Origin of the sequence: Arcobacter sp. CECT 8983, from assembly GCF_004118855.1 — a bacterium.
Taxonomy (GTDB): Bacteria; Campylobacterota; Campylobacteria; order Campylobacterales; family Arcobacteraceae; genus Halarcobacter.
Genome location: NZ_PDKF01000014.1, coordinates 1 through 57671, shown reverse-complemented (window position 1 = coordinate 57671; position 57671 = coordinate 1). Strand labels below are relative to the sequence as shown.

Annotated in this window: 51 protein-coding genes and 1 pseudogene (1 of these 52 running past the window's edge); 18 read left to right on the top strand and 34 right to left on the bottom strand. The window is 27.2% G+C overall.

The annotated features are described in order from the left end of the window. A protein-coding gene (locus CRV01_RS12425; protein WP_129008555.1) for a TonB-dependent receptor crosses the window boundary here: on the bottom strand, positions 1–1207 show its 5' portion. Its footprint begins 881 nt before the window's first position; the window shows 1207 of its 2088 coding nt (coding positions 1–1207); its start codon is at positions 1205–1207; its stop codon lies beyond the left edge, outside the window. A gap of 122 nt (positions 1208–1329) precedes the next feature. On the opposite strand from CRV01_RS12425, the gene CRV01_RS12420 reads away from it, so the two are divergent. Then, positions 1330–2310, top strand: a complete 981-nt coding sequence (locus CRV01_RS12420) for an AraC family transcriptional regulator (RefSeq protein ID WP_164970062.1) — start codon at positions 1330–1332, stop codon at positions 2308–2310. A gap of 29 nt (positions 2311–2339) precedes the next feature. Here CRV01_RS12420 and CRV01_RS12415 read toward each other — a convergent pair whose 3' ends face one another. Then, on the bottom strand, positions 2340–4463 hold the full coding sequence (locus CRV01_RS12415; protein ID WP_129008553.1) for a TonB-dependent receptor: 2124 nt from the start codon (positions 4461–4463) through the stop codon (positions 2340–2342). Positions 4464–4584: 121 nt separating this feature from the next. Here CRV01_RS12415 and CRV01_RS12410 point away from each other — a divergent pair, with 121 nt between their 5' ends. Continuing rightward, positions 4585–5535 (top strand): AraC family transcriptional regulator, encoded by a 951-nt coding sequence (locus tag CRV01_RS12410; RefSeq protein ID WP_129008552.1) that lies wholly within the window; start codon positions 4585–4587, stop codon positions 5533–5535. Here the strand turns inward: CRV01_RS12410 and CRV01_RS12405 are convergent. The 3 genes from CRV01_RS12405 to CRV01_RS12395 form a co-directional block, all read right to left on the bottom strand. Then, positions 5532–7331 (bottom strand): HD domain-containing phosphohydrolase, encoded by a 1800-nt coding sequence (locus tag CRV01_RS12405; RefSeq protein ID WP_258238410.1) that lies wholly within the window; start codon positions 7329–7331, stop codon positions 5532–5534. The two genes, CRV01_RS12410 and CRV01_RS12405, sit on opposite strands and share 4 nt — an antisense overlap. Positions 7332–7507: 176 nt before the next feature. After that, positions 7508–8395 carry a DUF4198 domain-containing protein gene (locus CRV01_RS12400; RefSeq protein ID WP_129008550.1) on the bottom strand — a complete coding sequence of 296 codons (888 nt, stop codon included), beginning with the start codon at positions 8393–8395 and terminating at the stop codon, positions 7508–7510. Between the two features lie 42 nt (positions 8396–8437). Continuing rightward, on the bottom strand, positions 8438–10483 hold the full coding sequence (locus CRV01_RS12395) for a TonB-dependent receptor (RefSeq protein WP_129008549.1): 2046 nt from the start codon (positions 10481–10483) through the stop codon (positions 8438–8440). A gap of 181 nt (positions 10484–10664) precedes the next feature. On the opposite strand from CRV01_RS12395, the gene CRV01_RS12390 reads away from it, so the two are divergent. Next, positions 10665–11636, top strand: a complete 972-nt coding sequence (locus CRV01_RS12390) for an AraC family transcriptional regulator (RefSeq protein WP_129008548.1) — start codon at positions 10665–10667, stop codon at positions 11634–11636. Positions 11637–11676: 40 nt separating this feature from the next. Here CRV01_RS12390 and CRV01_RS13880 read toward each other — a convergent pair whose 3' ends face one another. Genes CRV01_RS13880 through CRV01_RS12360 form a run of 6 tightly spaced genes read right to left on the bottom strand, consistent with a single transcriptional unit; the run spans position 11677 to position 17899 of the window. After that, entirely contained in the window at positions 11677–12084 is a 408-nt protein-coding gene (locus tag CRV01_RS13880) for a hypothetical protein (RefSeq protein WP_129008547.1), read from the bottom strand. A 2-nt stretch (positions 12085–12086) separates the two neighbouring features. Beyond that, positions 12087–14141: a TonB-dependent siderophore receptor gene (locus CRV01_RS12380; RefSeq protein WP_129008546.1), complete on the bottom strand. Its 2055-nt coding sequence runs from the start codon at positions 14139–14141 to the stop codon at positions 12087–12089. 13 nt (positions 14142–14154) lie between these two features. Beyond that, positions 14155–15132: an ABC transporter substrate-binding protein gene (locus CRV01_RS12375; RefSeq protein WP_129008545.1), complete on the bottom strand. Its 978-nt coding sequence runs from the start codon at positions 15130–15132 to the stop codon at positions 14155–14157. A 12-nt stretch (positions 15133–15144) separates the two neighbouring features. Continuing rightward, on the bottom strand, positions 15145–16380 hold the full coding sequence (locus tag CRV01_RS12370; RefSeq protein ID WP_258238408.1) for an NnrS family protein: 1236 nt from the start codon (positions 16378–16380) through the stop codon (positions 15145–15147). Continuing rightward, positions 16380–17129: an ABC transporter ATP-binding protein gene (locus CRV01_RS12365; RefSeq protein WP_129008543.1), complete on the bottom strand. Its 750-nt coding sequence runs from the start codon at positions 17127–17129 to the stop codon at positions 16380–16382. The genes CRV01_RS12370 and CRV01_RS12365 overlap by 1 nt, the downstream gene beginning before the upstream one ends. Beyond that, on the bottom strand, positions 17117–17899 hold the full coding sequence (locus CRV01_RS12360) for an ABC transporter permease (protein ID WP_129008542.1): 783 nt from the start codon (positions 17897–17899) through the stop codon (positions 17117–17119). Before CRV01_RS12360 ends, CRV01_RS12365 begins: the two co-directional genes overlap by 13 nt. Before the next feature lie 27 nt (positions 17900–17926). Between CRV01_RS12360 and CRV01_RS12355 the strand changes: the two genes are divergently transcribed. Continuing rightward, positions 17927–18631, top strand: coding sequence for a Crp/Fnr family transcriptional regulator (locus tag CRV01_RS12355; RefSeq protein ID WP_129008541.1), 705 nt, complete (start codon positions 17927–17929; stop codon positions 18629–18631). 22 nt (positions 18632–18653) lie between these two features. Here the strand turns inward: CRV01_RS12355 and CRV01_RS12350 are convergent, their stop codons facing one another. From CRV01_RS12350 to CRV01_RS12320, 7 genes are all read right to left on the bottom strand, one after another. Next, positions 18654–19826: a hypothetical protein gene (locus CRV01_RS12350; RefSeq protein ID WP_129008540.1), complete on the bottom strand. Its 1173-nt coding sequence runs from the start codon at positions 19824–19826 to the stop codon at positions 18654–18656. 5 nt (positions 19827–19831) lie between these two features. Continuing rightward, positions 19832–20458 (bottom strand): energy transducer TonB, encoded by a 627-nt coding sequence (locus CRV01_RS12345; RefSeq protein ID WP_129008539.1) that lies wholly within the window; start codon positions 20456–20458, stop codon positions 19832–19834. 1 nt (position 20459) lies between these two features. Next, on the bottom strand, positions 20460–20864 hold the full coding sequence (locus tag CRV01_RS12340) for a biopolymer transporter ExbD (protein WP_129008538.1): 405 nt from the start codon (positions 20862–20864) through the stop codon (positions 20460–20462). Between the two features lies 1 nt (position 20865). After that, the gene (locus CRV01_RS12335) at positions 20866–21384 is read right to left on the bottom strand and encodes a MotA/TolQ/ExbB proton channel family protein (RefSeq protein ID WP_129008537.1); all 519 of its coding nucleotides are present in this window, start codon (positions 21382–21384) and stop codon (positions 20866–20868) included. Position 21385: 1 nt separating this feature from the next. Continuing rightward, the gene (locus CRV01_RS12330; protein WP_129008536.1) at positions 21386–22702 is read right to left on the bottom strand and encodes a MotA/TolQ/ExbB proton channel family protein; all 1317 of its coding nucleotides are present in this window, start codon (positions 22700–22702) and stop codon (positions 21386–21388) included. Beyond that, positions 22702–23448: a DUF3450 domain-containing protein gene (locus CRV01_RS12325; RefSeq protein WP_164970061.1), complete on the bottom strand. Its 747-nt coding sequence runs from the start codon at positions 23446–23448 to the stop codon at positions 22702–22704. The genes CRV01_RS12330 and CRV01_RS12325 overlap by 1 nt, the downstream gene beginning before the upstream one ends. A gap of 94 nt (positions 23449–23542) precedes the next feature. Further along, positions 23543–24073, bottom strand: a complete 531-nt coding sequence (locus CRV01_RS12320; RefSeq protein WP_129008534.1) for a hypothetical protein — start codon at positions 24071–24073, stop codon at positions 23543–23545. 213 nt (positions 24074–24286) lie between these two features. On the opposite strand from CRV01_RS12320, the gene CRV01_RS12315 reads away from it, so the two are divergent. From CRV01_RS12315 to CRV01_RS12300, 4 genes are all read left to right on the top strand, one after another. Next, on the top strand, positions 24287–26371 hold the full coding sequence (locus tag CRV01_RS12315; RefSeq protein ID WP_129008533.1) for a TonB-dependent siderophore receptor: 2085 nt from the start codon (positions 24287–24289) through the stop codon (positions 26369–26371). A 170-nt stretch (positions 26372–26541) separates the two neighbouring features. Next, positions 26542–28650 carry a TonB-dependent siderophore receptor gene (locus CRV01_RS12310; protein WP_258238407.1) on the top strand — a complete coding sequence of 703 codons (2109 nt, stop codon included), beginning with the start codon at positions 26542–26544 and terminating at the stop codon, positions 28648–28650. A gap of 92 nt (positions 28651–28742) precedes the next feature. Then, positions 28743–29429: a response regulator transcription factor gene (locus CRV01_RS12305; protein ID WP_129008532.1), complete on the top strand. Its 687-nt coding sequence runs from the start codon at positions 28743–28745 to the stop codon at positions 29427–29429. Then, a complete protein-coding gene (locus tag CRV01_RS12300) occupies positions 29426–31129 on the top strand; it encodes a sensor histidine kinase (RefSeq protein WP_129008531.1) in 1704 nt (567 codons plus the stop codon). The genes CRV01_RS12305 and CRV01_RS12300 overlap by 4 nt, the downstream gene beginning before the upstream one ends. Here CRV01_RS12300 and CRV01_RS12295 read toward each other — a convergent pair. Further along, the gene (locus tag CRV01_RS12295; protein ID WP_129008530.1) at positions 31126–31950 is read right to left on the bottom strand and encodes a YitT family protein; all 825 of its coding nucleotides are present in this window, start codon (positions 31948–31950) and stop codon (positions 31126–31128) included. The genes CRV01_RS12300 and CRV01_RS12295 overlap by 4 nt on opposite strands. A 119-nt stretch (positions 31951–32069) precedes the next feature. On the opposite strand from CRV01_RS12295, the gene CRV01_RS12290 reads away from it, so the two are divergent. Then, positions 32070–32909, top strand: a complete 840-nt coding sequence (locus tag CRV01_RS12290; RefSeq protein ID WP_129008529.1) for a GyrI-like domain-containing protein — start codon at positions 32070–32072, stop codon at positions 32907–32909. Here the strand turns inward: CRV01_RS12290 and CRV01_RS12285 are convergent. The 7 genes from CRV01_RS12285 to CRV01_RS12255 form a co-directional block, all read right to left on the bottom strand. After that, entirely contained in the window at positions 32901–33398 is a 498-nt protein-coding gene (locus CRV01_RS12285) for a hypothetical protein (RefSeq protein ID WP_258238406.1), read from the bottom strand. The two genes, CRV01_RS12290 and CRV01_RS12285, sit on opposite strands and share 9 nt — an antisense overlap. Continuing rightward, positions 33398–34963, bottom strand: coding sequence for a PepSY-associated TM helix domain-containing protein (locus tag CRV01_RS12280; protein WP_129008528.1), 1566 nt, complete (start codon positions 34961–34963; stop codon positions 33398–33400). The genes CRV01_RS12285 and CRV01_RS12280 overlap by 1 nt, the downstream gene beginning before the upstream one ends. 3 nt (positions 34964–34966) lie before the next feature. Next, on the bottom strand, positions 34967–35287 hold the full coding sequence (locus CRV01_RS12275; RefSeq protein ID WP_129008527.1) for a hypothetical protein: 321 nt from the start codon (positions 35285–35287) through the stop codon (positions 34967–34969). Positions 35288–35421: 134 nt separating this feature from the next. Beyond that, on the bottom strand, positions 35422–36972 hold the full coding sequence (locus tag CRV01_RS12270; RefSeq protein ID WP_129008526.1) for a PepSY-associated TM helix domain-containing protein: 1551 nt from the start codon (positions 36970–36972) through the stop codon (positions 35422–35424). Between the two features lie 329 nt (positions 36973–37301). Beyond that, positions 37302–39392 carry a TonB-dependent receptor gene (locus CRV01_RS12265; protein WP_129008525.1) on the bottom strand — a complete coding sequence of 697 codons (2091 nt, stop codon included), beginning with the start codon at positions 39390–39392 and terminating at the stop codon, positions 37302–37304. Positions 39393–39485: 93 nt separating this feature from the next. Then, complete coding sequence (locus CRV01_RS12260; protein ID WP_129008524.1) at positions 39486–41198, bottom strand: HAMP domain-containing sensor histidine kinase; 1713 nt, start codon at positions 41196–41198, stop codon at positions 39486–39488. Next, positions 41189–41872, bottom strand: coding sequence for a response regulator transcription factor (locus CRV01_RS12255; protein ID WP_129008523.1), 684 nt, complete (start codon positions 41870–41872; stop codon positions 41189–41191). The genes CRV01_RS12260 and CRV01_RS12255 overlap by 10 nt, the downstream gene beginning before the upstream one ends. Positions 41873–42002: 130 nt before the next feature. On the opposite strand from CRV01_RS12255, the gene serS reads away from it, so the two are divergent. Then, positions 42003–43241: a serine--tRNA ligase gene (gene serS, locus CRV01_RS12250; protein WP_129008522.1), complete on the top strand. Its 1239-nt coding sequence runs from the start codon at positions 42003–42005 to the stop codon at positions 43239–43241. A 44-nt stretch (positions 43242–43285) separates the two neighbouring features. On the opposite strand, the gene CRV01_RS12245 is transcribed toward serS, so the two are convergent. Next, entirely contained in the window at positions 43286–45277 is a 1992-nt protein-coding gene (locus tag CRV01_RS12245) for an EAL domain-containing protein (RefSeq protein WP_129008521.1), read from the bottom strand. A gap of 104 nt (positions 45278–45381) precedes the next feature. Continuing rightward, positions 45382–45756 (bottom strand): hypothetical protein, encoded by a 375-nt coding sequence (locus CRV01_RS12240; protein ID WP_129008520.1) that lies wholly within the window; start codon positions 45754–45756, stop codon positions 45382–45384. A gap of 90 nt (positions 45757–45846) precedes the next feature. Between CRV01_RS12240 and CRV01_RS12235 the strand changes: the two genes are divergently transcribed. Both CRV01_RS12235 and CRV01_RS12230 read left to right on the top strand, forming a co-directional pair. Continuing rightward, entirely contained in the window at positions 45847–46809 is a 963-nt protein-coding gene (locus tag CRV01_RS12235) for a glycosyl transferase (RefSeq protein WP_129008519.1), read from the top strand. Positions 46810–46820: 11 nt separating this feature from the next. Next, positions 46821–47450 carry a LysE family translocator gene (locus tag CRV01_RS12230; protein ID WP_129008518.1) on the top strand — a complete coding sequence of 210 codons (630 nt, stop codon included), beginning with the start codon at positions 46821–46823 and terminating at the stop codon, positions 47448–47450. Positions 47451–47461: 11 nt separating this feature from the next. Here CRV01_RS12230 and CRV01_RS12225 read toward each other — a convergent pair whose 3' ends face one another. The 4 genes from CRV01_RS12225 to CRV01_RS12210 form a co-directional block, all read right to left on the bottom strand. Beyond that, a complete protein-coding gene (locus CRV01_RS12225) occupies positions 47462–48190 on the bottom strand; it encodes an amino acid ABC transporter ATP-binding protein (protein WP_258238414.1) in 729 nt (242 codons plus the stop codon). A 27-nt stretch (positions 48191–48217) separates the two neighbouring features. Next, positions 48218–49297 (bottom strand): amino acid ABC transporter permease, encoded by a 1080-nt coding sequence (locus tag CRV01_RS12220; protein ID WP_129008516.1) that lies wholly within the window; start codon positions 49295–49297, stop codon positions 48218–48220. 2 nt (positions 49298–49299) lie between these two features. Then, entirely contained in the window at positions 49300–50484 is a 1185-nt protein-coding gene (locus tag CRV01_RS12215; RefSeq protein WP_129008515.1) for an amino acid ABC transporter permease, read from the bottom strand. Positions 50485–50562: 78 nt separating this feature from the next. Further along, positions 50563–51579: an amino acid ABC transporter substrate-binding protein gene (locus CRV01_RS12210; RefSeq protein ID WP_129008514.1), complete on the bottom strand. Its 1017-nt coding sequence runs from the start codon at positions 51577–51579 to the stop codon at positions 50563–50565. Positions 51580–51809: 230 nt separating this feature from the next. Here CRV01_RS12210 and moaA point away from each other — a divergent pair, with 230 nt between their 5' ends. Beyond that, positions 51810–52778 (top strand): GTP 3',8-cyclase MoaA, encoded by a 969-nt coding sequence (gene moaA, locus CRV01_RS12205; protein WP_129008513.1) that lies wholly within the window; start codon positions 51810–51812, stop codon positions 52776–52778. A gap of 5 nt (positions 52779–52783) precedes the next feature. Here the strand turns inward: moaA and CRV01_RS12200 are convergent, their stop codons facing one another. Next, positions 52784–53608, bottom strand: coding sequence for a hypothetical protein (locus CRV01_RS12200; protein ID WP_129008512.1), 825 nt, complete (start codon positions 53606–53608; stop codon positions 52784–52786). Positions 53609–53774: 166 nt separating this feature from the next. On the opposite strand from CRV01_RS12200, the gene rpsO reads away from it, so the two are divergent. From rpsO to CRV01_RS12185, 3 genes are all read left to right on the top strand, one after another. Next, positions 53775–54047 carry a 30S ribosomal protein S15 gene (gene rpsO, locus CRV01_RS12195; protein WP_129008511.1) on the top strand — a complete coding sequence of 91 codons (273 nt, stop codon included), beginning with the start codon at positions 53775–53777 and terminating at the stop codon, positions 54045–54047. Positions 54048–54198: 151 nt separating this feature from the next. After that, on the top strand, positions 54199–54600 hold the full coding sequence (locus tag CRV01_RS12190; RefSeq protein ID WP_129008510.1) for an Rrf2 family transcriptional regulator: 402 nt from the start codon (positions 54199–54201) through the stop codon (positions 54598–54600). Continuing rightward, entirely contained in the window at positions 54597–55649 is a 1053-nt protein-coding gene (locus CRV01_RS12185) for a DHH family phosphoesterase (RefSeq protein WP_129008509.1), read from the top strand. Before CRV01_RS12190 ends, CRV01_RS12185 begins: the two co-directional genes overlap by 4 nt. Here CRV01_RS12185 and CRV01_RS12180 read toward each other — a convergent pair. Beyond that, entirely contained in the window at positions 55646–56509 is an 864-nt protein-coding gene (locus CRV01_RS12180) for a GyrI-like domain-containing protein (protein ID WP_129008508.1), read from the bottom strand. The two genes, CRV01_RS12185 and CRV01_RS12180, sit on opposite strands and share 4 nt — an antisense overlap. 129 nt (positions 56510–56638) lie before the next feature. Between CRV01_RS12180 and CRV01_RS12175 the strand changes: the two genes are divergently transcribed. Continuing rightward, complete coding sequence (locus CRV01_RS12175) at positions 56639–56890, top strand: OadG family protein (RefSeq protein WP_129008447.1); 252 nt, start codon at positions 56639–56641, stop codon at positions 56888–56890. 5 nt (positions 56891–56895) lie between these two features. Continuing rightward, positions 56896–57671: pseudogene (locus CRV01_RS12170) on the top strand (biotin attachment protein); the annotation flags it as partial.

Below are 57671 nucleotides of genomic sequence, written 5' to 3'. Positions count from 1 at the left end.
TTAAAGGTATCATTGTTTGTCCAAAGATAGCTTGCGTTTTGCTGTTTGCATTTGAATAGGCATCTCCTATATAAACACTTCCCATAGAAAGTTGTTCTACTCCATATGGACCTTGCGATCTATCTTCTTTATCAAAGTATAAACCTGCAACCCATTTGATATCTTGATTTTTACTTGCAAGTCTTAGTTCTTGAGTCCATGCTTTTAATTCTGTATAATTGAACTGTCTTAATCCATCACTTGCAGTATTGGAAGTATTATCAGTGTCATATTCTCCATCAAAATCAACTCTTTTATGTGTTGTTATTGATTCAAGTTTCATTTTCTCAAATTCATAGTTAAGATTAAGGCTCTCAGATTTTACTTTTGTTCTTTCGTAAGCTGGAACATCAAAGCTTACATTTTTGGCATCTTCTCGTTTTAGTTTATTAATATCAATAGAAGGATCACTGCCAAATCCATCCATAAAGTAGTCTTTTTTATAATTATTAGTTAAAGTAACTTTTGCAGAGAACTTTTCATTTGGTTCAAAAAGTAAAAAAGCATTTGTTTTTCTATCTCTTTTTTTATTTGCATCTTCATCCATTGCTGAATAATTGTTTGTAATCCAGCCATCCTCTCTTTTAAAAGAACCATTAATACCTGCAAAAAGTTTATTTTCAATTATTGCTCCACTTGTATAAAATGAAGTTTTATATAGATTATCGTTTCCATATTCTGCTAAAATATTTCCACTCCAGTCATTTGTGGGAGTTTTTGTTATTATATTAATAACAGCACCTATGGCATCTTTACCATACAGAGTACCTTGAGGTCCTCTTAATATTTCAATTCTATCAATATTTTCTAGTGATGGATCAAAATCAACTCTATCATAATATGCTACTCCATCTACATAGATTACTATAGGATTGTTATTTGTAAACATAGAAGTGTTTAATCCTCTAAACGAACTAGCTCCACCAGTTGTAGAATTCTGGAAATTCATATTTGGAATTTCTTTTATTACCTCTGAGATTTTTTTTATACCTTTTTCTTCAATTACAGTTGCATCTAATACACTAATACTTTGAGGAACATCTTTGATATTTTCTTCTACTTTGTTTGCAGTTACGGTAACACTATCTAAGTTTGTAGATTCATTATTTGCATAAATAAGAGTACTACAAACTAAAGATAGTAAAATGATTTTTTCATTGATTTTCACTATTTAACCTTCATTATTAAATCTTATGTTTAAATTGGATATTATTATATTGATAATCATAATTATAAACAAATATATTTTTAATAAATATGGATTATTTTTTAATAAAAAGGTATTTTTTTATGTCATATAAACTAAATTTAGAAAATTTTGATGAATTTATGCTTGAGTCAGATATTTCTAAAACAATAAATTTTCAATTGCCAAAAAACTTAGGAAACTTTACAAGTAAAAAAGAGATAGTAAATAAAGATATTGTAATGTTTAAAACACATACTACTATCAATGAGTCATTATCAATAAATTCAAAATCTTTTATCTCAGGTCTTTCTATTCTTGTTAATTTAGATGGAGAATACAGATATTCTGATAAAAGTAATAAAAGTATTTTAGATATAAAAAAAAATAGTGTATTTACTAAATATGTAAATGAATATGATTCTGTTATAGATTTTAATAATAGTTCTAAAAGTAGTAATTTATGTCTTATTTTAAGAGATGAATTTCTGGAAAAATATTTTTTAAATAAGATAGAAAGAAAAGATGAATTACTTACAAATTATAAAAACAATATTTCTACAAACTTTCAAAAGAATTTTGAAAATTATAAAATAATATCCCTTGCAAAAGAATTGTATAACTCACCTTTTGAAGGGGAATTAAATGATTTATATACTCAAAGTAAAGTCTTTGAATTGGTATATAAAGAATTAACTACTATTTTAAAAGAAGAAAATAATTTATGTACTTGTGGATGTTCTAAAATAAATTATGAAGATAGAATTGCTTTACACAAAGCAAAAGAGCTAATTGAGAAAGCAGATGACTTTTATACATTAGAACAACTTTGTAAAAAAGTAGCAATAAATGAATTTAAATTAAAATTTGGATTTAAAGAACTTTTTAATACAACTCCGGGAGGTTTAGTTTTAAAAACTAGAATGCAAAAAGCAAAAGCTTTATTAAGTACAGGTGAATATAATATTTCCGAAGTTTCAAGTATAGTTGGATATAAATACCAACAAAGTTTTTCAACTGCTTTTTTTAAGCATTTCGGTGTATTACCTAAAGACTTAGTAAAAAGTAGAAACTATTATTTTTAGGCTAAAGTAGTTTTACTTTAGCCTATTTATTAGAAATTATATTTTAATCCTAAGCCTATAAATCTACCTCTTCCATATGTTAACTGTCTGAATTCAGCCATCTCTTCTACAGCTACAATATAACTTTCATTTGTAATATTCTTTACATAAGTATAAATATCTAAATCTTTAAATAGGTATCCGATTTTTGCATTTGCAACTGTATAAGAGTCTTGTTTTAAACTATTTTGGGCATTAAAATACATATCTCCTTGATTTCTAATATCAAATCTTCCATATAAACCATTTCCACCATAGTATGAAAGACCAAGGTTTAAAGAGTGACTAGGAGTTCTCTCTATCTTTTTATTTTTGTTATCATTTCCATTTGAATCTGTATATTCACTATATTTAGCTTGAACTATACCAATAGCAGTATCGATACTCCAATTATTATTGATATTGTAAGCAAGTTCTATTTCTAAACCTTTTGATGAGGCTTCCCCTGCATTTGATGTATACATCATACTAGTTGCGGGGTCCGTACTATATACATGAATATCTTCAATATCCATATAAAAAATTGAAGATGATAAGTATAATTTATCTTCTAAAAGTGAACCTCTAATTCCTAACTCATAATTTATTGAAGTTTGTGCATCAAATCTATTTTCCTTTTCTCCTCCATTTGAAGCAAAGTTATTATATCCTCCAGGTAAATAACCTTTTGAAGCAGTAACATAAGTTGTTAAGTCGTCAGTTAATTTTTTAGAAAGAGCAACTTTAGGTAAGAATGTATTCCAAGTATGTTCTTCATTTAATTCAAAATAAGGGTTTGCATTAGTATTTATTGGATGCATATAATTATCTAAGTCCATCTTCTTTTTTATCTTTTGATATCTACCTCCTAGTGTTAATTCATAGTCTTCTAAAAATGGAATAACAACTTGCCCAAAACTTGCATAAGTTTTACTATTAGCCTTTGATTTTGCATTAAACTCTACATCAATACCTGCACCAAAAGGATTACCAGCAAGATAACTAGGATACTCTTGTCCATAATTGTGGAAATTAAATTCATCTTTTTCAAAATATAAGCCAAACACATATCTTAAATATTTATTTTCTCCTGCGATTCTAAATTCTTGGGAAAAGTTTTTTGAAGTTGCATCTTGGAACATTGACATATCATCATAGTTTGGATTTATTCCTAAATCAACATCCCATGTTCCATCAATATCTATTTTTTTATTTGCAGATACTGAAGTGAAATTTATATTTTCATCTAACTTATAATCAATTTTTAGTGATTGAGCTTTTGATTTTGTTTTCATATATGTATCTGTTTCATAATTTATATTTTTAAAATCATCTCTTTTATAATTATTAATATTTTTATTCTGAGGAATAGCACCTCCTTCAAACCCAAATCTGTAACTTTTGTCATCTAAAATGTTTAAGTTAAAACTTAACTTATCAGTTGGCTCATAATATAAACTAGCATTTAATTTATGGAACTCCTTTCTGTTAGCATCATCTTCTTGGTTAGCATTATGATTTGTTTGCCAACCATCATCCTTCCCTAATAGACCATTTAAACCAAAGAATAGTTCATTTTCAATAAGTGCCCCACTAATATTGAAACTGGTTTGTCTAAAGTTGTTAGTTCCATATTCTAGTCCAACAAAACCTTCTATTTCATTAGAAGGTTTTTTAGTGACTATATTTATAACTCCTCCTATACTATCTTTCCCATATAAGGCACCTTGAGGTCCCCTTAGTACTTCTACTCTTTCAATATTTAAAATTGAAGCATCAAAAGCATAAACACTACTATGAGGAATTCCATCAATATAAATAACGACAGGGTTATTATTAGTAAAAATTGAAGTATTAATACCTCTAAAGTTTACTCTATCAGAATACATAAATGTAGAAGAAAGATTAGGAATGTATTCAATAATTTCTGGAATACTTTTGATTTCTCTTTCTTCAATATTTAAATCAGTTAAAAGAGAAATACTTTGAGGTACTTCTTTAATTGTTTCATCCATCTTATTTGCGCTTATCGTTATTTCATCTAATTTTAATTGTTCTTTTTTTAGATCATTTGCTAAAAGTAGGCTACTTGTTATTAGTGAAATTAAAGCTATTTTTTCTAGCCTTTTGTTCATTTTTTACTCCATTATGTTTTTTTAATTTGTTCTTTATTATAATTAATACTCAGTATCATTTTCAATGAGTTTTTAAATTTAGTGGTATTCTTTTTTAATCAAATAGTATTTTGGAGTAGGTATGTCTTTAAATAAAATAAATTTTAAATTTAATAATAATCAAAGTGAAATGATATTTCCTTCAGAAAAAGTTGAAGGAGAAATAATTGATAAACAAATCAATGACTCAATCTATTTTGTAAAATCTAATATAGTTTTAAAAGATGACATAGTAGTTTTATCCAAATCTAAAGTTGATGGAATAATGATGGATTTTAATTTAGTAGGAGATGTTAATTATAAATCTAAAGTATCGAAATATGGATTTTCAACATCAAATAATATGACAGATATTGAACTAGTAAAGGAAGAAGAAACAGAATCAAAAGCTAAAAAAGGTAATATTAATAAAATAACACTAGTATTAAAAAAAGATTTCTTGTCAAAAGTTTTACCAGAAAATAAAGAAACAAATAAAGTTTTTGATTCTTTACAGAAAAACTATTGCCATGAACTTTTAGCAAGTAAGACAACAGATTTTCAAGTTGGAAAAATATTAAGTGAACTATACTATACAAGCTTATATAAAGGAAAGCTTGGTGAAATATATTTAGAATCAAAGATATTAGAATTAATTTATTTAGAATTAAACTCTCTTTTTAATCCAAAAGAGTCTTTATCTAGCAGTATTAAATTTGATGAAAAAGATATGCAGGCTTTAGAAAAAGCAAAGAATATAATTAATTCATTGACTTTTGACTGCACAATCTCTAGTTTATCTAAAAAAGTTGCTTTAAATGAGTTTAAATTAAAGTATGGATTTAAAAAGTTTTTTAATACTTCTCCTGGAGCTTTAGTTTTGCAAACAAGGATGGAAGAAGCAAAAAAACTTTTAGAAAGTAGTGATTATAATATTAGTGAAATCTCAAGAAAAGTTGGATATAAATACCAACAAAGTTTTTCAACTGCTTTTTTTAAACATTTTGGAGTTCTTCCTAAAGATGTGATGAAAACAAGGAAGTACTACTATTAAACTTTATCTTCATATGTATTTTTGATTTCTAAAAATTTGTCTAGATTTTCTAAAAACAGATCTACTAATACTGGATCAAAATGTTTAGCTTTTTCTTCTTTAAGGAGTTTGATGATTCTATCCAATTCCCAAGCTTTTTTATAAGGTCTTTCATGAGCTAAGGCATCAAAAACATCACAAATTGCAGTGATTCTTCCAAAAATATGAATTTCTTCACCTTTTAATCCTCTAGGATAACCACTTCCATCCCATTTTTCATGATGTTCATAAGCAACAATAGCTGAAGCTTTAAGGGTGTCTCTTGAAGAGTTTTTAAGAAGGTCATAACCAATATTAACATGATCTTTCATTATTTCGTACTCTTGGGGTGTAAGTTTAGCTGGCTTATTTAAAATAGAATCAGGTATTCCAACTTTTCCTATATCATGCATAGGACTTGCAAGCCTTAAAATTTCTGCTTCTTCTTTTGATAATCCAAATTTAAGAGCAAGTAGTTTTGAGTATTCTGCAACACGTTTTACATGGAAGCCAGTCTCTTTAGATCTTGTTTCTCCTATTTCACCCATAGTATAAATTATTTCTCTTTGAGTCTCTTCAAGTTCTTCATGTAATTCTATTACTTTTGTTATATCAAGTCTTATACAAAGATATTCAATAAGATTGCCATTTAAATCTTTAATTGCAACAATAGTTGAAATATAGTGAATATCTTTTTTATCTTTTGTACAGCCTTCTAGTTGACCTTTCCATATACCATTTTCATTTGCTTGGTTAAAAGCTTTTTCTATAAATTCTTTTGATGTATTAGGGTGTTTAATTGTCCAATAAGATTTTCCTTCAAGTTCATCTTTTGTATAGCCAGTTAGTTCACAAAACATTTTATTGATATATTTGATTTGCATATCACTTGTAACTCTTAAAATAATACTACTTTTATCAAAGGCTTCTTCATATATTTTTGATAATGATGAAGCTTCATTATATTTTATTGAGGTTTTTTCATACTCTTTTTCTAATTTTAATTTTGTTTCTTCTAGTTCTGTAATATCTGAACGTACTGCAATAAATTCTATAATATTATCATTTGTATCTAAGATGGGATTTATTACAGTTTTTACATAGTAAGCATTTCCATCTTTCTTTTTATTTTTAATTTTCCCGTACCATGGCTTTTTTAATATTTTTATTGTGTACCACATTTCTTTAAATACTTCAGCAGGAGTGTCTTCATGTCTTACAATATTGTGAGATTTGCCAATAAGCTCCTCTTTTTTGTATCCAGAAATTGTTTCAAATTGTTCATTTACAAAAGTGATAATACCTTTTGAGTTTGTTTTTGAAACAATAGAACTTAAATCAACTGTTTTTTTGTACTCTTCTAAAAGGTTTCCAATATTTTCTTTATCTTTTTTAAGTTCAACTTGAGAAGAAACTTTCTCCATGTTTAAAAATAGATCTTCAAGATCTACAGGTTTAGTTACATAAGAGTCAATACTCATTTTTATTGCTTCTACTAAGTAGTTTGTTTCATTAAAAGCAGTAAGTAAAATAATTTTTGCATCAGGATTAAATTCTCTAATCTTTTTACTCATTGATATACCATCTAAAACAGGCATTTTTATATCTGTTAAAATTAAGTCAGGGTTATACTCTTCATAGAGTTTTAAACCTTCATCTCCATTTTCAGCAACATAAAGTTTATCTACATAAAAATTTAAAATATGAGATAACTCTTCTCTTGTATGGATATCATCTTCTACGTAAAGCAAAGAAATATTAAGTTTTTTATCGAACACTTTGTAAACACCTATAAAATTTTTTTATAGATTTTATTAAAGTTTTGGTTAAGTTTTGGTTAAAGAAATAGCCTTTTTAAGGTATATCCTCTTTGTAAGATGAAAAAATAGTTATAGATATATTTTTATTACTATTAAACCCTAAAGAGTTAACTCTTTAGAATTTAAATTGTATCTTATTCTTTTACATTAAAAGTTAAGCTACTGGCATTAAATGAATAATTCACCTTATTATATAACTCTTTTAATGGACCATCTTTTGTAATGGCTGTTTTGTGGGTACAAGATACAATCCATTGTCCTGCACTTTGAACTCTTATTTGAGCTTTTCCTTCTACTATAGATGACATTAAAGCAAATCCTTCATTTTGACCAAAAGTATTGCTAGCAGCTTTTATATAATCCATACTAGCAGCAGTTGCATTTAAAGGTTTCCCCATAAATAAAACTTCAAACTCAACAAGGTCTCCTATTCTTACATTAGAAAGGTCACTTTTAGGAATGATTTCAAGTCCTTTGTTTGTAGCTTTTGGTTCAGTCCATTTGTCTAAAGTAAGGTAAGATTTTGCATTGGCTTGATACTTAATAGACATCAATATTTTTTTAATATCTTTGAGCTCATTTTTTGGTTTTAATTTTAACCTTTGTCTGTCTTTTGTATCTATATAACTTGTATAAAAAGTAGGTTTAGAATTTGCTTGAAGAATATAAACTCCTTTTATACTCTCTTTTTTAAGAGCAATTTTCTGTAAAGCTATATCGGCATCATATAAATCAAAATCTTTAGTTGTTTTACTTGCCTTTGCAGTTTCACTTGAAGGAATTTTTAATTGTGTTTTTTCTCCTTTTGGATTAATTAAAGAAAAATCTTCTATAACAACTTTTCCATTGGGTGAATTAAGTATATCATCAATAGGAATTGAATGTCCCCATCCTAAACTAACTATTGCATGGCCTGGTTTATGAGAGAATGACTCAAAAGAGTTAACCCACAAACTATGTGCTAATAAAGTGTTAACACTTAAAATAACAGTTGCTAAAAAAACTTTTTTTATTTTTTTCATTTTTGTCCTTTATTTTATATATAATAATTGATTTGTTTTTATTTAAAATGTATATTTTACGCCAAATCCAAATCTTCTTGGCTCATTAAATCCTACACCTCTACCATAAGATAGAACATATTCTTCATCTGTAATATTTGTAATATATCCATAAACATCCCAATCATTGATTTTATATCCTATTTTTGTATTTGCAGTAAAACCACCGTCAGTTTCTTCAACTTTGCCATTTCTTCTAAAACCAGTCTTTCCTCTTCCTTGAAGACCAACTCTTCCATAAAGACCTTCTTGAGCAAAATATGATATTCCTATTGAAGTTGTAAATTTAGGAGTTCCAGTAATCTTTTGTCCATCATAATTAACATTAGCATCTGTATAATCATCATATTTTGCTTTAATAAGTCCTACACTTGCTGTTAATTCAAAGTTATTGCCTAAATAATATTTCCCATCAATTTCTAATCCTTGAGAGTGAGCTTTTCGTGCATTATCTGTTACAAAAACACCCCCAGGAAGAGTACTATATACATGTAAATCTTCTATTTCCATTCTAAAGATAGCTGCATTAATAGTATAGTCATCTTGTTGATACTTTATTCCAATTTCATAATTTGTAGATTTTTCAGGCTCAAAAGAAGAATCACTGCTATCACTTGTGGAATAGAAATTGAAACCACCTGGAATAAACCCTTTTGAAACAGAAGTATATGCCATTAAATCATTGTTAAAACTATACGATAAAGCAATTTTAGGCAAGAAAGTACTCCATGACTTTTCATCATCATATTGATGAAGACTGTTAGAAGTATTTGTAAAACTGTTGTAAAAGTCAGATTTAATATCTTTAGTTATTCTTTGGTATCTTCCTCCAAGAGTTAATTCAAAATCATTTAGAGGAATCATGACTTGACCGAATACTGCATATGTATTTGTATCAATTGTAGAGACTACATTTGCAGTACCTCTACTACTTGCATTTCCATATGGACCTTGTTCTCTTTTTTCATCATCAAAAAATAGTCCTGCTACCCATTTTATATCTTGATTCTTACTTGCTAATTTAAATTCTTGCGACCACGTTTGGACATCTGAAATAATAAGTGAAGCTAAACCATCACTGCTGGTTCCAGATAAAAAATCACTGTCATGAACGATATCAATATCGAAATCTTTATGTATGGTTACAGATTCCATTTTCATTTTTTCTAATTCATAATCAAATTTTAGACTTTGTGAATTTGTTTTTCTTGTAATATATGAAGGAACATCAAAACTCACATTCTCATCTCGTTTTAAATCATTAATTGGAAGTGTATTATCAATATTTATACCTCTTCTTCCATACTCTTTGTCATAATCATGAGAAATAACAAGTTTACTTGATAAGTTGTCTGTCGGTTTATAAATTGTAAAAGCACTTACTCTTTTTGCTTTTGTTCTATTGGCATCTTTATTCATACCTGAATATTTATTTGTAAGCCAACCATCATCCGATTTTAAAGAACCATTAATACCCGCATACAGTTTATTATCTATGAGTGCTCCACTTGTATTGAAGGCTCCCTTTGTGTAACCATAATTTCCAGCTTCAGCATTGATACTTCCGTGCCACTCATTTTCAGGTGCTTTTGTAATAATATTTATAACTCCCCCTGTAGAGTCTTTACCATAAAGTGTACCTTGTGGACCTCTTAGAATTTCTACTTGATCTACATTTATAAAAGAAGGGTTATAATCATATCTGTCATAATATGGAACACCATCAACATAAATAACAACGGGGTTACTAAGAGTAAAAGTTGAACCTGATAAGCCTCTAAAGGTAGTAGATAAACTTCCATTTAAAGCCCTTTCAAAACTCATGTTAGGTATTTCATCAACCACACCCTCAATGTCTGTTATTCTTTTTTCTTCTAACTCTTCTTTATTAATTACTGTAATACTTTGTGGAACTTCTTGAATATTTTCTTCAATTTTATTCGCACTAACAGTAACGTCTCCAAGTTCTTGTGGCTGGTCTTGTGCCAATAAAAAACTACTTGTAATAGTTGATAATATTATACTTTTGACCAGTAATTTCTTTTTCATATCTGATATCCTTTATATGTTTATGAACAAATTTAATGTGTAATTTTATTAATAACAATAATAAAAATCAATATTGAAAATATTTTATATATATTTTTTTTAATTCTAAAATAGAGTAAAGATTAATTTATGTTAAAAATTATATTATGATAACAGTTATTGAAATCAATAAAGGAAATTTATGAATAATGGTTTTTGGAAAAACTTTAAAGGTTTCTCAGATGAAAATGAAATATTAAATACCAAAAAAGAATTTAATTACAATGGAAAGTTTGATATAAATGAAATTAATTTTAACGACACAGTATTTTTGTACAAAAGTGACTATTTATTAAAAAATGAAATCAAACAAAAGTCAATTCATAAAATTGATGGTATTGCCTTTACATTAGGTCTTGAAGGAGAAATGAAATTAAAAAGTTATATTTCAGGAGAAAAATTTTCTTCAAAAAAGTCATATATTAATCTGCACTTAATTTCGCAAGATTGTATTTATCATGAAATACCACGAAACAGTTCTTATAAAGCGTTGTCTTTTATTTTAAAAAAAGAGTTTTTAGAAAAAGTTTTACCTGATAATACTTTTAAAGAGTATATATTTAACACTCTTGAAAATAGTAACTTTAGTAAAATGCTATATAACTCTCTTATGGATATTAAAATGTCATTTTTAGCAAATGAAATGTATAAAAGTCCTATGGTTGGAAAATTAAATCAATTATATCTTGAGTCAAAAACTTTAGAGGTTATTTACCATTGTCTTAATACTTTTTCACAAAGTCAACCTGACAAAGATTTAAGTGGAATAAAATTCTCACAATATGATATAAAAGCTTTAAACAAAGCAAAAAAAATTTTACTTGAAAATATGCAGAAACCACCTAGCATAGAAGAACTTTCAAAAATTGTAAAATTGAATGATTTTAAATTACAATTTGGATTTAAAAAATTCTTTAATCTCACTCCTTACTCTTTTTTATTAGAAGAAAGAATGCAAAAAGCAAAAATACTTTTAAAAGAAAGTGAATATAATATAAATGAAATAGCCTTATTAGTAGGTTATTCATATGCACAAAATTTTTCTAATGCTTTTTTTAAAAGATTTGGCATAAGACCTAAAGAGATTATGAAGACAAGAAACTATTATTATTAAGTTAATATAATGCTTTAAAAATTGATTCTTAAAGCATTATTTAAAAACTATAGATAAATTGGGATAAGAGAACTACAAACATTAATAGTGAAAAAAAGATATAGTGAAAAATAGTTTTAAACTTTTGGTCTGCCTCAAATTTATTAAAAAGAATAGGAACAAAATAAAAGCCTACTACTAGTATTAATCCTAATAAAACTTTTAAATGTAATATTATAGAGCTATTATTTGTATATAAAAACAATAATAACATTCCTGATATAATTAAAATCAGATTATTGATTTTGATTATATTTCTAGCTTTATTTCCCATCGCTTGTTGTATTTTTATAGCTTCATCTTTAGGAAAAGATGAAACTATTTTCAAAATAACAAAGGTTCTAAAATAAACTGTTCCAACAAATAGTATTATTGTTGATATATGAATAAATTTAATTAATTCGTACATGATTAAAAATTAAACCTAAACCCAACATACATATACGTACCAGCATTTACTCCTAACTCTTCATCAACTTCTTTATCAAAAATATTATCTACTCCTGTATAAAAACTTGTAGTTTTATTTATTTTGTAATTAAGTCCTAAATCTACAAGTGTATAATCCTCAGTTTTTTCACTGTTTTGACTATTTGTATATTGTTCACCTATATATCTTAAAGATATATTTGTGTTTAAACTATTTGTTATTTTATAGTCTATTCCTAAAGATGCAGAAATATCAGGAGTGAATGTTAGTTCCTTATTTAAGGTCTTATCTTCAGTATCTAAATATGTTAAATTAAAGTTTGTATTTAAATAGTTAGTAAAATCATAATCAAGCCTTAATTCAAGTCCATTGATTTCAACTTTGTCTAAATTTTCTGAAGTATAGTATTTCCCTGCTCCGGTACCATATGAAACTAACTCAATCTTATCTTTGATATTTGTATGAAAAGCAACAATTTCAGAAGAAAGTTTATTAAAGTTATTTGATAAAGCTATTTCAAAACTTTGTGATTCTTCAGGTTTTAAGTCATAAGCAGTAGTTTTAGGTCCAAAAATTACATCTGAACCAAATCTTTTTCCATCTTTGAAAACTGGAGCAACAACAAAAAGTTCAGCTGTATCAGGGGCTCTGAAACCTTGAGAATAATTAATTCTTAAAGAGGTGTTATCATTAAACTTTTGAACAGCACCTGCTTGGAATGTTACTTTACTATCTGCGTTTGAAATATGGTCATATCTTGCTCCTAGTGTAGCATTTAAAGAGTCTGTGATTTCAATCTCATTTTGTAAGAATACTGATTTATACGTAACTTCTTTTGTAATAAAATCACTTGAACTAGGATTCGGATTAATAGCACTTGAGTCTCTAGTTTCTTTTCTGTATTCAGCTCCAAAAGTAAGTATATTACTATCATTTAGAAGGTAAGTTGTTGTTGATTCTACATTATCAATTGTTACATTTGCACTAAACTTTTTATTTACTGGACCTGCAAAATTTTCAGGAGTAGTTTCATTTCTTTTTTTATAATATGATCTATAAAATTTTAAATTAGTAGTTAAGTCATTATTTACTTGATACTCAAAATCGGTAGAAACATCAATTCTTTTATTATTATCTTTTGATAAAACAGGCGTATTTTTTATAAGACCACCACCTGCAAATTTAGCATTTCCTAAATAAATACCTTCTCTTTCTTCTTTGAAGTAATTAAAATCAATACCTGCAAGAAGATTATCTGTTAAGTTTTTTTCAAACCTTGTTCCAAAGCTTAAAACAGTTGCATCATCAATAAAAGTCATATCTTCTTTTCCAGATATACCATTTTGTGGATTTGCACCTATAACAGCACCTGTTTGAGGATTAACTGCTGTTTGAGTATAATTTTTTTTCTTTGTAAAAGCTTCTTCATCAACAACAGAACCAAAAACTTTATAGTTAAAATAATCATTCTTTCCAATAGTTGTAAAGTTGAAGTTTTTTTGTTTTGCATCACCTTTTTTATTTAAGCCATACTTTAAATCAACAGCAGTTTGAGCTTCAGTGATTTTTTTTGTAATAATATTTATAACTCCACCAATAGCATCAGAACCATAAAGTGTTGACATTGAACCTTTTACTATCTCTATTCTTTCAATCATTGAAGCAGGGATTCTATTCATCTCATATGGGTTTTCTGTTTCAGCTGATAATCTTTTACCATCTAAAAGCATAAGAGTACCATTTGCACCAACTCCTCTTATAGAGATTGCAGCTTTTGATTTAGAACTAGGGTGGGGGAACCTTGCATATTGAGCATTGATTGATGGAATTTTTTCAAATACATCTTTTAATGTTGAAGCAGATATTTTCTCAATATCTTCTTTTGTTACAACAATAACAGAAGCACTAACTCCATCTATATTTTTTTCAGTTTTAGTGGCAGTTGTAACTAAAACTTCACCTAAATCTGCATTTGCATAGCAATTTCCTGCTAAAACAATTGTTGTCACACTTGATAAAATAAGACTTTTTTTCATTTATTTATTCCTTTTAGTTTGATTTATAATATATATTTTCATTTGGCAGTTTTCCACCTATTAGTTTTTCATTACTATTTTTTAAAACATTAAAGAAAAACTCTAACTCCTCTTTTGCTTCATAGGCATTTACACTTTGAATTTGTACATGCTTTATAGAATCAGCTAAACCTTTTTCTTCAAGCATTGGTAAAGTTTTTACAACTAATGAAGCTGCTTTTTTTGGGTTTTTCTTGTACCACTGAAGAGACTTTTCATACTCTTGTAAAAATCTATTGATAAGCTTTTCTTTTCCTTTTATCTTTCCTAAATATGCAAGTCCTGCTTGGGGAATTTTAGCTTCTGTTTTAAAAAGTTTTCCCCACTCTTTTTGTAAGTCAACACTTCTATATAAATCAGGAGCAACGATATTTATAGGGAAAGAGCCGGTTTTTCTTAGAGCTATTGAAATAGCAGGTTCTGCTAAAAGTGCATGATCAATACGTCTTAAAATAAGCATTTGCATAGCATCAATAGGGTTTGTTACATATTGAATTTTGAAATCTTTTTTAGGATCTAAACTATATTTTTTTGCTAATTCTTGAAAGATAATATCAGGCATATCTGCTCTAAAAGGAAGAGCAATTTTTTTACCTTTAAAATCTTTTAAGGTTTTTAAGTTTGGATCTCTACTTATCATCGCAAGTATCCCCCAAATAGAGACATTTAGAAGTTTTAAATCAACTCCTTTATTGTAAAGATTTGAAGCTACATTGGTTGGCAAGGCTATAAAATCAACATTTGAGTTTAAAACAAGAGCTCTAAGCTCATCGGGGTTTTTCCATAGTTTAAACTCTATTTTTTTGTTCAAGTCTTTTAATACGTCATTTTGTATCATGTGTATAATAGGATGTGATACTGTGGCAAAAGGACCTGCAACAACAATTTTATTTTCATCTTTTGCAAAAAGAGATAATAAAAACATAAAACTAAGTAGTAAGATTTTTTTCATGATTTTCCTTTTTTAACCTTTTATTCCATCTGCTCTTTTTGAAAGTAAAAATGGAAAAAAGATTTTCATATAAATAATAAATGGAATCGCCCATAAAATGGATGATACAATATATGCTTCAATTGAATACTCTTCATAAAAGGGAATAAATGCTCTTATAAAAGTAGAAATAATTATTAAAATAAGCCCAAGGTTTAACCAAAGGTTTGTAAAGAGTTTTCTTCCTGTATGAATAGTTGATACAACTATCATTACAACATAAAAGACAAGACCAAAACTTCCTGTTGTAAGAAAATGCCTAAAATGATTTAAGGCATAAAGATTTTCATTTAAATAATCATAAGCTAAGAAGCCATAAGCAATAGAAGTTAGTAGAATAATACTTAGCATATATAAGACAAAGGGCTTAGTTAAGATATTGTTATCTTTTAAAATAAAATCATTTGAGATATTTAAAATAGCTGCAAAGCAAGCAAGGGCTAAATAAGCTAAAATAGAATTATTAGGAAAGAAAAACTCTACAAGTGTATATAAAAGCACACAAAAAATAGCTAAATTATATCTTGGTGCTCTTGAGTAAAAAGTCTCATCTATATTTTCACTTTCTAAAAGCTCATTTATAGCTTCCATATTTACTCTTCTTAATGCAAGTAATATTAAAACAATGAAAAAACCTAAAGCTAAAATCAAAATAGATGATGAATCAATATTTAAATATTTTGCAATACTTGCAAAAAACATTCCTTGTATTATTAGAAGTGCCACAAGATTAAAAGCAAGAGATATATGTTTTTTCTTTACATCTGCAAATACTGGTTTTATAATAAGTAAAATAATATATAAACTTAAGAATAAGTTGATAAAAGCAACAAAAGGAATACCTAAAAATGCTATAAACCAGAAACTAATTCTTGAAGCTAACCAAAGAGAAACTATAAATAAAAGTTTTTTCCCTATAATTGGCACTGCCCCTGGAAACATCTCTGGAACTCCCGTAAGAAAGAACGCAATAATACCAGCACTTCCTACTCCAAACAACATTTCATATATATGCCAAGTTAACAAGTTATCAATAAAACCTAAAGAGATAAAGCCACTAAAAGTAAAACTCCAAAGGATAATAGAAATTACAATATATGGAGCAAGAAGTAAAAATATAGGTCTAAAACCATAGGCTAAATAAATAGGAAAATTCCCTTGGGGATAATGCTCATAATGTTTTGCTGCATACTGTTTTTTATTTTCCATTATTTTAGTTCCAATTCAAAAGTATTTATGATATATTCATCATTTAAAAGTTTTGCTGTTTGTTCATATACAAAGCTATCATCCCTTAAACTCCTTGGTTTATCAAACTTAAACCTTTTTACTATATGACCTACTGGTTGAGCTTTTAAAACTAAAATCTCATCACTTAACTTAATGGCTTCCATTAAATCGTGGGTAATAAATAAAATACTAAGCTCTTCTTTTTCTATAGTTTCAATAAGTAAACTTTGTAGCTCTTTTTTTAATCCAATATCAAGTGCTGAAAATGGTTCATCTAAAAATAGAAGTGAAGGTTTTACAACTAAAGCTCTAGCAAAAGACACTCTTTGTTTCATTCCTCCACTTAAATCTTTTGGAAATTTTGATAAATCCTCTTGTTCAAGTCCAAATTTCAAAGCAATCTGTTTTGATAAACTTTGAGCTTTTGCTTTTTTTACACCCTTTGCAAGAAGTCCTAAACAAATGTTATCAAGAACATTTTTCCAAGGAAGAAGTCTTGCTTCTTGAAAAGCAAAAGCTGAACTTTTAAAACTGTTTTTTATTTTTCCTTCTTCAAGGGTTAAAAGTCTGGCACACAGATGAAGTAGAGTTGTTTTCCCTCCACCACTTGGACCAACTATTGATACTACTTGTCCTTTTTTTAACTCAAAATTTATATTTTTTAGAATCTCTTTAAAACCAAAAGAGAAAGAAACATCTTTTACTAATAATTGTTCTAATCTCTCCATGCTTCAACCTCTCTTTTTATGGGCTCTAATATTAAATATTCAATTAGAAGTAGACTTCCAACCATAATTAAAACAAGGGCTAGGGCAGTTGGTGTATCTAATTGACTTCTTGCAATTGCTAAGCTTGCTCCAATTCCTTCATTTGCTGAAAGTAACTCAGCCATAACTACAATCTTCCATGACATTCCTAAGGCACTAATCCAAGCAGGAAATACATAAGAGAAAATATGAGGAAAATACAAATCAAGCATTTTCATTTTAAAAGATAAATTGAAACTATCAGCCATCTCTTTTAGGTTACCTTCTAAGGTTCTAGTCCCTTGTAATGCTCCTACAAAAACAATAGAAAAGGAAGCAACAACTACTGTAAATACAACTGTCATATCACTCATTCCAAACCAAATCATTGCTAAAACTATCCAAGCTATTGGAGGCATCCCTACAAGAATAGTAACTATTGGTCTACTCATCATTGAAGCAGTTACAAAAAGACCTGCTAATAAGCCTAATAAAGAACCAAAAATAAGTGAGATAAAAAATCCAAAGAAGGCTCTTTTTATAGTAATTACTATATTTGTGATAGTTTCATCATTTAAAATAATTGAAATTAATGTTAGGATTGTTTCTTTTGGACTTGGCAATACAAGGTTTCCATATATTTGATTCCCTAAATCCCATAGTGCAAAAAATAGAAAAATAGAGGCAATTGAGCCCCAACCACTCCAGATATATTTAGGAAAGTCTTTTAATATTTTTAATATAAAATTCATGAGTACCTTAACTTTTTTGTAATTTTATTGAAAATAATAGTGATTATCAATGACTTAAATCAACAAAACTTAAGTGTGATTAAGTTAATATTTTTCATGTATAAAAATGTATTAAATAAAATAGACTTTTTTAGACTTTTAAGTGAAGAAGAAATTGAGCTAATAAATAAATCTTGTAAAATAGTTACTTTAAATAAAGATAATATCTTATTTTATGAGGGAGATTTTGCAAACTCTTTTTATATTATGCTTCAAGGTAAACTAAAATTATATAAAACTGGTACTATGGGAAATGAAATAGTTATTCACAATTTTAGTAAACCTACAATACTAGCAGAAATGGCTACTTTTCAAGCATCTGCTTTTCCTGCAACTGCAATTAGTACAAGTAATATAACTAAAGTAGCAGTTTTAGAAAAAGAAGTGTTTCTTTCTCTTTTACAAAGTAATGCCAACTTGTCTTTTCATATTATAGGTTCTTTAATAAAAAAGATGAGAAGTTTAGAACAAACAATTCATAGAAACTTAGTATATGATGCTACACAAAAAGTATGTGCTTTTTTAAGAGATAATCCAAAGATATTAATTGAAAGAAAACATTCTGAAATTGCAAATAAATTAAATATGGCACCAGCGACACTATCTAGATCAATTAAAAAGATAAAAGAAAAAGGATATATTAATGATGAAAATATAGTTGTTGATAATTCTTTTTATGAAATATTACAGTAAAGTAATAAAAAGCTAGAGAGGATTAACTCTCAAGGCTTTTTAAAATACTTCTTGCTCTTTTCTTTTGATAAGGGTTTTTAACAACTTGTTTTAAGATTTTAATAGAGGTTTTTTTATCATCTAATTCATAATAACATAGTGCTTTTAAAATCTCTTTTTCTCCAGCAGTTTCAGAGTTTCTTTTAGCTTTTATTGTATCTAAGATTGAAATACTATTTTTAAACTCTTGTTTTTGATAATATAAATTTGCAAGTATTAGTTTATATTTATTTTCATTTTTATATTTAGAAGTTTCAATTTTTTTGATTGCTAAGTCAATATCTTTTGCATTTACATGTGTTGAAACAAGTAGTTCAAATATCTTTTTATCTTCTTCTATTAGACCAGTTTCAACAGCCTTTGTAAGTAGGTCATTTGCTTTTTTATAAACTCCATTTTGTAAAGAGATATTTATAAAATACAAAATATTATTTTTATTTTTTAAAACACCTTCTTTATAGGCTAACTCTAGTGTTGCTAAAGAGTCTTTTAACCTATTTCTTTCTTGGTATAAAGAAGCTAATTGAACCCAGTAACTTTCATTATCACTAAAAAGTTTAACCATGATCTCCATAGTCTTTATTGCACCATTATAATCTTTTACTTCAACATATGATGAATAAAGGATTTTATACCATGACTCTTTTATATTTTTTTCTGAAGAGAAATATTTTTTTGAATACTCTATACTTTTTTTGTATTTTTTATCATAATAATAAGCTAATATAAGTGTTTCGTAAACATCATTTTTCTTTAGAGTTTTACTCTTTAAAAGATTGGTTGAAAGTTTAATACTTGGCTTATATTTTTCCAATGATAAATAGATTTTTGATAGTGAAAATTTGATTTTATCAATACTATCTTTTTCAAAAGCATTGTATTTTATAATTTGTTCATATGCTTTTGAAGCTTTTTTATAGTTATCATTATGAATATATATATTACTTAGTGTTTGCAAAATATATGATTTCTCATAATCATTTTTAGAATCACCTTTTAATAACTCCTCAAGCATCTTTTTTGAAGTTTTGTAATCTTCTTTTTCTATTAGTTTTTGAGCTTTCATTAAACTATTGTATGTACTTTTTGACATATGCATTTTTGCAAATGCACTGCTGTAAAAACAAAGAAACAATATTACTAATATTTTTTTCATTATAACTACCTTGCTAATTTAAAGTTAAATGTGATAGTTGCATTTTTAAAACTTCCTGCAATATCATCTTTTGAAGGTTTAAATCTCCATCTTTTTATAGCTTTGATTGAAGCTTCATCAAATACACCTTTAGGATTTGAATCAACAACTTGAACCCCCGATACAAAACCACTTGCATCAATCTTAAATGTTAGTTGTACAAAACCTTCTTGTCTTCTTATTTTTGCACGTCTTGGATATCTTGGATTTACTCTTTTAAGTGCAGTTAGCATATTTGCATCTAAAAGGTTCGAACCAATATTTATTTTAGCTCCTGTTAAAGAGTTGATTGAAGAAATATCAATATTTTGTCTAATATCCAAAGGCTTGATTTTTACATTTTTATTTAGTTCTTGATTTAATTTTGTTTTTAATTCTAACTTTTTTGGTTCAACTTTTTTAATTGGCTCTTTAGGTTTAACTCTTTTTTTCTTTTCAATAACCGTATCTTTTTTATCTCTTAAGTAAGTAAGTTGTACAGGTTTTGTCTCTTTTTTTATATGTTCACTTTGAGTTGATGTCATTTTTTGCATCAATACAAACATCGCAATTGAGATAACAAGAGATACGACTACAGCTATTAATATTCTCATTTTAATTCTTTAGTGTAGAAATTGAGATATTTGTAATTCCAGCAAGTCTTACTTGATCCATAACTTTAACAAGTACACCTGTTCTTGCATCTTTATCTGATTGAACTACAACACTACTTTGTGTATTTGAAGCTTTAAGTCTTTCTATATTTGATCTAATTGCTCTAATATCAACCATTCTTTTATCAATCCAAATTTCATCATTATTTTTAATAGCTATTAAGATATTTGCTTCACTTTTTTGTTGACTTGTTTTTGCACTTGGTCTATTTACTTCTATACCTGCTTCTTTTACAAAAGAGGTTGTAACAATAAAGAAAATTAACATAATAAAAACAACATCAAGCATTGGAGTTAAGTTTATTTCTGTTTCTTCTTTATTATTCTTTTGTGAAAATCTTCTCATTTTATAAAACCTTTGATATTTCTAAATATAACTTATCTGTATGGTACTTTATTGATAATTCTAATTTCTTTTCAAATAGTATTCCACTAAGTGCAACTACCATTCCAGCCATTGTTGGAATAGTTGCCATTGATACACCACTTGCCATTGATTTTACATTACTTGTACCACTTAGTGCCATTACATCAAATACTTCAATCATTCCTGTAACAGTTCCTAATAAACCAACTAATGGACAAACAATAATCAAAGTCTTTATAAAACTAAGACCTGATTTTAGTTTGATATTTGATTCTTCAATTAAATACTTTTTTATCTCTTCTTTAAATTTTTGATTAAATTCATTTTGTGATAATTCTTGCTTTAAAGCTTTTGCATATTTTTTATATTCAAAGCTAATATAAATATATCTTTCAATTAGCAATGCCCAAAGAAATAGGGCAATTGCAAATACGATATATAAAACAAAACCACCTTTATCAAAAAAGTTAAAGAAGTTATCTATATATAAATCAATCATGTTATTTAAGTGTTTTTGCTAGCATTCCTATACTTTGCTCTTCTAATACAGATACGATAGCTTCAGCTTTTGAAGAGATATATGTATATGCAAAAAGTAATGGAATAGCTGTTACAAGACCTAAAACAGTTGTAATAAGAGCAGTTGAAATTCCTCCTGCCATAAGTTTTGGGTCACCTGTACCAAATAAAGTAATAGCTTGGAAAGTTGCAATCATACCTGTTACAGTACCTAATAATCCAAGTAATGGAGTTACTGCTGCAAGAAGTTTAACAAAGCTTTGACCTTTTTTGATATGATTTGTCTCTTTTAAAATTGCTTCACCAATTTTGATTTCTAAATCATTGATAGAGTTATTTACATTTTTATAAAATACTCCTGCAATCTTTCCTAAAGAGTTAGAATCATCATAGTTTTCTAAATTTTTTTGTTGTTTTTTGATTTTTTTATGAATTAAATTTAAGAATACAATTTTATAAGCTGCAAATAATAAACCTAAAACACCAAGTAAAATAATAATATATCCTACAATTCCACCTTGGTTGATTCTATCCATGATAGTAGGATTATTTCCAAGCATTTCAAATAGTGTTCCTCTTGTTGGATCTATTAATGCTGTTTTTATCTCATTTGAACTTTCTTCAAACTCTTTTGCATCTGAAATATATGCTGATGAAGGTTGTGTTGATAGTTCAATTAGCGAGTTTATATCATTTGAATATTTTAAGAAGTTTCCATCTGAAAAAGCAGAAAATACACCAATTCTAGTAACATCTTGATTATTTCTTTCACCATTTTGTAAAATAACATTTGCTTTATAAGTTGCTACTTTTCCACTTTGGATAATTTCATCTAACATTGCGTGCCAAAATGAAGTTAACTCTTCAATAGTTGGTAATTTTTTAGAATTAGAGAATTTTGTAAAAATCTCTTCTTTTTGTGGAAATTGTGATGCTGTAAAACTTCTTTGGTAGTTTGTTAAAAAGTCAGCAGAAGTTTGTCTTACACTTCCAAACATCTCTCCTAAATCACCAATTTTTACATTTAATTCTGCTTCTTTTACAGTTAAAACTTCTTCATTTGCTTCAATAAGTTTTTTTAACCTTTTAGTTTCATTATTTTCTATTCTTAAATCTTTTTGTACTTGAAGTAAAAGTGCTTTTTGCTGGTTTTTATTCTCAATAAACTCTTTTAATCTTTGTTTTTCTTCAATAATTTCTTTATTTGATGTTTGCTTTACGCTATTTAATAGGTTTTCTAAATCAAGAGCGAAACTTGAATTTATAATTAAAAGTGTTGCTAAAATATATTTAATCATTAATTATCCTTTTGACTTAAAAATGGTAGATTTAAGAAATCAACATTTTGATGTTTTTTAGCAATTTTAATACCTTTTCTGATATTTGCTTTTGCCTCTGAATTATCAATTTCAACCCAAGATTTAGTTTCATTATTCCAATATCCATAATTTTTTAAATCTAAACTTTGATAATATAATGCTGTTCTACCAAGTCTTAAGAAGTCATACGTAGTGTCATTTATTTTGTCTTGATATGTTTCAATACTATTTGCATAGTCATACTCTATTTTAAAAGCTTCTAAAATAATTCTATATTTTTCAGCTGTTTTAATATCTGCTTTGTCAAGGCTTTTTTCAAGTCTATTGATTCTGTCTGTTCTTTCTTCAAGTAAGAATGGAGTATCCATTTGAACTAATTTCTTTAGACTATCAACCATATTTAGCATAAGAGGGAAAATATTTTTTTGTGTATTTTCAATATCAACAATTTGTTGATCAATATTTACTAGCTCTTCTTTTTGTGATTGAAGAATTTTTCTAAGTTGTTCATTATATACTTTAGTGCTTTTTAACTCAGCGTTTGTGTACTTATATTTACTAAGAAGTTCTTCTCTTTGATACTCTTCATTATCTATTTTATTTTGATAATTTTTTAATTTGTTATTTGTCTTTTCAATTACTTCTAATGACTTATCTATCTCATTTGAGAATAGTGAAGTTGAAAAGATTAATGAAAATAAAATAGTATTAAATAGTTTATTCATTTTTACCCTTTTAGTATTAATTTTGAGAATTATAATCATTTAAATATAAAATTAAACTTATACAAAAGTTACATAAATAACTTGTGAAATTATACTATAGAAAAATTGTAGTTAGATTTGTGAATACAGAAGAGTTAGAGTTGTTAAATCTAAAGATTGATTCTTTTATATGAGTTTCAATATTTGTTTTATTTATTCCTCTAAATTTTTTTAATCTACTATTAATAAAATCATTTAATCTATTTTTTGTACTCATATATCCTAAGACAATATATTTATTATTGTTTTCTTTTAATAGCAATTTAGCACAATTTATTTTTCTATTTCTTATTAGACTATTTTTTACTTCATCATCAATTTTAAGATCAAACTCTTTTAATAAGACTATTTCATTGTTATATTCTATGTAGAATATGTAGTTTTTATTTAGTACAAAGTATTTTAAATAAAAATATCTTGGTTTATTTTTGTTTGCTTTTTCTTGTTTGTTAGTAATGAAAGTTCTAAGTTTTTTGTAGTACTTATTTATAGTTACTCTACTAATATTAACTTTTTGTGATGCTTCACTTGCTGTTAAGTCGTCACTAAAACATTTACAAATATTTTCTATAGTTGCAATGTCCATCTTTCTACTTCTTAAATAATAATTATTATCTATATCATAATTTTCCATATTGAATTTTAATAAAAAAAAATGTGGAAAACATGTGTGTAAAACAGTTTATTTAATATTATTATTTACTTATCATGTCCAGCTACTTTGTAATATATCTATAAGAATAAATAAGAAATAATTCGCATATCTTAATTTTAATAATTAATATCATAAAGGAAATAGATGAAAATAACAAGAAGTAGGTTAACTAAGTTATCTCTTTTAACTGCACTTATTTTACAAACTCAAGTGTTAGCAAAGGAAACAGAAGTAAAGAAAAATAATCTTAATACTTTAGACTCTGTAATGATTTATGGAGAACAAGAGAAAACAACATCTGCAACAAAACTAGATATGACAATATTTGAAACACCACAAGCTGTATCAGTGGTATCTGATATACAAATTGATGATTATAATTTAACAGACACAGCAAGCGCTCTTGAACAAGTTTCTGGAGTAAGAGTTGAAAGAACAGAAACTGATCGTACCTATTATAATGCTAGAGGATTTAATATTGTCAACTTTCAATATGATGGTGTGGGTGTTCCTACAAGTGGAACCTTCCATGGAATTGAAGATATGTCAGCTTATGAGCAAGTTGAAGTTGTAAAAGGAGCCACAAGCATTATTAGTTCTTTATCAAATCCTTCTGCAACAGTAAACTTTGTTAGAAAAAAACCAACAGATGAAACTAAGGCTTATATCTCAACTTCATATGGTAGTTGGAATCAAAAAAGAATAGAAGGTGATGTTTCTGGAACAATAATTGATGATAAATTAAAAGGAAGATTTGTTATTGCAAAACAAAAAGGAGACTCATATTTAGATAGATACTCAAGTGATATTACTTCTTTTTATGGTGTTTTAACCAGTGATCTTACAGATACAACTAAAGTAACATTTGGACATAGTATTAATGATAATGATAATAAAGGTATTTCTTCTGGAGCCTTACCACTATTTTATAGTGATGGCACAAAGACAGATTATGATGTGTCAACAAATACAGCACCAGATTGGGCAAGAAAAGAGTTAACTCTTTCTAAAACATTTCTTGAAATAGAACAAGATATTACAACAAACTGGTTAGCAAAAGCAATTTATTCTCATAATAAATTAGAAACTGATTGGGATTGGTTTTATTTAGATGGAAATCCAAATAAAGGAACAAATACAGGATTGTCTTCTCTTGCTTCTAGATATGAAGAAGAAAAAGAAGTAGATGTAATAGATGTTTTTGCTTCTGGATATTTTAAAGCTTTTGGCAAAGAACATAAAGTTGTTTTTGGGGTAAATCATGCAGATATTGATACAACAGCTAAATCAATATACCCATCAACTGGAGGAACTTATTTTCCTATAGGTGGAGATTGGATGAGTGGAAATACTCCTAAACCTACTTTCTATAAACACGACCCAAAAAAAAGTAGTACAGATACAAATGAAAAACAAACAGCATATTATATTTCTTCTAGATTAAATATATTAGATAACTTATCTATTTTATTAGGGGCTAGAGCAATTGATATTAGGCAAGATGGCATTTCATATGGTGCTTCTCAAGAAGTAGATGAAAATGAAGTAGCCTCTTATATAGGTGCAGCTTATGAAGTAATTCCAGGAACTATGTTATTTTCAAGTTATAGTGAAGTATTCAATTCTCAAAGTTATGTAAATGAGAGTTTAAGTCCTTTAGGTGCAGTTGAAGGAAAAAGTTTTGAAGCAGGAATAAAACAAGAGTTAAATGATGGAAATGCAATTTTATCTTTATCATACTTCAAATCGGAACAAGAAAATTTAGGGGAATATGTAAGTCAACATGCAACAGGATTAAATATATATAAAGGAATTTCAGTAGAAAGTGATGGTTTTGAACTTGAATTAGCAGGTGAAGTTTCTGAAGGCTTGAATTTAAGTATGGGATACACATATATAAATATTAAAGATGAAGATGGAAATAAAGCAAGAAGATATATCCCTAAAAAAGAGTTTAAATTATCAAGTGCATATCAACTTTCTTCAGCACCTTTAAGAGTAGGTGCTTCATTAAGATGGCAAAGTGAAATTTATTCAGGAGATAATGAGGCTCAAGACAGTTATGCTTTAATTAATACTTTTGCAAGATATAAAGCTACAAAAAATTTAAGTATAAATTTAAATATAAATAATATTACAGACGAAGAATATAAACTAACTGCACAATGGGGGCAATCAAATTATGGGGCACCTAGAAATGCAACAATTAATCTAAAATATACATTCTAAATATTAAGAGAAGGGCTATGTCCTTTTCTTAGTATATACAAGATAATTAATATTTGTAAATATTATTCTCTTCTTATCATGTTTGGATATTTTACAATTTTCTTCTAAGAATAATTAAGAAATAATTCGCTTATCTTAATTTTAATAATTACTATCAAAAAGGAAATATTTTGAAAACAAGCAATAAAAGAATATTAGGTTTGTCTCTTTGTACAGCCTTCTTAATCCATAGTTCAGTATTCGCAGCTGAAAATGAAAAAGATAAAACATCTCTTGGAACAGTTAATATAGTAAGTTCAAGTGACACAGAATCAACTGGTTCATATACAATTGATTCTATGAAGAGTGCTACACGATTAAATCTATCACCTAAACATACGCCTCAGTCTGTAAGTGTTATAACCAATGAACAAATAAAAGACAGAGGTTTAGAATCTATTGCAGATGTAGTTAATAGTGTAACTGGATTATCTGTAAATAGATCAGATAGTGAAAGACAATCTTTTTCAGCAAGAGGTTTTAATATAAATAATTACCAAATTGATGGAATTACAACAAGTTGGAATTCTGGATACAGTACAGGGGAATCTCAACAAGATTTAACAATTTACGATAGAGTGGAAGTTGTAAGAGGTGCCAATGGTTTAATTAGTGGAGCAGGGGATCCTTCCGCAGCTATTAATTTAATCAAAAAAAGAGCAAATAGTAAAGAGCTAACTGGTAATATAAGTATTGAAGGTGGTAGTTGGAATAAATATAAAGGTAATGTTGATATCTCTACACCACTTACAGATGATGGAAAAATTAGAGCAAGATTTGCTGCAAGTTTAGAAGATAAAGAGTCTTTTGAAGACTATTATGAAAAAGAGAAAAAAGTATTTTATGGAATTGTTGAAGCTGATTTAACTGATAGTACAAAACTTTCTTTTGGAGCAAGTTATCAAGATAATGACCCAAGAGGTAGTATGTGGGGAGGTTTACCTTCTAAATTTTCAGATGGAACAAAAACCAATTGGGATTCTTCTAAAACAACAGCTCCAAAATGGAGTTATTGGGCTTCTGAAAATAAAAACTATTTTATTGAATTAGAACACTATTTTAAAAATGATATTAAAGTATATACAGGCTATTCAAAAACAGAAAATAATGCAGATCTTAAACTTTCATATGCTTATGGAAGCTTAGATAAAAACACGGGATTAGGACTTTCTGGAAGTGGTTATTTAGGTGATTTTGAAAGGGAACAAGATAATATTGATATTTATACTTCTATTCCATTTGAACTTGGAGGACAAGAGCATGAAGTTATAGCTGGGGTAATGTACAGTAAACAAAACTCTGAAGGATATTCTGCAAGTGCATCTGTTGGTTCTTTAGGAAACTTCTTTGAGTGGGATGGAAATATTGCTGAACCAAACTTTGGAAAAAAAGATTTAAAATTAGACTCAGAAACTAAACAACTAGGTGCATACTTAGCAGGTAGATTTTCTATTGGAGATAGTGTAAAATTAATTGCAGGTGCAAGAATTACTGATTATGAAAAAGAAGAAAAAGTTGCAGACTTACATTATGAACATGATAATATTCTTACTCCATACATTGGATTAGTATATGATATAACAGATGACTATTCAATTTATGCAAGTTATACTGATATCTTTAAACCACAAGATGAAAGGGATTCAAGTGGAGGTTTCTTAGATCCAATTGAAGGAAAAAGTTATGAAACTGGAATCAAAGCAGAGTTTTTTGATGACAAGTTAGATGCAAGTTTTTCAGTATTTAGAATTGAACAAGATAAATTGGCTCAAAATGACCCATCAGGAGTATTTGTTCCAGGTACAACATCTGTTGCCAGTGTAGAAGCAGAAGGAACTACAAGTAGAGGTTTTGAAATAGAAATAAATGGTGAAATTACTGAAAATTGGAATTTAAGTGCAGGATATGCTCAATTTATTGCAAAAGATGCAGATAAAAATGATGTTAATCCAAATCAAGCAAGGAAAACATTTAAACTATTTACAAAATATGAACTTGATAAGTTAAGTTTAGGGGCTGGGTTAAATTGGCAAACTTCAACTGAAAATAGTGGAGTATATCAAGAAGCTTATACTATTGTTGATGCAATGGCAAAATATAGATTTAATAAAAATTTATCAGCACAATTAAACATCAATAATGTATTTGATGAAGAGTATTATTCAAATGTAGGTTTCTATAGTCAAGTGGCTATTGGTGCACCTAGAAGTGCTATGCTTTCTTTAAAATATTCTTTCTAAACTTAATAACTAAAGGGAGTTTTCTCTTTAGTTATATCTCAATTATGATAATAACTATTAATATTTAATAAGAATATTGTATAATTCTTTCCATGTTAAAAGAAGAGTACAAAAAACTAAAAGTTCTATATGTAGAAGATGAAGATTTTATTAGAGAAAATGCAGTCTCATATTTAAAAAGATTTTTTGAAAATGTTTATGAAGCAAATGATGCTTTTACTGCACTTGATATTATCGAAAAAGAAAAACCTCATTTAGTAATTACAGATATAAAAATGCCAAAACTAAGTGGCTTAGATATGGTTAGAAAAGTTAGACAAAGTGATAAAAAAACCCAATTTATAGTACTTTCTGCTTTTACTGACAAAAACTATTTACTTGATGCTATTGATTTAGGTTTAGTAAAATATCTTACAAAACCCATTAAGCATGATACAATTTTTCCTTTGCTTTTACAATGTGCAAAAGAGAGTTTTGAAGATGAAAACAATAAAAAATATATAGCAAATAATGTTTACTATGATAGTTTTGAAAGTATTTTAAAAGTTGATGAAAAAGAAGTTAGATTAACAAAAAATGAAATAGTTCTTTTAGATCTTCTTTGTAAAAAATATCCTAAAGCTGCAACCTATGAACAACTACAAAGTGATATTTGGCAAGATGAATATATGAGTGAAAATGCAGTAAGACTTTTAATAAGAGATTTACGAAAAAAACTTCCCACAAACTGTATTAAAAATATATCCAAATTAGGATATAAAATAGAATTATATAAATGAAAAAACTTTTTATTTTAATTTTCTTTTTTTCTTTTTTATATGCAGATAAGTTTGATGTGATTGAGTCAGTAAAAATATCTGAAGATTTCGTTAATTTTAAAAATGCAAAATATTTAGACTACAAAGAAAAAAAGCTTAAACAGTTTGCTATAAAAGTAAAATTAAAAAAGAAAACCTATCTTAATAAAAACTATTATTTAACGGTTATCTCTGATTATGAAGACTTATTTTACACAAATACAAAGCATAAGAACTATAATCACATGATGTTAATAGAACTTAATAAAACTACACCCAAAGTTTTATATTTTGAGTATAAATATGATACTCCTAAAAGACCAGGTTTTAGAGTAAAAGTAATCTCTGAAAGTGAATATAAAAACATATTACCCTATGAAGGTATAATTTATGGTGTAGCTTATGGAATCATATTTTGTGCTTTTTTGTACTATTTTATAATCTATTTTTCTATAAGAAAGAAATATTTTTTATATTATTCGATAATGCAACTTTTTGTACTTTTATCTTTGATAGGATTTATGATAGTAAGTTTTAAACCATACCCAACAATACTTGCTCAAACTATAATAGATATATTAGAAAATTTAAGTTTTATTTTTACTTTACTTTTTGCAAAAGAGATTTTAAATGCAAAAAGTAAGCTCTCTTTTTCATATAATTTAATAAACTTTTTTTTATGGATAAATATAATTGATATAGGAATTATTCTTTTTATTAATTACTCTTTGTTATATGAATATATGCCTTTTTATATAAGTTTTTTAATTCCTTCTTTATTAGGTTTACTTTCAATCATAAAGGGAAATAAAAATGCTATTATTTACACTATTGGTTGGAGTTTTATGGCAACTTTTGTTTATATAGCAGAAAATGATTTAATACCTTTTAGTGGAATTTATATTGTTCATTTTGCAGCTCCAATGGAATCATTGATTTTTACTTTAGCACTTGCTTTTACTCTAAGGAAAATACAAAAAGATAAAAATGAAAAAGAGAAATTATTAATACATAAAGAAAAATTAGCCTCAATGGGAGAGATGATAAATAATATTGCCCATCAATGGAGACAACCACTTACTCACCTTAGTTTTATAAATATGAATTTGCAAATGGCATCTTATGATAAGAAGCTTACAAAAGAGTATTTAAATGAGAAGATAGAAGAGTCAAATACTCAATTAGAATTTATGTCAAACACAATTGATAGTTTTAGAGATTTTTATAAGCCACAAAAAGAAAAAGAAAACTTTTATTTATCAAAGGCAGTAAAACAAGCAGTTGATATTATGTCTGAATTATTAAAAAAACAGAATATAGATTTAGAACTTGATATTAGAAAAGATAAAAAAGTTTATGCCTACGAAAATGAATATTCTCAAGTTGTTTTAAACCTAATAACAAATGCAAAAGATGTTTTAATTCAAAGACAAATAGAAGATGCAAAAATAAAAATTACAATAGATAGTTATTTTGATAAGTCTTTCACTACTGTTTGCGATAATGCAGGAGGAATAGAAAAAGCTCATTTAAACAAAATTTTTGAACCATATTTTACTACAAAAGATAAAGGCAGTGGAATAGGACTTTATATGTCTAAGACAATAATCAACTCTCACTTTAAAGGGAAGCTAAGAGTTGAAAATAAAAAAGAAGGTGCGTGCTTTACAATAGAGGTTTAGTCTTCTCTACCATAAAGTTCAGAAGCCTCCTGTATAATTAAAAAAGCATCCTGATCATGTTTTTTAGTGATACTTTTTAAAAGTTGTAATTTTGATATATCCACAAGTACGAGTATCAAAGTCTTACTTTTCTCTTGTTTTAGATTGTATCCATTAACTATTGTTCCATGTTCTCCAAGTTTCTCATCAATTTCTTTACTTAATTCTCTTACACTATTTGTAACAATTGTTACAGATTTTTGAGCAGGCTTTCCTGATAATAAAATATCAATTATTCTAGAAGTGATGTAAATACCTATCACAGAAAATAGTGACTTTTCAAGGTCATTATAAACAAATATTGACCAAAACATAATAAGTCCATCTATGAGTAAAAGTATTTGAGAAGTTTTAAAGCTACATTTTTGAGCTATAACTTCTGCAAGAATAGTTGTTCCTCCTGTTGAAGCTTTTGCTAAAAGAATAAGTCCAACTCCTAAACCTACTAATAAACCTCCAAAAATAGCTGCTAAAATAGTCTCATCAGTTGCAGGTTGTATTTTTAAAACTTCCCTTAAAAGATCAGTAAATAAAGAGATAAGTGTAATAGAAATTAAAGTTTTAAATACAAAAGATTTTCCAAAATATTTCATTCCAATTAAAATTAGAGGAATACTTACAATGGCAATCCATACACCAAGTGTAAATTGAGGAAATAACTCATGTAAAAGTTGAGCTAGTCCTACTCCTCCACCTGTAATAACACTATTTGGATTTAAGAAAGTAGTTGTTGCATAAGCAATAATAAATGAGCCAGCAATTAGATAAAAAAGTTTTTTCAATTTTTAAGTTCCTTTTTTGCTCGAATTATAGATAAAATAGATAGTTTTTTCTTTACTATTCTTGTTTAAAAAATTTACTATTCTTGCTTAAAATAATTTTATTAAGTTATAATAACTCTATGAAAAAAGATACTCTAAAAAGACATAGTCAAATTGCAAATGATGTTATGCACTATATTTATAGATATATTAGTACAGATATAAATCTTGATGAATTAAGTATGAATTTAAGTATTAGCAAATTTCACATGCATAGAGTATTTAAAGAAGAGTTTGAACAAAATATTTATGAAACAATAAAAGAAGTTAGACTTCAAAAAGCAGCAAGTTTACTTTTAACAAACAAAAGTTCAACTATTTCAAATATTGCAAGAAATTGTGGCTATTCTTCTCAAGCAGCATTTATTCGAGTATTTAAAGAGATGTTTAAAACAACTCCTAAACGTTGGAGAAATGGAGAATATAAAGAGATTTTTTTAAGAAAAAGTCTAAAAAAGTTAGATATTAAACCTAAAATATTAAAATTTCAATCAAAAAAAGCTTACTATATAAGACATAAAGGAACTAAAAAAGAGTTTGATAACTCTTGGGAGAAGTTAAATACTTGGATTTTAATAAAAGGATATAAAAACTTCAATAAAATCAATTTTTTTCATGATAATTTAGCATTAAAAGATTTTGAAAATAGTCGTTTTGTATCTGCAATTATTTTTGATGAAGAATTAGTAGAAGATAGTTTTCCTTATCTTACTATGCCAGAACAAATCTGCGCTAGGTTTAGTTTTAGTGGCAGTAAAACAGAGTTTGTAGATTTTATTTTTTGGGTTTATTTTGATTGGTTGATAAATAGTGGTTATGAAGCAAATACTGAACCTTCATTTATTATATATAAAAATGATTCTTATTTAACAAATGAAGGAATTATTGACTTAGATTTTTATCTAGCTATTTCAATGTAGGTTTTTACTTTTTATTTGTGCAGTTAACATTTTTGTATTTCTAGCACTAAAATATAAAGTTAGAGCAAGAAGGATAAAAGCTATAGAAAATAGTACAATAACAGAAGTATTTACTATTGTTCCTTGTTGGTTTTGAGAAAGTTTTTTACTTGAAGTTTCCATTGATGCTTTTTTTGCAAAACCTTCAAGGGGTGCAAAACCTTCTTTTACAACTGTATGCCCTGGACCTCCATCAAGTACAACTTGGTACTGTTCTTTTGGTATTTCAATTGTAAGTTCACTCTCCTCGGGAAGTCTTTTTTGGAATAAAACTTCTCCTGAAACTAGTGACTCTAATTTTACTAAAGCACCTACTGTTTTTTCTCCTGTACTAAAGGCTCCAACTACTGTAATTGTATTGTCTTCATTATCTATTACATCCATAAGTAAGGTGTGTGCATTTAAACTTATGCTTAATAGTAAAAAAACAAGTATTGATTTTATTTTCATTATTTATCCTTTTTTTTAGAAAATAGAAGTTTAAACTCTTCTCTATTATTTGGTATTTTAAATCCTAAAAGTAAAAGTAAAAAACCAAAAATGAATAGAGCGATATCAACATTTAAAATGATAAACATATTGTTTGTAAATAGGCTAATAGGAGAAAACCCTGATACATAAAAATGAACAAGTGGAGTTATCATAAATAAAATCGCACCTAAAACTAAAAACTCTTTTGCTGCTTTAAAGGAACAAATTCTATAAAAAGCCCAAGTTAAAGTACTAAGCCAAGCAATAAAGAATAATCCTTTTTGCCAAAACATCCTATCTTGTAAATCAAATGGTAAAATCCATTGAAGTAAAAAAATAAATCCAGTTGCAGGAATAACTCCAATCATAACGGCTAAAGATAGTTTTCCAAACCAATGATAAAAAGGGATTTTATTATCAAATTTTTTAGCTTTTTTCTCTAAGAAAAGCAATACCCCAAAACCAATTGCTATACCACAAATAGCCATTATTGTTGCAATAATAGTTCTTACAACAATATCAACTCCAAAAAGTAAGTGTAAGAAGTATAAGGTATCTGCAAATAGACTTGTCCAGTTTCCATCAAGTACTTTTTTATACTCAATTAAACTTCCATCAACACCACTTAAAACAACAACTGGATTATTATAAACTCCATTTAGAAATGGAAAGTTTGGATTATATCCCGTAAGTTCAACTTGGGCAGAACTATCTTTCCAGTTGATTAGTTTTATTTTGTCAAAGTTAATACTTGGATTTACATCTTCTGCTTTTTGAATAAGCTCACTAATAGGAAGCATAGAAACTTGCTCATCATTTCTTTTTACTAAAGCTCTTTGGGGTCTTAATATAGGACCAACTGCTTGCCAAGTATTTGAGATTTCACCCTTTGAAGAGATATATGTCATTAAAGTTGAGCCTGTATATCCAATATTCATATAAGCTCCTGTAAGTGTAACTATTACAAAAGGAGCAAATAACCAGATAAAAACTTTTCTATGATATTTAGAAAACTTTCCTTGATGATTTTTAGGATTATTATTATACTTTAAATGATAAACTTGAATTAAACCACCAATAATTAAAAGCATAACTGATACTGCAACTAAACCAAATACAACATATCCAGCAGTCATAAAAGGTCTTCCATAGTGCATATGGTTTAAAAATCTTGCAAGTTGAGAATTATCGCCTTCATCATCAACTCTTTGCATTGTTTTTGGATTGAAAACAACTGGTTCTACAAACATATGATTAACTTTTAAAGCTGGGTCATTAAAATATCCTGGCAGTTCTATAATGATATTATTTGTAGGAAAATTTGGATCACTAATAACGGGGTCAATCATCTTTGAATAGTTTATCTCTTTGATATTTGCAGCTTCAAAGTGTCTTGAAGGTTTTTCCCATGTTTGAATATATGGTAAGAAAATTGCAAAAATACCAAAAAATACGCACATATACATAAATAAAGAGGCGCTAATTCCTACACTTACATGTATTCTTTGTAATCTTTGTTTAAATAACTTATTTACATTTTTCATAAACTAGCTTCCTAAAATAAAAAATAAAATTGCAATTATACAAATGAAACTAGGAATAAATACCCTTTTAAGTGCAATTAGTTTTGTGTGAGATAGTGCTATCCAAAAAGAAAGCACAGCCCATAATAAAGTATAAAAATATATTGGAATTACTAAAGATTCTCCTAAGGGAATAGGTGTCAAAAAAGTTAGTAAAGTCATAGATAAATACGACACAAGTAAACCACCAAAAATAGAACATAAAGTTCTAAGTAAACCAATATTTTTGCCACTTTTTTCTGGAATTGATAAATTCTTATAAATAGATTTAAAATTCTGTTTCAAAAATACTACCTTTATTTAATTTTGAGAATTATAATCAATTAAAGTAAAAAAAGACTTAATATATTTTTTACCATGATAAGTAAAATTTTATAGCATTTAGTTGAGTACTACTAAAAGCAGACTCAACTAAAAGATTATTTTGCTTCAAAATCAAAATATTTTATTGGAAGTTTAAAGTAAATAAAAATATAAATTAATCCTAATATTAATAAAGTGATATCAACGAATCCAATTATATATAGGTCTTTAGCAAAAAGTGTAATAAAGTTAAAGCCACTAAATAATTGATGAGCTAAAACAGAAAGTATTAAGAATATTCCTGCAACTAAAGAGGAGTACTTTGATACAATATATATGTTCTTCTTTATTAAAATAAATATAAATACCAGTATAAATGTTGCATAAAAAATTACTTCTTGAGTACTAAAAAGTGAATCAATTAAATAAAAATGCATATACTTTTTAGGTATTGTCCATGCAGTTAAAAATAGGGCAGAACTACTAATAATAGAACCTAAAATAATTGTAAAAGAAATAGGTTTTAATACTTTATAAGTAAAGCTGTCTTTCTTTTGTCTAAATAGCCATAAAAAGGCTGAATAAACAAGTCCAAAAAGAATAACAATACAAATTAAACCAAAAATTATTCTTGGAATATCACTAAAAGTTCTTAGGTAATGAAGGTAAAAAATTGAATCTAAAGTCTTCTCTGCAAAAGTTCCATCTTTTGCAAATTTTTTATCTATTACTTTTCCAGTAGCACCATTTAATACTACATATGATTCATTTGTCATAGAGCTTACAAATATATTTTTAGGTTCATATCCAATGAATTTTACCCTTGTATTTATGTCATTTAGATTGTATAGTTGAATTTCATAAAACCTTATATTGTCAAATTCATTTAAAGCTTTTTTATAAAGTTTATTTAAATCCATAGTTTTTGTATATTGGGTTTTTTTTATAGGTTTTAAATCAGGATCAACTAGAATATTTTTTTTTACTTTTAAAATATTTGCAGTTTTACCATTGGTAAAATAACTTGTTAGTAAAGGTGAACTATAAACACCTAAATTAAATAAGGCTCCTGTAATACCAAATATAAGAATAAAAGGTAAGGTATATAAAGACAAAAGTCTATGGTATTTTGCAAAGAAGCCTCTTACTGTTTTTGTTTTTGCATTTTTATATTTATTTTTTATAATCAATAAAATTCCACTTAAGCATAAAAATACAACTGCTACAGACATAAAGCCAAATATGATTTTAAATATAATTGAATTAAAGATTGCACCAGTATGAATTTTGTCAAAAAACTTTGAAATAGTGAATGATTTTTGTCTAACTCTTTTACATGTATTTGGGTCTAAATGAAAGTTTGGTCTATTTTTAACAATCATTAGGTTTGTTGCTTTTACTTCCAATGCAGGCAGAGTTAATTTTATTAAATCACTTCTAACTTTTTTGCCATTTTCTCCAAAATAGGTTCTTTGGGGTATTTGTTTAACACATTGGTTTAAATCTATATCTTTAAAGGCAATATTTGGTATATGTTTTTTTGCATCTTCCCATAAATTAATATAAGGTTGAAAAATTGTTAAAATACCAAAAAAAAGTGAGATGAAGAAAAATAAAAGTATATTTATCCCAATTAGTTTATGAATATTAAATAGTTTCTTTTTCATTATCTAACCTATTATATAAAGTAGTGAATAAAATAATATAAATGGAATCAATGTTTTTAAGATTGCATTTAATTTAGTTTTAGACATTACAATCCAAAGTGCAAAAATTGACCAGAAAACTGGAAGAAGAATAATTGCTATTACAATATTTTCGAAAGTACTAAAAGTCAAAAAAGTTGTAATATACATAATACAAAGATATGCAACTGCCAATCCTCCAAAAAGAGATAGACTTATTCTTAAGAATCCAAGTTCATTATTATTGTCTTTTTTTAAAATATTTAAATTAATGATAATTCCTTTTAAATCTTTTTATAAATGGTAAAAAATCACCATTTATATTCAAAGTTAATACCAACTACTCTTGGAGCTCCTACTCTATATCTATAGTTAGAACCTGATTTTTGCTTATCTGTATAGTATGTTTTATCAAATAGATTATTTGCAAATAAAGAGATTTCCCAATCTTTTTGTTTATAACCAATTTTTGTATCAACAACTGTATAAGGGCTAACTTTTAATGTATTTTCACTATTAGCATATGAACTCCCTGAATATCTTAAGTTTGTTGCTAAATAAACATTTTGATCATTTTCCCAATATACTCCCGTATTAGCTGTAAAGTTTGGTGTTTGTGCAAACTCATTGCCTGCATAATTTGTTCCATTGTTTTCATATTTTTTGTATTCAGTGTCAATATATCCTAGACTTGTATTTAATCTAAATTTAGGATTTATATAGTAAGTAGCTTCAAGTTCTAAACCTTTTAGTTCTGATTCTCCTGCATTTTCAATATATTCATCTTCTGCAAGTCCAGAGTTTCCAGAAACACTTAATTGTCTATCTTCCCATTTAGTATAGAAGATATTTGCATTAGCAATTAAAGCATCATCTAACCATTTACTTTTAAATGATAATTCATAATTATTTGTAAACTCTGCATCATACTGTTTTGAACTACCTTGCACTGGGTTAACAGAAACTCCCCCAGGTCTATACCCTTTAGAATATGTAAATCCAGTATTAATATTTTCAGTTAATTTATAGTTAAATCCTATTTTTGGAAGGATATTATCAAGTTTACTCTCAGCTTTATCATTACCTGGACCAACAAGGTTATTAATTGCATTATCTACAACACCATTTATACCAGCACCTAAATCTACGCTTCTTTTAATAGCTAAATCTGAAGTATTTTCTCTTTTATCTCTATCTGCTCTTAATCCTGTTATAATTGTTAACTTATCAGTTAATTGATAGTCTGAATTTAAAAACAGTGCATAGTTATGAAACTCTTCATATGTAGATTGATCATATTTTATTTTTAATCCTGCAAAAAGACTACTAGCATCTGCATCTGTAATATTATAAGTTCTGTCATTTTTCCCATTTGCATAATATAGTCCAATACTTGCTTTTAGTTTATCACCTTTATAATCTACTCTAAATTCTTGAGTAAAATCTTTATTTTCATTTTCCATATCAATAGTTGATAAACCACGGTCTTCATCTCTATCTGTTTTTCTATCGTGGTCAGTATCAGTAAAAGTTGTAATAGCTTTGAAATCCCATTTTTCATTTAAATATGTTTTGTATTCTAAGGAATGAGTATTAACTTTTGTTTGATAATATCCATCAGTATTCCAAATATTGATTCTTTTTTCTGGATCACCTGTAACTAAAGTATTACCATTATCATTTTTATTTGTATGTGAAGTTGTAAATAGTACTTGACTATCATCACCAATTAAATAAAGAAGTTTTCCTCTTAAGTTTAAACTTCTATTTTCTGAAAAATCATCTTCATTTAAATTCTTATTTTCAAGATATCCATCACTTCCTTTTCTTTGAGCAGTTAATCTAAAAGCTAAGTTTTCTGTAATTGGTCCTGTTTGCATTAATGAAAGGGATTGTGAATTGTATGAGCCATATGATATTCTTCCCTTTCCTTTATGATTAAATTCTGGATCTTTTGTTTTTAAAACTACTGCTCCTGCAAGCGAGTTTCTTCCTTGTGAAGTTGATTGAGGTCCTCTTAATATTTCAACTTGTTCCATATCCCAAGTTGTTAAAGTATCAGCAGAAATGGAAAAAAAACTAAGTGGTGCTCCATCTAATGTAAAGTTTGTTGTTCCAATACCTGTGTTTGTATCATATGAATCAATTCCTCTAATTTTATATCCCCAGCCTGTAGATTGTACATTTGCACTTTGATTGATTACACCTGAAAGGTCTTCATAGTTTGTATTGTTTTCTAAAAGCTTGCTGTCAAATACCTGAATACTTGAGGTACTTTCCTGTAAACTTCTATCAAGTTTATCTCCCATAATCGTTATTTCATTTAGTTTTTCTGTTGCATTTAGAACTGTTGTTAAACTAATAGTTGCTAAACAAACAGATGTGAATTTGCTTAATTTCATTTTATTTCCTTAATAAAAACAAGAATCATTCTTAATTTGTGTGGGCGAAATTTTAATAAAAAAGAGTGTCCAAAATATGTCCATCTAAAAAAATTATATAACTATATAAAACGAAGTACCTTCTTTAGAACTTTCCAGGCTTATTTCACCTTTTAAATGGGATTGAACTATTATTTTTGACATATAAAGTCCAATACCACTATTTTTATTTTTTGTAGAAAAATAAGGTTCAAATATTTTATTTATAATCTTTTTTTCAATTCCATAAGCATTATCACTAATTTTTAAGCTACTCTTTTTATCTTCTGTTTGGCTAAGCTCAATTTTTATTTGGGGATGACTTTTTTTTGATTCTAAAAGAGCATCTTTTGCGTTAGTTAAGATATTTAAAATAACTTGAATATATTCATTTTCATATGAATTTAGTTCTTTATCTTTTTTTATTTCAAAAGATAGTTTTATAGATTCTAAACTTGGATTTATAATATTTATTGCTTTTTTAACTGTATTGCTAAGTAGAAATTTTTGTCTTTTTTTATTGGGTTGATAAAAACCTTTAAAATCATCTAATGTATTAGACATAAAATCAATCTGTTTTGTAGAGTCTTCTATTATTTGATATAGATATTTCTTATTTAAATCATTATTTTGTATAGCTAGTTGTAAATCCATGTTTATAAAGGATAGATTTGCAAGAGGTTGTCTCCATTGATGGGCAATATTATTTAGCATTTCTCCCATAGAAGCTAACTTGTTTTGTTGTATAAAAAGTTTTTCTTTTTCTCTTTTTTCTTTTATCATAAGCTTCAATTTATAGCCTAAATAACTACTTAAAATTAAAGATTCTAAAGGTAGCCCAATAGCTAAAATTAGATTATCATTTATATCAACTAACTGATATTGCTCAATAAGAAGGCAAAGTAGAATTAAAACCCAACCTAAAATAAAATATATAGATTCTTTAAAACCTTGAAAATAAGAAATAATACTAAATGAAATCAAGACTGCAATTAACAATGGAATAGATATTATTTCATATAAGACAGTATCTTCAAAAATAAAAATAAGAAGAATATCCATTAAATTTAAAAATATTAGAATATCAAATATAGCCCTTATATATTTTTTGTATTTGTTAAATGAGAGAACTTCTTTTGAAAATAAAATTATAGCAATAATAGTGATATCTTTTAATGCAAAATCTAAGACATTTTCTATATAGCTATATGCAAGATGAGTATTCATATAGTTTCTAAAAATCAAAATTGAAAGAATAGAAATCTGTAAATATGAATAAAATAAAACAGATTTAATTTTAGTGTTTAAATAGATAATAAAACTATATAAAAATGCACAAAAGATAATACCATAGGAAATACCCATAATTGTTTCTACGTGTTTTGAGAGTACTTCATATTCAAATTGTGAAATAACAACAATATTAATATCAAGTGTTTTTTCTTTTTTTGATTTAAATTCAAAATAGATTTCATTAGGTGAATTTTTATTTATCTTGAAAATAATTCCGTCTTTTTCAATATTGTATTTAATATTACTATTAATTAATTCTTCTTTATTACATCTAAATTTTATGTAATATTGTTTATGTAAAAACTCTTCATTATCTAAAATTAGCTTGATTGAATAGTTTTTAAATTTTTCTTTTTTTAGAATCTTTGATGAAATATTTTGATATGCTTCTTTTTGATTTTTTAGTAATATTTCAATATTTAAATCACGTAGATAAGAGGCTTTTAAATTTGAAAAAAATAGTAGTAATATAAAACAAAATCTACCTAAAGACATCTAATTTTATATCCTAGTTTTGAAATATTTATTAAGCTATCTTTAGGAAGTTTTTTTCTTAGTTTTTTAACTAATGTTCTTAATGCATTTTCACTCATAATCGAGTCATACCAAATAATATTTTCTATCTCTTCATAACTAACTATTCTATCTTTATTTATACAAAGTAGTTCTAATAATGTGCGTTCATTATTTGATAACTTTATTTCTTCATTTTTATTTATCAATACCTTTTCTTTTATTTTAAAATAGCACTCATGTGAAAAAGAAATAGAGTCTGAATCTAATTCTCTTAAATTATTAGCACATTTAAGTAAAACAGGGTAGATATCCTCATGTTTGATAGGCTTTGTTAAATATTTTACAAGATTTAGTTCAATTGCTTCAAGTAAATATTTAGTATCTAAAAATGCTGATAAAACAACTATTTGACATTTTTTGTCTTCTTGTCTTATTTTTTTCAAAAGTTCAAGTCCTGACATCTCTTCCATTTTTATATCTGTAACAATAATATGGGGTTTTTCACTTTTGAAAATATTTAAAGCTTCTAAGGCACTCTTTGCAACAAGCGTTGTTTCAAAAATTCTATTAAAATATGATAAAGCATATTTTCTTACATTTGCCTCATCTTCTACATATAACAGTTTTAAATTTTTTAAAGGATTATTACTCATAAATAGAAGTTTAACAAAAAATATCTTAATCTTGATAATCGTTATTGATTTAATATTCTATTTTTCTTCTAAAGCCTTCATATAGTAAAAATTAGATAAAATAGCCAAAAATTAAATGTGAAAGATTAAAATGATTGATGTAAGAGAACTACAAAAAGATTTTGAAACTATGGCAACTGCACTTACTAGAAAAGGTGTAGAGCAAGAGATTTTAGATAATTTAAAAGAGTTAGCACAAGATGCTAAAGCAAAAAGACAAGAAATGGAAAATGTTACTGCTGAGCAAAATAAATTATCTAAAGAGTTTGGTAGATACAAAAAAGAAGGTCTTGATATTGCACCTTTACAAGCTTCAATTAATGAATTAAAATCTAAAAAACAATCACTAGAAGATGAAGTAAGAGTTTTAGAAGAGAAGTTAACTTCTATTGCCCTTGGTGTTCCAAATCTTCCAGATGCAAATGTTCCAGATGGAGCAGATGAAGAAGAAAATGTTGTATTAGAAACTATTGGTGAAAAACCAAACTTTTCTTTTGAACCAAAAGAACATTGGGATTTAGATAATGGTTGGTTAGATTTTGAAAGAGGTGTAAAGTTAGCTAAATCAAGATTTTCTGCAATAAAAGGGCAGGGTGCAAGACTTGAGCGAGCACTTATTAATTATATGCTTGATTTTAATAGACAAAGAGGTTTTGAAGAGTGGTATGTTCCTTTTATGGCAAACTCTAATACACTTCAAGGAACAGGTCAACTTCCAAAATTTGAAGATGATTTATTTAAAATCGAAGGTGAAGATTTATATTTAATTCCTACAGCAGAAGTAAGTTTAACAAACCTTTACAACGATGAAATCTTGCCAGCAGAAGAGTTACCTTTAATGTTAACTTCTTATACTCCTTGTTTTAGAAAAGAAGCTGGAAGTGCAGGAAGAGATACAAGAGGATTAATCAGACAACACCAATTTGACAAAGTTGAGATGGTTGCAATTACAAAACAAGAAGAGTCAGATGAAGTATTTGAAAAGATGGTTTCTTGTGCAAGTGATTTATTAACTTCTTTAGGACTTGCTCATCAAAAAGTACAACTGTGTACAGGTGATTTAGGTTTTAGTGCAGCTACAACTATTGATTTAGAAGTATGGTTACCTGGTCAAAACAAATATAGAGAAATCTCTTCTATTTCAAATACAAGAGAATTCCAAGCAAGACGTGCAAAAATCAGATATAAAGATGGGAAGAAAAATATTTTAGCTCATACATTAAATGGTTCAAGTTTAGCTGTTGGAAGAACTCTTTTAGCTATTATGGAAAACTATCAACAAGAAGATGGAACAGTAGCAATTCCTGAGGTTTTAAAGAAATATATGTAGAAGAAATAAACGATAAATTTTTATCGTTTATTCTTTATTAAAAGTTAAATTAATCTTTCTGGTTTACCAAAATAGTAACCTTGAGAATAATCAACTCCAATTTCGTTTAGAATATTATATATCTCTTCATTTTCTACGTATTCTGCAATTGTTTTAATATTTTGTTTTTTAGCAAAAGTTACAATAGTTTCTACAAGATTTCTACTAAAGTTATCAGTTTCAATGTTTTTTATTAAACTTCCATCAATTTTTAAAATATCTGGAGTATATTCTAAAAGTCTTTCAAAGTTAGAGTATCCGCTTCCAAAGTCATCAATGGCAATTTTTACATCTCCTACTTTTTTAACATCAGAAATAAAGTTTTTAACAGTATTAAAATCTTTAATATTCTCATCTTCAAGTAATTCAAAGGTTACTCTACCTTTATATTTATCTTTTGAAACTAATTCTATTAGTTTATTTCTAATTGCATTATTTTCAATATCCAAAACAGAAAGATTAATACTTACATTATGTTCTATGTGATCTAAAACATTAAAAGAACTCTCAATTACTCTATTTGTGATTTTTGTATAGTAAGCACCTTTTTTAGATACATCAAGGAAGAAAAACGGTGATACAGTTTCACCTTCTTCATTTATAAGTCTTACAAGAGATTCATATTTAATCGTTTGTTTTGTTTTATTATCAATAATTGGTTGAAAATATGAGATAATTTTGAAGTTATCAAGGGCTTTTTTTACCATATGAATTGTTTCAATATTTTTTTGAGCATTTTTTTGAGCTTCATCTACTAGATTATTAGCAAAAATTAAATTCATATTGCTCTCAACTGCTCTTTCTATACCATATTTTGCATTTTCAAATAGGTTTTTTTCACCAATACAATAGCTTACTACAATTGAGATGTCATACTCAATATTATCAAGATCAATTGTTTCTTGTTTTGTATTTATAATTAGTTCACTTAAAATATTTTCTATTTTCTTTTGAGCTTTATCCAATCTTGTATAATCACAACTAAGAGCAAATAATCCATCTCCAAGTTTATAAATTTTTTCAAAAACTTGTCCATCTTTTGGAAGTAATGCAACAATTGCATTTGCTAGAGTTGTTTCTATTTTTTCTACACTTCTTGTATCATAAAATTTATCTAAAATATCAAAGTTTTCTATTTGAATAAGAGCTAAAAATGATTTGTTGCAAGACTCTAAAGAAGCAATTAACTGCTTCTTTTCACTCATTATTTGAGTAATATCATCCCTTAAAGCCATATATTCAACTATTTCACCTCTGTTATCAAAAATTGGTTTTATAGTAGATTTTACAAAATAGCTTTTACCTTCTTTTGTAAGATTTTTAATGATTCCTGTCCAAGGCTTTTTTTCTATTTTTATGGTTCGCCATAAGTTTGCAAAAAGTTCTTTTGGATTATCTGGATGTCTTACAATATTATGAGGTCTTCCAACAAGTTCAACTTCTGTATAACCTGAAATTTCACAGAAGTTATCATTTACATAGGTTATCATACCATAGGGGTCAGTTTTTGAAATAATTGAACTTTTATTTGTAATATCTTTATATTGATTTAAAATTGCAAGATTATTTTCATTTTCTTTAATAAGATTACATTTATTAATTACATTTAAAAGTGCATTATAAAGTTGATCTAGCTCAAGGGGTTTTAAAATAAAACCATCAATTCCTGCAATAATTGCTTCATTTATAAGTTCTCTATCATTTTGTGCAGTAATTATAATTGATGGAATATTAAAGTTGATTTTTCTTGCTTCTTTTATAAAACTAATACCATTCATTACAGGCATATTTATATCTGTAATTATTAAATCAATAGTTGAATCATTTTTAAAAATATCTAAAGCAGTTTGTCCATTCTCAGTTAATATTACAGTTGGAAAAATTGTCTCTAAAAGTTTTGCAATATTTAATCTGACTTCATCATCATCTTCAACATATAAAACTTTTATTTCTTTAGCTTTATTTAGCAAATCTTCTAACTGGAATTTATTAACCATTGTTACTCTTTTTTAATTTATGTAGAAATATTCTACAAAAATAAAGAATAAAAATCAAAATTAATCGTTATATTTTAGGTTTATTTTAGGTTTATTTTATAAAACTATTTAATAAATGTCTTTTGGTCATAGATTTTATTATTTATTGTTATTTTTAAATAACCTTTTATGACATTATAGTGCTTGAACTTAAGAATTTCACCAATCTTAATATTATTTTTATTGTAAATTGATTTAGAAGATATTAAATGTCCTATAGAAGTTCCTATTGTTACATGAGGAGTATCAGTTTTGTATTTTGAGTTTACAAGAACTTCTGTAATACAAATATTTTTATAGTCTTTATTAGTTTTTCTTTTGTCTTTTATAATTTCTTTTACACCATTTTCATCATATATTGCTAATGCGTAAGCATTATAGATTTTAGAGTTTGCAAAATTTGAGTTAATAATTAATATTAGTAATAGTAAAACTTTCATAATGTTGTATTCTACAATATAATTGCATATTTTTTGTGATTTAATAAATTTTTTGTGTTAAAATACGAAAAATATTTTATTAGGACATTTATGAATTTTTTTAAATATATTAAAGCAGTTGGAACAGGACCAAAATCAAATAAAGATTTAACAAAAGAAGAGATAATTGAAGCTATTCAAGGGATACTTGAACAAAAATGTGAAAGTGAACAAGCAGCTGCATTTTTGATGCTATTAAGAGTTAAACTAGAAAGCCAAGAAGAGTTAGCAGGTTGTTTACAAGCTTTTGATAAATATATAAAAAGAGAGAATATCCCAGAATCAATTGAGCTTGGTTTTTCATATGATGGAAAAACTAAACAACCATACCTTTTCCCTTTATATGGGAAAATATTAAAAGAGTTTTTTGAAAAAAATAATCATATAAAACCACTGGATATTGTAATTAGTGGAGATTTTTGTCAACCTGCAAAAGAAGGGATTACTGTAAAAGATATTGCTACTAATATTGAGTTAGAAGATAATATTCACTTCTTTGATAGAAAAGATTATTTTAAAGAGTTATCTGATTTAACAGAACTTAGAAAAAAACTTTATATGAGAACAATATTTAACACAACAGAAAAACTATTAAATCCTGCAAATTCAAAGTATGCAATAACGTCAGCTTTTCATAAACCTTATGTTGAAAAATACACTAAACTTTTTGCAAGTAATTATGAGAATCTTCTGATTTTAAAAGGAAATGAAGGAACAACAGAGGTTTTCTCAAACTTTAAATATTGGGTAAATGAAAATGGAAAGATAGAAGAGAAGAGTATGGATTTAAAACAGTTAGATATTAACTACGCTAGAAAGTTTGAAAATATCTCTTTAGAACAAGCTTTAGCCTTTATTGAAAATCCTGATAAAGAAACAATTAAGTTAGCAAAACTAAATGTTGCAATTTTACTTTTTGCAGCTAATAGAGTAGACTCAATCAATGAAGCATATAACATGTTAACAGAAGAGAAAAAAGGATTTTTAAGCTTCTTTAAAAATTTATTTTCGTAAATGGAGTTATTGTGTTTGATTTATTAAACTTAACTCTTTTAGCAGTATTTATTCCAACATTTTTTGTAGTGTCAATAACCCCTGGTATGTGTATGACTCTTGCTTTAAGTATGGGAATGAGTATAGGATTGAAAAAGACATTTTTTATGATGTATGGAGAACTTATTGGAGTAGGTTTAGTTGCAAGTACTTCTGTTATAGGAGTTGCAACTATAATGTTAAAGTATCCAACTATTTTTTTAGTCTTAAAGTATGGTGGTGGAGCTTATCTAGCATATTTAGGTATTCAAATGTGGATGTCTAAGGGAAAAATGGCAGTAAGTTTAGAAGAGTGTTCTTTTAATATTTCAAGAAAGAACTTAGCATTACAAGGTTTTTTAACAGCAATAGCAAACCCTAAAGGATGGGCATTTTTTATTGCCTTACTTCCTCCTTTTATTGATAAGAATCTAGATTTGGCTCCACAACTTTCAGTTTTATTATTGATAATTTTATTATTAGAATTTATGTGTTTAGTTATTTATGCAAGTGGTGGAACAACACTTAGAAAGCTTTTACAAAATAGTAATAATGTAAAACTAATCAATAAAGTAGCAGGAACTATGATGATAGGAATAGGTATTTGGTTAGCTTCAAGCTAACCAAATATTTATTAATGATCTAAAATTTGTTCTAAGAATAGTTTTAATCTATCTGATTGTGGATTTTCAAAGAATTCTGATGGAGTATTTTCTTCTACAATTTGTCCTGCATCCATAAAGATAACTCTATCTGCAACTTTTTTTGCAAACCCCATCTCATGAGTAACACAAACCATTGTAATTCCTTCTTCTGCAAGTTCAACCATTACATCAAGAACTTCTCCAATCATTTCAGGATCTAGTGCTGAAGTAGGCTCATCAAAAAGCATTATCTCTGGGTTATTACAAAGACATCTTGCAATTGCAACACGCTGTTGTTGACCCCCTGATAATTGATTAGGGTATTTGTGAGCTTGCTCTGCAATTTTTACTCTTTCAAGATAGTGCATTGCAGTTTTAATAGCTTCATTTCTAGGTTTTTTAGATACCCAAGTTGGAGCAAGAATTAGATTTTCTAGGATTGATAAATGAGGGAATAGATTAAAGTGTTGGAAAACCATTCCCACATGAGTTCTAATCTCTCTAATTCTTTTTACATCTTCAGTTAATTCTAAACCATTTATAACTATTTGACCTTCTTGAAATTGTTCAAGTCTATTCATACATCTAATAGTTGTAGATTTACCAGAACCAGAAGGACCACAAATTACGATTCTTTCACCTTTTTTTACTTTTAAATTAACATCTTTTAAAACGTGGAAATCACCATACCACTTATTTACATTATTCATTTCTATCATATATTCTAATTCACTCATTATATTTTCCTATTTATGATCTGTGTTAAATTTTTCTTCTATTGATTTAGCATATTTAGACATACTAAAACAAATAACCCAGTAAATAAAGGTTACAAATACGTATCCTTCTGTTTCAAATCCTAACCAGTTTGGATCTGTTGATGTTAGTGTAACCATTGCTAATACATCAAATAATCCAATAATTAGTACTAAGGTTGTATCTTTAAATAAAGAGATAAATGTACCAACAATATTTGGAATTGAGATTTTCAGTGCTTGGGGTAGAATAATTAATCCCATAGTTTGCCAATAACTTAAGCCTATAGAGTCAGCAGCTTCATATTGACCTTTTGGAATTGCTTGAAGACCACCTCTAATTACTTCTGCAATATAAGCAGATTGAAAAAGTGTTATACCAATTAAAGCTCTAAGAAGTTTATCAAAATCCATATTCTCAGGGAAAAATAAAGGCAAAATCACTGAAGACATAAATAATAGAGTAATTAAAGGAACTCCCCTAATAAACTCAATATACATTACACTTATTGTTTTTATAATTGGCATATCTGATTGTCTACCAAGTGCAAAAATTATACCTATAGGAAAAGAAACAATAATACCAACAGCAGCAATAACAATTGTAAGTAATAATCCTCCCCATTTAGTTGTAGGAATAATTTCAAGCCCGAACCCACCATGAAGTAAAACTACTGAAATAATAGGAAATGAGATAAGTATAAATGCACGTACTAAAGTATTATTTATATTTCTAAACCCAATGGTATATAAAATAAAGATTGCAAGTACTAAGTTTGGTCTATAGTATTGATCTTCTGGGTAGAAACCATAAATAAACTGATTAAACTTTTCATAAATGAAAATCCATCTTGCACCATCTTTAGTTATCTCTTCTTTAGTTCCACTCCAAGTTGCATCAAAAATCATCCAATCAAGAAGAGGAGGAATAATAAGATATAAAAGAACAAAAGATAGTATTGTTAAGATTGAACTTGTAATACTAGAAAATAGGTTTTCTCTTAGCCAATGAACTATTCCTCTTGTACCTGAAGGAGCAGGTCTAGCTTGTTTTGTTTCATATGTAGCCATCTCTATCTCTCCTTAATCTTTATTTTGTCATTAATATAATTCATAATAAATGAGATAACTATACTAATTGTTAAATAAACAGCCATGGTCATAAGAATAATTTCTATGGCTTGTCCAACTTGATTTAGTGATGTTCCTGCAAAGACTGTTACTAATTCTGGATAACCAATAGCAGTTGCTAGTGAGGAGTTCTTTGTTAGATTAAGATATTGATTAATTACAGGTGGAATAATAACTCTAAGTGCTTGTGGTAAAACTACTTTTTTTAAGATTATATGATCTTTAAGTCCTAAAGCATGAGCTGCTTCTTTTTGTCCTTTTGGAACTGCTTCTATACCAGCACGTACTGCTTCAGCAATATAAGTAGCAGTATAAATACTAAGGGCAAAAGCAAGTGCTAGTAACTCTGGAATTAAAGTCCAACCTCCTATGAAGTTAAAACCTTTAAGTTCTGAATACTCTAAAGTTGCAGGAGTACCACTTACAAAAAATACTAAAGTAGGAGCAGCAATTAAAATAGCTAAAGAAGTCCAAAATACAGGAAATTCTTCTCCTGTTTCATCATGTTTTTTTCTTGCCCATTTTACTAGATATCTACATGCAATAACTGCTAAAATGAAAGCAATAATTACAGCAATGAAACCACTTTCTAATATTGGTCTTGGAATATAAAGACCTCTATTGTTTAAGAAAACAGTGTCAAAATAATTAATTGATTGTCTTGGGCTAGGAAGTGAAGCTAATACAACATTATACCAAAATAGTATTTGTAAAAGAATAGGAATATTCCTAAAAGTTTCAATATATACCATACAAAGTTTTGAAACCATATAGTTTTTAGAAAGTCTTCCAATACCGATTAAAAGACCTATTAATGAAGCAAAGAATATACCAATGGCTGAAACTAAAATAGTGTTTAATAAACCAACAATAAAAACTTTTCCATGGGTATTAGATTCATCATATTTAATAAGAGATTGCAAGATTCCAAATCCTGCTTCACTACTTAAAAAGTCAAATCCTGTATTAATTCCACGTTTTTCAATATTTATAAACATATTGTTTAAAATAAAATATGTAAATAAAAATATACCTATAAGTGCAAGTATTTGATAGATAATAGCTCTTTTTTCAGGATTATTATAAAAAGCTACATCTTTTTGAGGTTCTTTTTTTATTTTCTTCATTTTTTTACCTTGTTATTAAAAGAAAAGAGAATATTCCCTTTTCTTTTTTATTAAATAAATAAGTAGTTATTCTACTTTTTATCTAATTGGTGCACCGTATTGTAATCCACCATCTTTCCAAAGTTTATTTAAACCTCTATCAATTTTTAAAGGAGAACCTTTTCCAACGTTTCTTTCAAAAACTTCCCCATAATTACCAACTTGCTTAATAACATTATAAGCCCATTTTGCATCTAATCCCATTTGTTCACCAATATTACTTGATGTACCTAATAGTCTTTGAATATTTGGATTATTTGACTTTAACATTTCATCAACATTTTCTGAAGTAATACCTAGTTCTTCAGCATTTAACATTGCAATATGAGTCCATTTTGCAATATTGAACCATTTGTCATCACCTTGTCTAACAACTGGACCTAAAGGCTCTTTTGAAATAATTTCAGGTAAAACAAATGCAGAATCTGGATCTTTTAGTTTTGTTCTTAAAGCATATAATTGAGAAGCATCAGATGTAACAACATCACATCTACCTGCTTTAAATCCTTCAATTACTTGAGATGGAGTATCATATGTAATAGGAGTATATGACATATTATTTGCTTTAAAATAATCAGTTAAGTTAAGCTCAGTAGTTGTTCCTGCTTGAATACAAAAAGCAGCTCCATCAAGTTCTTTAGCAGATTTAACCCCTAGATTTTTTGATACAAGGAAACCTTGACCATCATAATAGTTAACCCCAACAAAATTTAATCCTAATGAAGTATCTCTTGTTGCAGTCCAAGTTGTATTTCTAGCAAGTAAGTCAATCTCTCCACTTTGTAATGCAGTAAATCTCTCTTTTGCATTTAAATGAGCATATTTAACTTTAGATGCATCACCTAAAACTGCTGATGCAACAGCTCTACAAAAATCAACATCAATCCCTTTCCATACTCCACTTGTATCAGGAGCAGCGAAACCTGCAAGACCAGTATTTAGCCCACAACTAAGGTAACCTTTTTTCTTTGTATCATCTAATGTATCTGCCATAGATACTGATGCTGTCATTGCTAAAGCAGCAAGACTTAATGTAGCAGTTTTAAATAATTTCATCTTTTCTTCCTTTTTTTTATTTGAATAACAATTATAATTACTAAAAATAGCAATTGTGTAGCAAATACAATTATATTGTAAAAAAAACCTTTTTTTTAGAATTTTTGTATAATTAATGTGCAATTTTATCATTAATATAGTTTGTATATGTTCTATAAATTACTAGTGTAATATTTGTCAAATTTAAGGCTTTTTATAATAAGCTTAGAAAAATTTAGAATGGAGTATTCATGCTAGTAGATGGATTTGGCAGAAAGGTAGACTATTTAAGGGTTTCAGTTACAGAAAGATGTAACTTCAGATGCCAATATTGTATGCCAGAAAAACCATTTTCTTGGGTACCTAAAGAAGAATTATTAAGTTATGAAGATTTATTTGAATTTATTAAAGTTGGAATTGATGAAGGTATTAAAAAAGTAAGAATAACAGGAGGGGAACCTTTATTAAGAGAAGGTTTAGAAAACTTTATTGAAATGATATCTACATATAAAGATGATATTGATTTAGCACTTACAACAAATGGATTTTTATTAGATCAAGCTGCACAAAAACTTAAAGATGCAGGATTAAAAAGAATAAATGTTTCTTTAGATTCTTTACAAGAAGATGTAGCTGCAAAAGTGGCTCAAAAAAATGTTTTAAAGAAAGTTTTAAAAGGTATTGAAACAGCAGATAAGGTTGGTTTAAAAATCAAAATCAATTGTGTACCTATGAAAGGTATAAATGATTCTGAGTTAGTTGATATTTTAGAGTTCTGTAAAGAAAAAGGTTATCCTGTAAGATTTATAGAATATATGGAAAATTCTCATGCTAAAGATACCGCAAAAGGATTAAATAGTGATGAGATTCAAGAAATAATCAAAAAATCATATAACTTTACAAAAGAGGAAAGAACGGGATCTTCTCCTTCACAAGGGTACAAATTAGATGATGGTTATGTATTTGGTATTATTGAACCACATAAAGATGATTTCTGTGCAACCTGTAATAGAATTAGATTAACGGCAAGTGGAGTATTGATTCCTTGTTTATATTTTGAAGATGCTCAAAGTATAAAAGAGGCAATTCAGGCTAAAGATATAAAAAAAGCTGCTGCTATATTAAAAGATGTATTGGCAAATAAGCCAGAAAAAAATAAGTGGTCATCAGAAGATTCAACAGAAACTTCAACTAGAGCATTTTATGAAACAGGAGGATGATAGGTTTAAAATCCTATCTTCTTTCTTTTCCCCATCTCTTTTAAGGTTTTAAGTTCTTCTTTTCTTTTAACATTTTTGAATTCAACAAATAAGCCTATTGCATTTGATTTTAAATGAATATGTGAATTTTTGATTGTGTCACTTGATACAAGATATTCATTATTGGCATTTTTTTCTACTTTTTTATAATCATCATAAAGTGTTTCAATTTGAATTCTAAGAGATAAGAACTCTTTTTTATTGTCTGAAAGAATGCCCACATAATATGAATCACCTTGTTTTTTAGTAAACTTTTGATTTGTTTTATCTGTATCAATGTTTAACTCTTTAATAAGATTAGCAAATTTGATATCTTGTTCTTCTCCAAGATTATTGTCAAGTAAAAATCTACATACTTCTTCTGCTTTTTTTAAACCAAAATCATAAATAATACCATCTGTTAAAACCACTTCTGAATCATCTTTTAGTAAAAAAGTAACTTGAAAAGATGAATAAAAGTTTCCTATTAAATAATTAATCTCAGTTTTAATATCTTTTATATCTTCTAAATCAATTTTATTGTTTTTATAGTTTTTATCATTATCTGAAAAGTTCCATGAGATTTCGTTATTGCTTATATTGATTTGAATCACTCTTTTTACAAAAGTTACATAAATTGTAGTAGCAACTTGAAATGCACATAATGCAAGTGCTACAAAAAATAAAATTGAGTAAATTCCACCTTGTTGAATATGTCCTTGATACATTACTGAAGCAAACAGAAAAAAAGCAACAAGCATAAAAAGTTTGTAATAATAAGCCTTATCTAGTGTAAGTTTAAGGGATTGCATTTAAATTACCTTTTGTTTAAGTTTGCTTATTATAGTTTACTATGTTTAAATTTAACTAAGAATTCTTTTAAATTAGTTTTTTCCTTAAAGAAAGATTAATATATATTAAGATAAAATCCGTTTCCACTTTAAATAAGTGAGATAATATACCTATTAGGAGGTCATCATGGCTTTAGATCAGGACGTAAAAGCAGAAATTATTGCAAAATTCAGAAGAGAAGACAACGATACAGGTTCACCAGAAGTACAAATTGCACTTTTAACAGAGCAAATTAGAGTATTAACTGAGCACTTAAAAACAAACAAAAAAGATCACTCATCAAGATTAGGTCTTTTAAAAATGGTTGGTAAAAGAAAAAGACTTTTAGCATATTTAAGAAAAACTGATTACGCAAGATTCACTTCATTAGTTGCAGACTTAGGAATTAGAGCTAAGTAATTTACAGCTTTTAATAGTATAAAGAAGGTTGCAAGTTTTCTTGCAGCCTTTTTTTTTGAATTAAACATAAGAATAAAAATTAATTTTTATTAATAATAAATATTAATAAATCTTCTTGTAGAATATTTAGAAAAATAAAATTAGGGAAAAAATGTTACTAACAAAAAAGAGTGAATATGCTTTACTTTCTTTGATTTCTATTGCAAAAAGTGATAGCCCAAAGAATGTTGATGTTTTATCAAAAGAGCTAAATATTCCAAAATCTTTTTTAGCAAAAATAATGCAAAATCTTGCAAAAAATGATATCGTACTTTCTCAAAGGGGAGTTAACGGAGGTTTTGTTTTAAAAAAACCTTATGATGAAATTACTATTTTAGAGATTACAACAGTAGCAGAAGAAAAAATGCCATCTGTATTTGAGTGTTCTCCTTCTATTACATCATGTCCTCAAGATATCGCAAATGCATGTAGCGTTTGGCCATTACTAAATAATCTACAAGGCAAAATCAATGACTTTTTAGGAAGTCTAACATTAAAGGACATTGCTACATGAAGCTTTTTCATTTGTCTCATACAGATTTAGATGGATTTAGCTGTCAATTAATTACAAAAGAGTTCTTCAAAGAGGGTTTTTTTTACAATGCTAATTATGGTTTAGAAGTAAAGCTTTCACTTAAAAAAATTTTAGAAGATATTGAAGCTTTCAAAAATGAAGAGATTCTTTTTTTAATTACAGATTTAAATTTAACACTTCAAGAAGCTAAGGACTTAAACAAAAGTATAGAAGCTTTAACTGCTGATGGATATAACATTAAATTACAATTGTTAGACCACCATGCAACGGGTGAAAAAAGTGCTGCTAAATATGATTGGTATTATTTAGATATCAAAAGATGTGCCGCAAAAATAACTTATGATTATATGCTTGAAAGTTATAGTGCTTTTGATGAAGAAACTAGAAAATGGTTAAGCCCATTAATTGATAGTGTAAATGCAATTGATATTTGGCTAGATCATGAAGTAAAAAACTTTGAGTTTGGAAAAGTTTTACTTAGTATGATTAGTAAAGTAAGAGAAATAAATAATGTTTTATTTGCAAATTTAAATAGAGAACTTAGACTTTATTTATTAAAAGAAGCATCAAAGTTTTTAGATAAAGAGAATGGAAATATTCTTTTAGATGATAGTATTCATTCTTTAAAAAAAGAGTTTTTAAAACAAGATGGATACAATGATACTATAGATAATCTTGCTGCAAAATATTTAGTTAATTCTTTAGAAGGTTTAAAAGATAAATTAACAGTTACTTATAAAGGGCACAAAGGCTTATTAACTTATACTTTAGGCTCTATTTCTATTCCTGCAAATGCATTTTTAAAAGCAAACCCTGATTTTGACTTTTTTATTGATATTAGTAAAAAAGGTAATGCTTCATTTAGAGCTGATGGAAAAGTTGATGTTTCATTAATGGCTCAGAAGTTAGCAAATGGTGGAGGTCATGTTAATGCAAGTGGTTGTAAATTTGATGACTTTAAAGAAACAATTAATTATAACGATGTGAAAAAGTTTATACAAACTAAACTTGATTCACTATCATCTTAAAACTTAACAGAAACATAAAAACTTATCTCAAACTTGTCATCATCGCTTAGAAAGTTATTCTTTTTATATACAGCGTATGATGGTTTTGTTGTTGTTTCATAACCACTTTTTATTAACCATTCGTGATAAACCCAGTGAATAAACTTTAACATATCCCCATGGCTACCTACTAAATCAAATTTTGCATAAACACCTTTTGCTATTTTAAATTTTGGCAATTTGTCATTATATGCATCTGTTTTAATGCAAGCAATGTATTGACACTCATTTAAGTGTGTAATTGTAGGATTATCATGTAGTAGGGCAATTTGTTTATACTCTTTTATATCTGAACTTAAAATCCATGTTTGAAGTTTTTGCCAAGTTTGTTTTATATTTATGTTGTAACCTTTATTTCTTATATAATAACTTTCTAAATAAGGCATTTTAACTATTTTAGGTTCTAAGTTTGAAAAATCAGCTGTGGATTTTAAAGCAAACTCTGATTCTTCTAAAATTTTATTTGAATACTCTTTGTATCCATTATTTCTCCACTCTTTTGGAGAAAAATCAAATCTATTTTTAAAAGCTTTAATAAAAGATGATTGAGAACTATATCCACAAGAGTTAGCTATATCAGAAATAGTAGAATATCTATTTGTAAGTAATAGGTTTGCTGCTTTTTGTAATCTAATTGATTTTACACTTTCATAGATGTTTTTTCCAAAAGCTTCTTTAAAGATTCTATGCATATGAAATTTACTAATATGCAAGTCATAACTCAACTCTTCTATATCTATGTGAGTGTCGATATGAGTGTAAATGTAGTATAAAATATCATTTGCAATTCTTGTTCTTTTTTCTAAAGTTTCTTTTTTCATGGTAACCATTGTAGCACGAATGAACTAAAAAATTAGCACGTTTGAACAATAAAATTAGCACAAAAGAAGAAGAAAAAGTTTTTTTATTTCATTACAATAGATTATCTTAATTTGAACTAGAGGAAAAACATGGAAACAAACTTAATTGCGGAGGCAGTAAAGTTTATGGTCTTAGGAATGGGGATAGTATTCTTGTTCTTGATCGTAATGGTCTATGCTTTAAAACTGCAAGCAAAAATCATAGGGAAGTATTTTCCAGAGAAAAGTACACCAGTACCTACAAAGCCCACAGTAACTACAGGGGCGAAAAATATAAACGAAACTGCAAAGATAGCGGCTGTAGTAGCAGCTGTTCAACATCATAAAAATCTAAAAGGTTAAATTAAATGTCAAAAAAATATATTGATGTTATGGATACTACATTTAGAGATGGATTTCAGTCTGTCTTTGGAGGTAGAGTTTTAATGGAAGATTTTTTTCCAGCTGTTGAAGCTGCGAAAGAAGCAGGTATAAATCACTTCGAATTCGGAGGAGGAGCAAGATTTCAGTCTTTATTCTTCTACCTACAAGAAAACGCATTCGATATGATGGATAAATTTAGAGAAATTGTAGGACCAGATGCAAATCTACAAACATTAGCAAGAGGTATAAATACTGTAATGCTAGATACAGGTTCAAGAGAACTAGTAGAAATGCACGCAAAAATGTTCGCAAAACATGGTGTAACAACAATTAGAAACTTTGATGCACTAAATGATGTTCAAAACCTTGAATATAGTGCAGAATGTATTAAAAAATATGGATTAAACCATGAAGTAGTAGTAACATTAATGGACTTACCTCCAGGATGTGAAGGTGCTCATGATGTTCCTTTCTATGAAAAAACATTAAGAAATATTCTAGATGCAGGAGTTCCTTTTGACTCAATCTGCTTTAAAGATGCAAGTGGAACATCTTCTCCTCAAAAAGTATTTGATACTATTAAAATGGCAAGAAGCTTAGTTGGAGAAGATACACATATAAGATTACATACTCATGAAACAGCAGGTGTATCTGTTGCTTGTTACTTAGCAGCATTAGATGCAGGTGCAGATGGTATTGACTTAGCAGCCTCTCCCGTAAGTGGTGGAACTAGCCAACCAGATATTCTAACTATGATGCA

Bases quoted from the DNA above. Each gene is read 5' to 3' on its own strand.
- CRV01_RS12315 (WP_129008533.1), top strand. From the start codon at position 24,287: ATGAAAATAACAAGAAGTAGGTTAACTAAGTTATCTCTTTTAACTGCA.
- serS (WP_129008522.1), top strand. From the start codon at position 42,003: ATGATTGATGTAAGAGAACTACAAAAAGATTTTGAAACTATGGCAACT.
- CRV01_RS12420 (WP_164970062.1), top strand. From the start codon at position 1,330: ATGTCATATAAACTAAATTTAGAAAATTTTGATGAATTTATGCTTGAG.
- CRV01_RS12380 (WP_129008546.1), bottom strand. From the start codon at position 14,141: ATGAAAAAAAGTCTTATTTTATCAAGTGTGACAACAATTGTTTTAGCA.
- CRV01_RS12240 (WP_129008520.1), bottom strand. From the start codon at position 45,756: ATGAAAGTTTTACTATTACTAATATTAATTATTAACTCAAATTTTGCA.
- CRV01_RS12360 (WP_129008542.1), bottom strand. From the start codon at position 17,899: ATGAATTTTATATTAAAAATATTAAAAGACTTTCCTAAATATATCTGG.
- moaA (WP_129008513.1), top strand. From the start codon at position 51,810: ATGCTAGTAGATGGATTTGGCAGAAAGGTAGACTATTTAAGGGTTTCA.
- CRV01_RS12290 (WP_129008529.1), top strand. From the start codon at position 32,070: ATGAAAAAAGATACTCTAAAAAGACATAGTCAAATTGCAAATGATGTT.
- CRV01_RS12210 (WP_129008514.1), bottom strand. From the start codon at position 51,579: ATGAAATTATTTAAAACTGCTACATTAAGTCTTGCTGCTTTAGCAATG.
- CRV01_RS12300 (WP_129008531.1), top strand. From the start codon at position 29,426: ATGAAAAAACTTTTTATTTTAATTTTCTTTTTTTCTTTTTTATATGCA.
- rpsO (WP_129008511.1), top strand. From the start codon at position 53,775: ATGGCTTTAGATCAGGACGTAAAAGCAGAAATTATTGCAAAATTCAGA.
- CRV01_RS12245 (WP_129008521.1), bottom strand. From the start codon at position 45,277: ATGGTTAATAAATTCCAGTTAGAAGATTTGCTAAATAAAGCTAAAGAA.
- CRV01_RS12415 (WP_129008553.1), bottom strand. From the start codon at position 4,463: ATGAACAAAAGGCTAGAAAAAATAGCTTTAATTTCACTAATAACAAGT.
- CRV01_RS12395 (WP_129008549.1), bottom strand. From the start codon at position 10,483: ATGAAAAAGAAATTACTGGTCAAAAGTATAATATTATCAACTATTACA.
- CRV01_RS12280 (WP_129008528.1), bottom strand. From the start codon at position 34,963: ATGAAAAATGTAAATAAGTTATTTAAACAAAGATTACAAAGAATACAT.
- CRV01_RS12235 (WP_129008519.1), top strand. From the start codon at position 45,847: ATGAATTTTTTTAAATATATTAAAGCAGTTGGAACAGGACCAAAATCA.
- CRV01_RS12255 (WP_129008523.1), bottom strand. From the start codon at position 41,872: ATGAGTAATAATCCTTTAAAAAATTTAAAACTGTTATATGTAGAAGAT.
- CRV01_RS12325 (WP_164970061.1), bottom strand. From the start codon at position 23,448: ATGAATAAACTATTTAATACTATTTTATTTTCATTAATCTTTTCAACT.
- CRV01_RS12175 (WP_129008447.1), top strand. From the start codon at position 56,639: ATGGAAACAAACTTAATTGCGGAGGCAGTAAAGTTTATGGTCTTAGGA.
- CRV01_RS12185 (WP_129008509.1), top strand. From the start codon at position 54,597: ATGAAGCTTTTTCATTTGTCTCATACAGATTTAGATGGATTTAGCTGT.
- CRV01_RS12330 (WP_129008536.1), bottom strand. From the start codon at position 22,702: ATGATTAAATATATTTTAGCAACACTTTTAATTATAAATTCAAGTTTC.
- CRV01_RS12340 (WP_129008538.1), bottom strand. From the start codon at position 20,864: ATGAGAAGATTTTCACAAAAGAATAATAAAGAAGAAACAGAAATAAAC.
- CRV01_RS12375 (WP_129008545.1), bottom strand. From the start codon at position 15,132: ATGAAAAAAATCTTACTACTTAGTTTTATGTTTTTATTATCTCTTTTT.
- CRV01_RS12335 (WP_129008537.1), bottom strand. From the start codon at position 21,384: ATGATTGATTTATATATAGATAACTTCTTTAACTTTTTTGATAAAGGT.
- CRV01_RS12370 (WP_258238408.1), bottom strand. From the start codon at position 16,380: ATGGAAAATAAAAAACAGTATGCAGCAAAACATTATGAGCATTATCCC.
- CRV01_RS12350 (WP_129008540.1), bottom strand. From the start codon at position 19,826: ATGAAAAAAATATTAGTAATATTGTTTCTTTGTTTTTACAGCAGTGCA.
- CRV01_RS12320 (WP_129008534.1), bottom strand. From the start codon at position 24,073: ATGGACATTGCAACTATAGAAAATATTTGTAAATGTTTTAGTGACGAC.
- CRV01_RS12225 (WP_258238414.1), bottom strand. From the start codon at position 48,190: ATGATAGAAATGAATAATGTAAATAAGTGGTATGGTGATTTCCACGTT.
- CRV01_RS13880 (WP_129008547.1), bottom strand. From the start codon at position 12,084: ATGTACGAATTAATTAAATTTATTCATATATCAACAATAATACTATTT.
- CRV01_RS12285 (WP_258238406.1), bottom strand. From the start codon at position 33,398: ATGAAAATAAAATCAATACTTGTTTTTTTACTATTAAGCATAAGTTTA.
- CRV01_RS12220 (WP_129008516.1), bottom strand. From the start codon at position 49,297: ATGGCTACATATGAAACAAAACAAGCTAGACCTGCTCCTTCAGGTACA.
- CRV01_RS12190 (WP_129008510.1), top strand. From the start codon at position 54,199: ATGTTACTAACAAAAAAGAGTGAATATGCTTTACTTTCTTTGATTTCT.
- CRV01_RS12200 (WP_129008512.1), bottom strand. From the start codon at position 53,608: ATGCAATCCCTTAAACTTACACTAGATAAGGCTTATTATTACAAACTT.
- CRV01_RS12390 (WP_129008548.1), top strand. From the start codon at position 10,665: ATGAATAATGGTTTTTGGAAAAACTTTAAAGGTTTCTCAGATGAAAAT.
- CRV01_RS12410 (WP_129008552.1), top strand. From the start codon at position 4,585: ATGTCTTTAAATAAAATAAATTTTAAATTTAATAATAATCAAAGTGAA.
- CRV01_RS12365 (WP_129008543.1), bottom strand. From the start codon at position 17,129: ATGGAGAGATTAGAACAATTATTAGTAAAAGATGTTTCTTTCTCTTTT.
- CRV01_RS12400 (WP_129008550.1), bottom strand. From the start codon at position 8,395: ATGAAAAAAATAAAAAAAGTTTTTTTAGCAACTGTTATTTTAAGTGTT.
- CRV01_RS12260 (WP_129008524.1), bottom strand. From the start codon at position 41,198: ATGTCTTTAGGTAGATTTTGTTTTATATTACTACTATTTTTTTCAAAT.
- CRV01_RS12180 (WP_129008508.1), bottom strand. From the start codon at position 56,509: ATGAAAAAAGAAACTTTAGAAAAAAGAACAAGAATTGCAAATGATATT.
- CRV01_RS12265 (WP_129008525.1), bottom strand. From the start codon at position 39,392: ATGAAATTAAGCAAATTCACATCTGTTTGTTTAGCAACTATTAGTTTA.
- CRV01_RS12215 (WP_129008515.1), bottom strand. From the start codon at position 50,484: ATGAAGAAAATAAAAAAAGAACCTCAAAAAGATGTAGCTTTTTATAAT.
- CRV01_RS12345 (WP_129008539.1), bottom strand. From the start codon at position 20,458: ATGAGAATATTAATAGCTGTAGTCGTATCTCTTGTTATCTCAATTGCG.
- CRV01_RS12270 (WP_129008526.1), bottom strand. From the start codon at position 36,972: ATGAAAAAGAAACTATTTAATATTCATAAACTAATTGGGATAAATATA.
- CRV01_RS12305 (WP_129008532.1), top strand. From the start codon at position 28,743: ATGTTAAAAGAAGAGTACAAAAAACTAAAAGTTCTATATGTAGAAGAT.